General features: G+C 70.6%; 55 protein-coding genes, 1 tRNA gene and 1 pseudogene (1 of these 57 only partly in view). 45 read left to right on the top strand and 12 right to left on the bottom strand.

Going from position 1 to position 56,931, the window contains the following annotated elements:
• The 15 genes and pseudogenes from ABZ896_RS07435 to ABZ896_RS07365 all read left to right on the top strand — a co-directional run.
• Window positions 1–84 carry the 3' end of a carboxymuconolactone decarboxylase family protein gene (locus ABZ896_RS07435; RefSeq protein WP_360923358.1) on the top strand. It extends 474 nt beyond the left edge of the window, so only the last 84 of its 558 coding nucleotides appear in the window; its start codon lies off the left edge, out of view; it ends in the stop codon at window positions 82–84.
• Window positions 81–1,568, top strand: coding sequence for a sugar ABC transporter ATP-binding protein (locus ABZ896_RS07430; RefSeq protein WP_360923356.1), 1,488 nt, complete (start codon window positions 81–83; stop codon window positions 1,566–1,568). Before ABZ896_RS07435 ends, ABZ896_RS07430 begins: the two co-directional genes overlap by 4 nt.
• Entirely contained in the window at window positions 1,565–2,572 is a 1,008-nt protein-coding gene (locus ABZ896_RS07425) for an ABC transporter permease (protein WP_360923353.1), read from the top strand. Before ABZ896_RS07430 ends, ABZ896_RS07425 begins: the two co-directional genes overlap by 4 nt.
• Before the next feature lie 56 nt (window positions 2,573–2,628).
• Window positions 2,629–3,585, top strand: coding sequence for a sugar ABC transporter substrate-binding protein (locus ABZ896_RS07420; protein WP_360923350.1), 957 nt, complete (start codon window positions 2,629–2,631; stop codon window positions 3,583–3,585).
• A gap of 9 nt (window positions 3,586–3,594) precedes the next feature.
• Window positions 3,595–4,506, top strand: a complete 912-nt coding sequence (locus ABZ896_RS07415; protein WP_360923347.1) for a LysR family transcriptional regulator — start codon at window positions 3,595–3,597, stop codon at window positions 4,504–4,506.
• Between the two features lie 110 nt (window positions 4,507–4,616).
• Window positions 4,617–5,525, top strand: coding sequence for a VOC family protein (locus ABZ896_RS07410; RefSeq protein WP_360923344.1), 909 nt, complete (start codon window positions 4,617–4,619; stop codon window positions 5,523–5,525).
• A 13-nt stretch (window positions 5,526–5,538) separates the two neighbouring features.
• A complete protein-coding gene (locus ABZ896_RS07405; RefSeq protein ID WP_360923341.1) occupies window positions 5,539–6,987 on the top strand; it encodes an NAD-dependent succinate-semialdehyde dehydrogenase in 1,449 nt (482 codons plus the stop codon).
• The gene (locus tag ABZ896_RS07400; protein ID WP_360923338.1) at window positions 6,984–7,754 is read left to right on the top strand and encodes a fumarylacetoacetate hydrolase family protein; all 771 of its coding nucleotides are present in this window, start codon (window positions 6,984–6,986) and stop codon (window positions 7,752–7,754) included. The genes ABZ896_RS07405 and ABZ896_RS07400 overlap by 4 nt, the downstream gene beginning before the upstream one ends.
• Window positions 7,751–8,122 carry a VOC family protein gene (locus ABZ896_RS07395; protein WP_360923335.1) on the top strand — a complete coding sequence of 124 codons (372 nt, stop codon included), beginning with the start codon at window positions 7,751–7,753 and terminating at the stop codon, window positions 8,120–8,122. Before ABZ896_RS07400 ends, ABZ896_RS07395 begins: the two co-directional genes overlap by 4 nt.
• A gap of 35 nt (window positions 8,123–8,157) precedes the next feature.
• Window positions 8,158–8,937, top strand: a complete 780-nt coding sequence (locus ABZ896_RS07390) for an alpha/beta hydrolase (protein ID WP_360923332.1) — start codon at window positions 8,158–8,160, stop codon at window positions 8,935–8,937.
• A gap of 22 nt (window positions 8,938–8,959) precedes the next feature.
• A pseudogene (locus tag ABZ896_RS07385) lies at window positions 8,960–9,424 on the top strand (heme-binding protein); the annotation flags it as partial.
• Between the two features lie 180 nt (window positions 9,425–9,604).
• Window positions 9,605–10,570, top strand: a complete 966-nt coding sequence (locus ABZ896_RS07380) for a methionine synthase II (cobalamin-independent)-like protein (protein WP_360923329.1) — start codon at window positions 9,605–9,607, stop codon at window positions 10,568–10,570.
• Window positions 10,571–10,902: 332 nt separating this feature from the next.
• Window positions 10,903–12,075, top strand: coding sequence for a prenyltransferase/squalene oxidase repeat-containing protein (locus ABZ896_RS07375; protein WP_360923326.1), 1,173 nt, complete (start codon window positions 10,903–10,905; stop codon window positions 12,073–12,075).
• A gap of 42 nt (window positions 12,076–12,117) precedes the next feature.
• Window positions 12,118–12,888 carry a hypothetical protein gene (locus ABZ896_RS07370; RefSeq protein ID WP_360923323.1) on the top strand — a complete coding sequence of 257 codons (771 nt, stop codon included), beginning with the start codon at window positions 12,118–12,120 and terminating at the stop codon, window positions 12,886–12,888.
• 64 nt (window positions 12,889–12,952) lie between these two features.
• Window positions 12,953–13,603, top strand: coding sequence for a class I SAM-dependent methyltransferase (locus ABZ896_RS07365; RefSeq protein WP_360923320.1), 651 nt, complete (start codon window positions 12,953–12,955; stop codon window positions 13,601–13,603).
• A 319-nt stretch (window positions 13,604–13,922) separates the two neighbouring features.
• Here the strand turns inward: ABZ896_RS07365 and ABZ896_RS07360 are convergent, their stop codons facing one another.
• Window positions 13,923–14,210 (bottom strand): putative quinol monooxygenase, encoded by a 288-nt coding sequence (locus ABZ896_RS07360; RefSeq protein ID WP_360923317.1) that lies wholly within the window; start codon window positions 14,208–14,210, stop codon window positions 13,923–13,925.
• Between the two features lie 137 nt (window positions 14,211–14,347).
• On the opposite strand from ABZ896_RS07360, the gene ABZ896_RS07355 reads away from it, so the two are divergent.
• The 5 genes from ABZ896_RS07355 to ABZ896_RS07335 all read left to right on the top strand — a co-directional run bounded on the left by ABZ896_RS07355 (window position 14,348) and on the right by ABZ896_RS07335 (window position 20,770).
• Complete coding sequence (locus tag ABZ896_RS07355; RefSeq protein ID WP_360923314.1) at window positions 14,348–15,808, top strand: aldehyde dehydrogenase family protein; 1,461 nt, start codon at window positions 14,348–14,350, stop codon at window positions 15,806–15,808.
• Window positions 15,801–16,997, top strand: coding sequence for an L-2-hydroxyglutarate oxidase (gene lhgO, locus ABZ896_RS07350; protein WP_360923311.1), 1,197 nt, complete (start codon window positions 15,801–15,803; stop codon window positions 16,995–16,997). The genes ABZ896_RS07355 and lhgO overlap by 8 nt, the downstream gene beginning before the upstream one ends.
• Before the next feature lie 122 nt (window positions 16,998–17,119).
• Window positions 17,120–17,980, top strand: coding sequence for an amidohydrolase family protein (locus ABZ896_RS07345; RefSeq protein WP_360923308.1), 861 nt, complete (start codon window positions 17,120–17,122; stop codon window positions 17,978–17,980).
• 1 nt (window position 17,981) lies between these two features.
• Window positions 17,982–19,700 carry a thiamine pyrophosphate-dependent enzyme gene (locus ABZ896_RS07340; RefSeq protein WP_360923305.1) on the top strand — a complete coding sequence of 573 codons (1,719 nt, stop codon included), beginning with the start codon at window positions 17,982–17,984 and terminating at the stop codon, window positions 19,698–19,700.
• 14 nt (window positions 19,701–19,714) lie between these two features.
• The gene (locus tag ABZ896_RS07335) at window positions 19,715–20,770 is read left to right on the top strand and encodes an Ldh family oxidoreductase (protein WP_360923302.1); all 1,056 of its coding nucleotides are present in this window, start codon (window positions 19,715–19,717) and stop codon (window positions 20,768–20,770) included.
• Between the two features lie 68 nt (window positions 20,771–20,838).
• Here ABZ896_RS07335 and ABZ896_RS07330 read toward each other — a convergent pair whose 3' ends face one another.
• The 3 genes from ABZ896_RS07330 to ABZ896_RS07320 form a co-directional block, all read right to left on the bottom strand.
• Window positions 20,839–22,338: a carotenoid oxygenase family protein gene (locus tag ABZ896_RS07330; RefSeq protein ID WP_360923299.1), complete on the bottom strand. Its 1,500-nt coding sequence runs from the start codon at window positions 22,336–22,338 to the stop codon at window positions 20,839–20,841.
• Window positions 22,339–22,476: 138 nt separating this feature from the next.
• Complete coding sequence (locus ABZ896_RS07325) at window positions 22,477–23,406, bottom strand: alpha/beta hydrolase (RefSeq protein WP_360923296.1); 930 nt, start codon at window positions 23,404–23,406, stop codon at window positions 22,477–22,479.
• Between the two features lie 44 nt (window positions 23,407–23,450).
• Window positions 23,451–24,029, bottom strand: coding sequence for a helix-turn-helix domain-containing protein (locus tag ABZ896_RS07320; RefSeq protein ID WP_360923293.1), 579 nt, complete (start codon window positions 24,027–24,029; stop codon window positions 23,451–23,453).
• 174 nt (window positions 24,030–24,203) lie between these two features.
• On the opposite strand from ABZ896_RS07320, the gene ABZ896_RS07315 reads away from it, so the two are divergent.
• From ABZ896_RS07315 to ABZ896_RS07305, 3 genes are all read left to right on the top strand, one after another.
• On the top strand, window positions 24,204–25,637 hold the full coding sequence (locus tag ABZ896_RS07315; protein ID WP_360923289.1) for an MFS transporter: 1,434 nt from the start codon (window positions 24,204–24,206) through the stop codon (window positions 25,635–25,637).
• 81 nt (window positions 25,638–25,718) lie between these two features.
• Window positions 25,719–25,792, top strand: a tRNA-Pro gene (locus tag ABZ896_RS07310).
• A gap of 81 nt (window positions 25,793–25,873) precedes the next feature.
• Window positions 25,874–26,533: an MSMEG_1061 family FMN-dependent PPOX-type flavoprotein gene (locus ABZ896_RS07305; protein ID WP_360923286.1), complete on the top strand. Its 660-nt coding sequence runs from the start codon at window positions 25,874–25,876 to the stop codon at window positions 26,531–26,533.
• A 28-nt stretch (window positions 26,534–26,561) separates the two neighbouring features.
• Here the strand turns inward: ABZ896_RS07305 and ABZ896_RS07300 are convergent, their stop codons facing one another.
• From ABZ896_RS07300 to ABZ896_RS07280, 5 genes are all read right to left on the bottom strand, one after another.
• A complete protein-coding gene (locus ABZ896_RS07300; protein ID WP_360923283.1) occupies window positions 26,562–27,146 on the bottom strand; it encodes a hypothetical protein in 585 nt (194 codons plus the stop codon).
• Between the two features lie 65 nt (window positions 27,147–27,211).
• On the bottom strand, window positions 27,212–27,958 hold the full coding sequence (locus ABZ896_RS07295) for an SDR family oxidoreductase (protein WP_360923280.1): 747 nt from the start codon (window positions 27,956–27,958) through the stop codon (window positions 27,212–27,214).
• 110 nt (window positions 27,959–28,068) lie between these two features.
• On the bottom strand, window positions 28,069–28,965 hold the full coding sequence (locus tag ABZ896_RS07290; protein WP_360923277.1) for an RNA polymerase sigma-70 factor: 897 nt from the start codon (window positions 28,963–28,965) through the stop codon (window positions 28,069–28,071).
• Between the two features lie 181 nt (window positions 28,966–29,146).
• Window positions 29,147–30,277 carry a glycoside hydrolase family 19 protein gene (locus ABZ896_RS07285; RefSeq protein WP_360923274.1) on the bottom strand — a complete coding sequence of 377 codons (1,131 nt, stop codon included), beginning with the start codon at window positions 30,275–30,277 and terminating at the stop codon, window positions 29,147–29,149.
• A gap of 74 nt (window positions 30,278–30,351) precedes the next feature.
• Window positions 30,352–32,538, bottom strand: coding sequence for an RICIN domain-containing protein (locus ABZ896_RS07280; RefSeq protein WP_360923271.1), 2,187 nt, complete (start codon window positions 32,536–32,538; stop codon window positions 30,352–30,354).
• A gap of 206 nt (window positions 32,539–32,744) precedes the next feature.
• On the opposite strand from ABZ896_RS07280, the gene ABZ896_RS07275 reads away from it, so the two are divergent.
• Window positions 32,745–34,634, top strand: coding sequence for an ABC transporter ATP-binding protein (locus ABZ896_RS07275; protein ID WP_360923268.1), 1,890 nt, complete (start codon window positions 32,745–32,747; stop codon window positions 34,632–34,634).
• Between the two features lie 37 nt (window positions 34,635–34,671).
• Here the strand turns inward: ABZ896_RS07275 and ABZ896_RS07270 are convergent, their stop codons facing one another.
• Entirely contained in the window at window positions 34,672–35,379 is a 708-nt protein-coding gene (locus ABZ896_RS07270) for a GntR family transcriptional regulator (RefSeq protein WP_360923265.1), read from the bottom strand.
• Window positions 35,380–35,647: 268 nt separating this feature from the next.
• On the opposite strand from ABZ896_RS07270, the gene ABZ896_RS07265 reads away from it, so the two are divergent.
• The 20 genes from ABZ896_RS07265 (at window position 35,648) to ABZ896_RS07170 (ending at window position 54,182) form a co-directional block, all read left to right on the top strand.
• Window positions 35,648–37,072, top strand: coding sequence for a cytosine permease (locus ABZ896_RS07265; RefSeq protein ID WP_360923262.1), 1,425 nt, complete (start codon window positions 35,648–35,650; stop codon window positions 37,070–37,072).
• A 174-nt stretch (window positions 37,073–37,246) separates the two neighbouring features.
• Complete coding sequence (gene glnT, locus ABZ896_RS07260; RefSeq protein WP_360923259.1) at window positions 37,247–38,554, top strand: type III glutamate--ammonia ligase; 1,308 nt, start codon at window positions 37,247–37,249, stop codon at window positions 38,552–38,554.
• A gap of 11 nt (window positions 38,555–38,565) precedes the next feature.
• On the top strand, window positions 38,566–39,423 hold the full coding sequence (locus ABZ896_RS07255; RefSeq protein WP_360923256.1) for a glutamine amidotransferase family protein: 858 nt from the start codon (window positions 38,566–38,568) through the stop codon (window positions 39,421–39,423).
• Window positions 39,411–40,085, top strand: a complete 675-nt coding sequence (locus tag ABZ896_RS07250) for a glutamate synthase (protein ID WP_360923253.1) — start codon at window positions 39,411–39,413, stop codon at window positions 40,083–40,085. The genes ABZ896_RS07255 and ABZ896_RS07250 overlap by 13 nt, the downstream gene beginning before the upstream one ends.
• Before the next feature lie 96 nt (window positions 40,086–40,181).
• Window positions 40,182–41,501 (top strand): FMN-binding glutamate synthase family protein, encoded by a 1,320-nt coding sequence (locus ABZ896_RS07245; protein ID WP_360923250.1) that lies wholly within the window; start codon window positions 40,182–40,184, stop codon window positions 41,499–41,501.
• Window positions 41,498–42,586, top strand: coding sequence for an FAD-dependent oxidoreductase (locus tag ABZ896_RS07240; RefSeq protein ID WP_360923247.1), 1,089 nt, complete (start codon window positions 41,498–41,500; stop codon window positions 42,584–42,586). Before ABZ896_RS07245 ends, ABZ896_RS07240 begins: the two co-directional genes overlap by 4 nt.
• A gap of 9 nt (window positions 42,587–42,595) precedes the next feature.
• Window positions 42,596–43,231, top strand: a complete 636-nt coding sequence (locus ABZ896_RS07235; protein WP_360923244.1) for an XRE family transcriptional regulator — start codon at window positions 42,596–42,598, stop codon at window positions 43,229–43,231.
• 95 nt (window positions 43,232–43,326) lie between these two features.
• Entirely contained in the window at window positions 43,327–43,449 is a 123-nt protein-coding gene (locus tag ABZ896_RS07230) for a putative leader peptide (RefSeq protein WP_360923241.1), read from the top strand.
• Between the two features lie 72 nt (window positions 43,450–43,521).
• Complete coding sequence (locus ABZ896_RS07225; protein ID WP_360923238.1) at window positions 43,522–44,391, top strand: glutathione S-transferase C-terminal domain-containing protein; 870 nt, start codon at window positions 43,522–43,524, stop codon at window positions 44,389–44,391.
• A 101-nt stretch (window positions 44,392–44,492) separates the two neighbouring features.
• The gene (locus ABZ896_RS07220) at window positions 44,493–44,645 is read left to right on the top strand and encodes a hypothetical protein (protein ID WP_360923235.1); all 153 of its coding nucleotides are present in this window, start codon (window positions 44,493–44,495) and stop codon (window positions 44,643–44,645) included.
• A gap of 154 nt (window positions 44,646–44,799) precedes the next feature.
• The gene (locus ABZ896_RS07215; protein ID WP_360923232.1) at window positions 44,800–45,783 is read left to right on the top strand and encodes an amino acid ABC transporter permease; all 984 of its coding nucleotides are present in this window, start codon (window positions 44,800–44,802) and stop codon (window positions 45,781–45,783) included.
• On the top strand, window positions 45,780–46,544 hold the full coding sequence (locus ABZ896_RS07210) for an amino acid ABC transporter ATP-binding protein (RefSeq protein ID WP_360923229.1): 765 nt from the start codon (window positions 45,780–45,782) through the stop codon (window positions 46,542–46,544). The genes ABZ896_RS07215 and ABZ896_RS07210 overlap by 4 nt, the downstream gene beginning before the upstream one ends.
• Window positions 46,545–46,584: 40 nt before the next feature.
• Window positions 46,585–47,607 carry a transporter substrate-binding domain-containing protein gene (locus ABZ896_RS07205; RefSeq protein ID WP_360923226.1) on the top strand — a complete coding sequence of 341 codons (1,023 nt, stop codon included), beginning with the start codon at window positions 46,585–46,587 and terminating at the stop codon, window positions 47,605–47,607.
• A 58-nt stretch (window positions 47,608–47,665) separates the two neighbouring features.
• Entirely contained in the window at window positions 47,666–48,433 is a 768-nt protein-coding gene (locus tag ABZ896_RS07200) for a GNAT family N-acetyltransferase (protein WP_360923224.1), read from the top strand.
• Window positions 48,430–48,576 (top strand): putative leader peptide, encoded by a 147-nt coding sequence (locus ABZ896_RS07195; protein WP_360923221.1) that lies wholly within the window; start codon window positions 48,430–48,432, stop codon window positions 48,574–48,576. Before ABZ896_RS07200 ends, ABZ896_RS07195 begins: the two co-directional genes overlap by 4 nt.
• 77 nt (window positions 48,577–48,653) lie before the next feature.
• On the top strand, window positions 48,654–49,865 hold the full coding sequence (locus tag ABZ896_RS07190) for an LLM class flavin-dependent oxidoreductase (protein WP_360923218.1): 1,212 nt from the start codon (window positions 48,654–48,656) through the stop codon (window positions 49,863–49,865).
• Between the two features lie 21 nt (window positions 49,866–49,886).
• The gene (locus ABZ896_RS07185) at window positions 49,887–51,263 is read left to right on the top strand and encodes an NtaA/DmoA family FMN-dependent monooxygenase (RefSeq protein ID WP_360923215.1); all 1,377 of its coding nucleotides are present in this window, start codon (window positions 49,887–49,889) and stop codon (window positions 51,261–51,263) included.
• The gene (locus ABZ896_RS07180; RefSeq protein WP_360923213.1) at window positions 51,260–52,351 is read left to right on the top strand and encodes an LLM class flavin-dependent oxidoreductase; all 1,092 of its coding nucleotides are present in this window, start codon (window positions 51,260–51,262) and stop codon (window positions 52,349–52,351) included. Before ABZ896_RS07185 ends, ABZ896_RS07180 begins: the two co-directional genes overlap by 4 nt.
• Complete coding sequence (locus ABZ896_RS07175) at window positions 52,344–53,486, top strand: LLM class flavin-dependent oxidoreductase (protein WP_360923210.1); 1,143 nt, start codon at window positions 52,344–52,346, stop codon at window positions 53,484–53,486. The genes ABZ896_RS07180 and ABZ896_RS07175 overlap by 8 nt, the downstream gene beginning before the upstream one ends.
• A 252-nt stretch (window positions 53,487–53,738) precedes the next feature.
• Window positions 53,739–54,182, top strand: coding sequence for a GNAT family N-acetyltransferase (locus tag ABZ896_RS07170; protein ID WP_360923207.1), 444 nt, complete (start codon window positions 53,739–53,741; stop codon window positions 54,180–54,182).
• On the opposite strand, the gene ABZ896_RS07165 is transcribed toward ABZ896_RS07170, so the two are convergent.
• Window positions 54,163–54,615, bottom strand: coding sequence for an adenylyl-sulfate kinase (locus tag ABZ896_RS07165; RefSeq protein ID WP_360923204.1), 453 nt, complete (start codon window positions 54,613–54,615; stop codon window positions 54,163–54,165). The two genes, ABZ896_RS07170 and ABZ896_RS07165, sit on opposite strands and share 20 nt — an antisense overlap.
• Window positions 54,616–54,769: 154 nt before the next feature.
• On the bottom strand, window positions 54,770–55,855 hold the full coding sequence (locus tag ABZ896_RS07160) for a M12 family metallopeptidase (RefSeq protein WP_360923201.1): 1,086 nt from the start codon (window positions 55,853–55,855) through the stop codon (window positions 54,770–54,772).
• Between the two features lie 99 nt (window positions 55,856–55,954).
• Between ABZ896_RS07160 and ABZ896_RS07155 the strand changes: the two genes are divergently transcribed.
• Window positions 55,955–56,931: ATP-binding protein (locus ABZ896_RS07155; protein ID WP_360923198.1), on the top strand; the 977-nt coding region annotated here is incomplete at its 3' end.

Below are 56,931 nucleotides of genomic sequence, written 5' to 3'. Positions count from 1 at the left end.
GTGGACCTCCAGGCCGACAAGGAGCCCCCGTTCCCGGACATCCGCGGCTACGGCCGGGTGACACCCGAGGGCGACCGGCCATGACCCCGGTGCTGCGTGTCCGGGGCGTCACCAAGAGCTTCGGCGGAGCCGCCGCCCTCAAGGGCGTCGACCTCGACCTGTACCCGGGCGAGATCCACGCGCTGATGGGCATGAACGGCGCGGGCAAGTCGACGCTGGTGCAGGTGCTTTCGGGGGTGCACCAGGCCGACGGCGGCACCGTCGAGGTGAACGGCAGAGCCCACTCGGGGCTGACCGTCCGCAAGGCCCGCAGGCTCGGCATCGCCTGCGTCCCGCAACGCCGGGAACTGGCAACCGGGTTGACCGTCGCCGAGAACGTCCTGCTGGGCGACCTGCCCACCCGCGCCGGTACCGTCCACTGGAAGGCCGTACGCGAACAGGCCCGCGCGGCCCTCGACGGGCTCGGCATCGACATCGACGTGGCGCGGATCGCCGGCACCCTCACCGTCGCCGAGCAGACCATGGTCGAGGTGGCCCGTGAGGTGCGCCGCGGCGGCCGGATCCTGATCCTCGACGAACCCACCGCCTGCCTCAGCGCCCGGCACGCCGACCGCATCCGCTCGCTGGTGCGCACCCTGCGCGACGACGGGGTCGCCGTCGTCTACATCTCGCACTACATCGACGAGGTCATGGCCGTCGCCGACCGCCTCACCGTCCTGCGCGACGGAGCGGTCGTCACCAGCGCCCCGGCCACCGAGCTGGACCCGGCCGCGCTGGTGCGCGCCATGGTCGGCCGGGACGTCGTCTCGCGGCGCCCCGAGCGGCCCACGCCCAAGGACGAACACGGCCTTGTCATACGGGGGTTGACCCAGGGCCGGGCCGTCCGGGACTTCACCGTCGAGGTCCGCAGGGGTGAGATCGTCGCCGTCCTCGGCCCCGCCGGGGACGCCCAGTCCCGCCTGTTCGACCTGCTGTCCGGCCGACAGCGGCCAGAGAGCGGGGAGTTGTACGTCGACGGCGGTGCCGTCCCCTTCGGCAGTGTCCGCGCCTCGCTCGCCGGCGGACTGCGCTGCGTCACCGGCGACCGCCGCACCCTGGGCCTCATACCGGGGCTGTCCCTCGACGAGAACCTGATGCTGGCCGGCGACCGCTTCGCCCGCCGCCGACTGCACCGCCGGGGTGAACTCGCCCGCCGCGCCGCCCCGTTGCGGGAGAGCTACGGCGTGGTCGCCCTCACCGGCAACCCGCCCGTGGGCGCGCTGTCCGGCGGCAACCAGCAGAAGGTCCTGCTCGGCAAATGGCTGGAGACCGACCCGGTCGCCTGCTTCCTGGAGGACCCCACCAACGGGGTCGACGTCGCCGCCATGGCCGACATCCACACCCTCCTCGACGACCTCGCCTCCCGGGGCGTGGCCGTCCTGCTCGCCTCCTCCTCCGCCGAGGAGGTCATGCGCCTGGCGGACCGGGTCGTCGTCGTGAGCGCCGGCCGCACCGTCGCCGAGCACGACATCACCGCCATCACCCGCGACGCACTCGTCGCCACCGCCCTCGGAGGTCAGCCGCAGTGAGCCTCAAGACCCCTTCGGCCGCACCCGAGTTGGCCGACGAGCCGACCGCGTCCCGCAGCCCCGCCCGGGCCCTGCTGCACCTCCCGCACGGCGGACTCGTCGTCGTCCTCGTCCTGGTCGCCGTATTCACCGCCGTCCAGGCGGACTCCTTCACCACCTCGCAGAATCTCCTCAACGTCCTGAGGCAGATCAGCGTGACCGCCGTCATCGCGGCCGGGCTCACCCTGCTGATGACCGCGGGCGGCATGGACTTCTCCATGGGCAGCAACGCGGCGGTGACCGTGTCGGTGGGCGCGACCCTGCTGCACGACGGCAGGCCGACATCCGTCACTGTCGTGCTCACCCTGCTGCTGGCCACCCTGATCGGCCTGGTCAACGGCCTCGTCGTGACCTTCACCCGGGTCGCGCCCTTCGTCGCCACCCTCGCCTCCGCGATGCTCCTCGACGGCGTCGCCCTGCTCGTCCTGGACGGCGAGTCCGTCACCATCGGGCAGCGGATGTGGGCCCTCGGCAACGACAAGGTGCTCGGCATCCCCTACCTGTGCGTCGTCGCGGTACTCGTCCTCGCGGCCATCGGTCTCGCCCTGCGCTTCACCACCTTCGGCCGGGACGCCTTCGCGATGGGCGGCAACGAACACGTGGCCCGGCTCAGCGGCATCAACGTCTCCGGCCGCAAACTCGCCCTGTACGCCCTCGCCGGGGCCCTGGCCGGACTCGCGGGCCTGATGCTGCTCTCCCGCCTCGGGGCCGCCGCCCCCAACACCGGCGGCCTGCAACTGCAGTTGACCGCCGTCGCCGCGGTCGTCATCGGCGGCACCTCGCTCGCCGGCGGCCACGGGACCGTCGTAGGGACCGTGCTCGGCGTGGTGCTGCTCGGGGTCGTCGCCAACGCCCTCAACCTGCTCCAGGTCAACAGCTACTACCAGTTCGTCGTCACCGGCGGGGTGCTGCTCGTCGCCGCCGTGATCAACGAGGTGCAGCGCAGGCCTGTCCCGGGACATTAGCGCCGTACCGAAACCGCCCCCCACCTTCTCTTCAACGACGCAGGAAAGGTCATCCCATGCTGCCCAACTCCCGCCGCGCCACCGCGATATCACTCGCCGGCGTCGCCGCTCTCGTGCTCTCCGGCTGCGGCTCCGAGTCCGACGCCGGGGGCGACGTCGAGGGCTCGGTCACCCTCGGGTTCGTCAACGGCGCCAATACCACCTTCCACCAGTGCCTCCTCAAGGCCGTGGAGCAGACGGCGAAGACGGAGAAGGCCACCGTCTACACGGCCAACTCCAAGCAGGACGCGGCGACCGAGCTGTCCAACATCGAGGACATGATCGCCCGGAACGTGGACGCGCTGATCGTCCAGACCGTCAACGTGGACGCCCTGGAAGGGGACATCGCCAAGGCGAAGAGCGCGGGCATCCCGATCTACCTGACCTCCGTCGCCCCCTCCGACATGTCCGACGTCCTCGGCGCGGCCGTCGTCGACCTCAAGAAAGCCGGCGCCCTGGACGCGCAGTGGATCGAGAAGGACGCCGCGGGCAGGGACGTCAAGGTCGGCATCGTCGCCGGTGCCCCCGGCGCCGCCTCCGACCTGCTGGTGGGCGGCTTCAAGAGCGCCCTGCCCGCCACCGCGAAGGTCGTCGCGAACCAGCCCGGCATGTTCAACCCGGCCAAGGCCCAGGACGTCGCCGAGAACATGATCCAGGCCCAGCCCGACCTCGACTACGCCTTCGTCGCCAACGAGGAGATGGCCTTCGCCGTCCGCAAGGCCTTCGACGCGGCCGGGGCGAAGGACGTCAGGATCGTCACGATGAACGGCACCGAGGAAGGGCTGGCCGCGGTGAAGGACGGACAGTTCTCGGCGACCGTCGCCAACTCCGCGATGACCATCGGGCAGACCGCCGTGAAGAACACCCTCGGCCTGCTCGACAAGGACACAACCGTTGACAAGATTGCCAACATTCCTCTTGTCTTGGCCACCGAGGACACCGTCGACGAAGCGCCCCAGTACTGCCCCGAGTAAGGAGCCCCCATGGACCGCCTGCTCCTCATGCACAGCTTCGTCACCGTCGCCCAGGTGGGCAGCTTCAGCGGGGCCGCCAAGAAGCTGGGCTCCTCGGGCTCCCTGGTCTCCCGGCACGTCGCCGAGCTGGAACGGCAGGTGGGCGTCCGCCTGGTCAACCGCACGGCCCGCTCGGTGAGCCTCACCGAGCCGGGCCGGCGGTACGCCGACTTCGCCACGCGCATCCTGGACGAGATCGAGGCCGAGGACGCCGGAATCGCCCAGTCGCACGACCGCGCCGAAGGCACACTCAGCATCATCTGCCCGAAATGGATAGGCAGCCTGGATCTCGGGGACGCCATCGCCGCGTTTTCCGCCGCGCATCCCAAAATCCAGATCCGTTTCGAACTCGGCGGAATGTCCGACCGGACCTACGACTTCCTGGACGGCGGATTCGACATCGCCTTTCACACCAGGGACCTGAGGGATTCGAGCGTCCGCCTGAAGAAGGTCTCCTCGCTGCCGTTCGTGCTGTGCGCCTCGAAGGCGTACATCGACCGGCACGGCACCCTCGCCCACCCGAACGACCTGGCCCAGCACGACTGTCTGGTGCACGTGAACGACCCGGTCTGGCGGATCGGACACGGACACGCGAGCACCCTGCACAAGATCCGCAACATCGCGTTCTCGTCCAACTCCTACATCGCGCTCCAGAAGGCCGCGGTGCACGGCCGGGGCCTCGCCCTGCTCCCGCAGCGTCCGGCCTACGACGACCTCGTCTCCGGCGCGCTCCAGGTGCTGCTGCCCGACCTGGCCGTACCCGACCGGCCGCTGTACGCGATCTACGGCCCCGGACGGGACACCCCGCGCAAGGTGAGCGTCTTCCTGGACTTCCTCAGCGAGTGGTTCGCACGGAATCCCATCCCTGCGATCGGTTCCTGATACCTGCCGGGGCTCGCAAGAAACGATTGCACACCTCGTGGAGCTCGGGTCATTGAGACGCTCGCCCGCCGAAACCTACGCTCACGAAGCGACCCGGAAACGAGGAGTCCATGGGAATCCAGAGAATCGAATCGGTCACGTATGGTGTGGACGACATCGACGAATGCGTGCGGTTCTTCGACGATTTCGGGCTGTTCCTGGTGGAGCGGACCGACGAGCACGCGGTGTTCGAGACGCGCACCGGACAGACACTGCGTCTGGACACCGAGCCCTTGTCGCCGCCTCCTGTGGAACCCGGCCCCACCCTGCGCGAGGTCGTCTGGGGCGTCGACACCCGGGAGGAGCTGGAGCGGTTGCTGGCCGCGGCCGGCAAGGACCGCGAGGTGCGGGAGAGCGCCGACGGCGTCCACCACACCGTGGACGAGACCGGCTTCGGCGTCGGACTGACCCTCGCCCGGCCCAAAGCCTTGGAGCCGGCCCAACGCCCTACCAACACGCTGGGCAGCGTGAACCGTTGGAACACCGCCCTGGAGCCGCTGGGCCGCGCCCACCCCCTGCGCATGTGCCATGTCGCCCTCAACATCCCCAAGGAGGGCAAGGACGAGGCGGTCGCCTTCTACACCGAACGCCTCGGCTTCCGGCCCACCGACGTCGTCGAGCCGATGGGCGTCTTCATGCAGGCCCCCGGCGATCACGACCAGCACACCATGCTGCTCTGTCACCGCCCCGACCGCGCCGGCGTCAACCACATCGCCTACGAGGTCCCCGGCTTCGACGACGTGATCGAGGGCGGCAACTTCATGATCGAGCGCGGCTGGCGGGAGGCCCGCAGGCTCGGCCGGCACACCGTCGGCTCCAACGTCTTCCGCTTCCTGCACGCCCCCTGCGGCGGCCGCGTCGAGTACGCCGCCGACATGGACCGAGTCGACGACTCCTACGGGACCCGCGTCCACGAGACCACCCCGCCCCACCACATCTGGGCCCTGCGCACCAACCGCGATCAGGAGACCCCCGCCTGAGAGGCACACCTTCATGACCACCGACCACGGCCACCCCGCCGTCCGCATGTACATCGCGGGCGAGTGGTGCCACGGCGGATCCGGCACCACCGCCCCGATCGTGAACCCGGCCACCGAGGAAGCGATCGGAGAGGTGCCGCTGGCCACACCGGCCGACCTGGACCGGGCCCTCGGCGCCGCCGAGGAGGGCTTCCGGGTCTGGCGCGCGACGCCCGTCGCCGAGCGCACCGCGATCCTGCACACCGCCGCCGACCTGATCGCCGAACGGGCGGTCGCGATCGGCCGCGTCAGCACCCTGGAGCAGGGCAAGCCCCTCGCCGAGTCCACCGGCGAGGCCCGCCGCACCGCCGAGACCCTGCGCTGGCACGCCGACGACGCCCGCCGCGCCTACGGCCGGATCATCCCCTCGGAGCCCGGCACCGTCCTGACGGTCCGGCGCCAACCGATCGGCCCCGTCGCCGCGTTCGTCCCCTGGAACTTCCCCGTCGGCGGCCCCAACCGCAAGATCTCCTCCGCGCTGTCGGCCGGCTGCTCGCTCGTCATCAAGGCGTCCGAGGAGACCCCGGCCACGGCGATGGAACTCGTCCGCTGCTACGCCGACGCGGGCCTGCCCGCCGGAGTCCTCAACCTCGTCTTCGGTGAACCCGCCGAAGTTTCCGCCCACTTGATAGCCTCCCCGGTCACCCGCCTGGTCGCCTTCACCGGCTCGGTCCCCGTCGGCAAGCTCCTCGCCGCCGAGGCCGGCAAGGTCATGAAGTCCTCTCTGATGGAACTGGGCGGCCACGCCCCGGTGATCGTCTGCGCCGACGCCGATCCGGTGCAGGCCGCCCGCAAGGCCGCCCAGGCCAAGTTCGCCAACGCGGGCCAGGTCTGCACCTCGCCGAGCCGTTTTCTGGTCCACGAGAGCCTGGTCGAGGACTTCACCGCCGAGTTCGTACGGGCGGCGGAGGCCCTGACCGTCGGCGACGGCCTCGCCGAGGACACGAAGATGGGCCCGCTCGCCAACGAGCGCCGCCTGAAGGCGATGGAGCGGCTCACCGCCGACGCCGTGGCGCGCGGCGCCAAGGTCCTCACCGGCGGCGAACGGCCGGACCGCCCCGGGTACTTCTTCGCGCCGACCGTCCTCACCGACGTACCCGAGGACGCGGACCTCCTCCACGAGGAGCCGTTCGGCCCCCTCGCCCCGATCCTCTCCTACGGCGACCTCGACGAGGCCCTCGCGACGGCGAACGCGCTGCCGTACGGCCTGGCCGCGTACGGGTTCACCAGGTCGGCCGCGACGGCGGAGCGGCTCTCCGACGAGCTGGAGGCCGGCATCCTCTCCCTCAACCACTGCGGCGGCTCGGTCCACGAAGCGCCCTCCGGCGGGGTGAAGGACAGCGGGTACGGCAGGGAGGGCGGCCCGGAGGCGCTGGACGCCTACCTGGTCACCAAGCGCGTCTCCCACCTGCTGGTGCCATGAGGTACGCGCGTGTCTCGGTCGACGGACGGCCGATGTGGGGCCGGGTGGGGGAGCGGGACGTCTCGTTGCTGTCCGGCTCTCCCCTCGAAGGCGAACCGGAGGTCATCGGCGCGGTATCGCGGTCAACGGCCGTATGGCTGCCGCCCGTTGTGCCGCCCGTCTTCTACGCGGTCGGCTACAACTACCCCCGGCACATCGCCCACGCCGGTGCCGAGACCCCTGCGCGCCCGGAGGTCGGCTACCGGGCCAACAACGCGCTGACCGGGCACGGTTCGCCCATCGTCAAGCCCGTCGAGGTCGAGGGGCGTTTCGAGGCCGAGCCCGAACTCGTCGCCGTCATCGGCCGGACCGTCCGGCACGCCACCCCCGAGGAGGCGCGCGAGGCCGTCTTCGGCTGGACCATCGGCAACGACGTCAGTGCCCGCACCTGGCAGCACAGCGACCGCACGTTCTGGCGCAGCAAGAACAGCGACACCTTCAAGCCGATGGGCCCCTGGATCGAGACCGACGTCGACGCGCTCGCGCAGACGACCGTGCTCCGGGTCAACGGCGCGGAGCACGCGCGGTTCCCGACCGGCGACATGGTCCACGACCCCTTCGACTTCATCGTCGAGATGACCCGCCACCTCACCCTGCACCCCGGCGACGTGCTGTGGATGGGTGCCGAGTCGACCTGTCAGCTGGAGCCCGGGGACACCGTGGAGATCGAGATCAGCGGCATCGGCGTGCTGTCCAACCCCGTACACCTCGAAGGGAATCGAGCATGAGCAAGGAACCCCGCTACATCCACCACGTCAACTTCCCGACGACCGACCCCGACCGCACGGCCGAGTGGTACACGAAGGTCTTCGGGATGAAGCGGATCCAGCCCAAGTCCAACACCAAGGTGGTGCTGATGACTCGGGGCACCTTCGACCTGCACTTCACGCCGGTCGAGGAGATGGAGCGCATGGCGCCCTACCACTTCGCCGTCGAGGTCGACGACTGGGACGAGTTCCTGGAACACCTGGGGGAGTTGGGCATCCGGCACACCCGGCCGATCCAACGTCCTGAGAACCAGTCGAAGTTCTGCTACATCCACGACCCCGACCACACCATGATCGAGCTGGTCTGGCACGGCAAGCGCCCCAACTGACCTGATCTGTACGGGAGTTACAGGAGTTCATTACGATGCCCATCGCCGACTCCGACGGCACCGCCATCTATTACGAGCGCCACGGCAGCGGCCCGGCGATCCTCTTCGTGCACGGCAGCGGGGGCCATCACGCCGCCTGGTGGCAGCAAGTGGCCGCGCTGCGCGACGAGTTCACGGTCGTCACGATCGACCTGCGCGGCTTCGGCAAGTCCGACTCCTCGGAGTTCGACGGCCAGGACTTCCCCGGTGACGTGCTCGCCGTGCTCGACGCGGAGGATCTCACCGACGTCATGCTCGTCGGCCAGTCCATCGGTTCCGTCGCCGCCCTGCGCGCCGGTCTCACCCGCCCCGACCGGGTGGGCTCCGTCGTCCTCGGCCACTCCCTCGGGGGCATCAGCCACCCCGAGCTGCGGGAACTGGCCGCCGCCGACCGCGCCGAGGCCGTCAAGCTGCCCGTGATCGACCGGCTGCTCACGAAGCCGTTCCAGCGGGAGCGGCCCGATCTGACCTTCCTCTTCCAGCAGATGGGCACGTTCAACGTCGCCAGGATGCAGGACCTGCGCAACCTCGACACCGACGGGCCCTCCCTGGAGGAGATCCAGGCGTCCGGGGTCCAGGTCGTCTTCCTCGCGGGTGAGAAGGACGCGGTGCTGAGCGTGAAGACCGTGACCCGCGCCCACGAACTGCTGCCCGGCTCCCACCTGGAGATCGTCGAGGGCGCCCCGCACTCCATGTACTGGGAGACGCCCGAGCCGTACAACGCGGCGATCGCCCGTCTGCGCCGCACGCTGACCACATCGAAGGAAGCCGCATGAGCCTCGGACCGAAGGACGCCGCATGAGCCCCAGCCCTCTGACCCTGGACGCCGCCGAGGAGATCGTCGACGCCGCCCACAAGCGGGCGCAGGCCCTCGGCAAGGCGGTGAGCGTGGCCGTCGTGGACGCCGGCGGCTTCCCCGTCGCCATCCGCCGCGCCGACGGGGCCCGCCCGCTCACCCCGGACATCGCCCGCGCCAAGGCCTACACCGCGGCGATCATGCAGCGTCCCGGCACGATGCTGAAGAAGTGGCAGGAGAGCCAGCCCGTCTTCTTCGCCCAGCTCTCGGGGCTCCCGGGCGCCGCCCTGCCGATCATGGCCACCGAGGGCAGCGTCACGGTCAAGAAGGACGGCGAGATCATCGGTGGCCTCGGCATCGCGGGCGGCACGGCGGACGAGGACCAGCGGATCGCGGAAGAGGTCCTCGCGGGTCTCGGCTACGAACTGGAGTTCGCGGCTTGGGGGGTCGCGGGGGAGCCGGCCGGTGTCTCCGGCGAACCCGCCGGTGCGGCAGGCAAGCCCGCCGGCACCTCCGGCCGGCGAGCCGGTACCTCCGGGAACCCCTCTGTCCCCGGCACCCCCTCCGGCGTCCCCGGCACCCCCTCCGGCGTCCCCGGCACCCCCTCCGGTGTCTCCGGGAACCCCTCCGGAAAGGACGCGTGAGTCATGGCCGACACCTTCAACTACCGCATCGACCACCACGGCAGCCTGGTCCGCCCGAACGACCTCGCCACCGTCGGCGTGGAGCAGGCGGTCCAGGACGCGGTCGCATACCAGCGCAAGCTGCGCTCGACGGTCGTCACCGACGGCGACTACCCCCGGGAGGACTTCCGCAGCGCGGTACTTGACGGAGTGTCAGGCTTCCGTCGTACGGACGAGACGGAGCCCGACGGACTGGCCCGCTGGGTCGCCGAGTCCCTGCCCAAGGCGGACGGCCCGCTGGTCACGGACTGGGCGGAGAAGCTGGCCGCACTGACGGTCATCGCACCCAAGGTGGCGCTCCCGTCCCCGGCCTACCTCGCCGCCACGACGTATCGACCGGGCCTAGGCCCTTCCTCGGCCAGGGAGTTGGGCGAGGCACTGGCGGAGATCATCAGGACGGAAACAGAACGGCTGGTGACAAAGGGCGTACGCCTGATCCAGCTCAACAACCCACTGCTGCTGGACGGTTCACTGGACGACGACCTCCTGGCCGTCGACGCCGAAGCGGTACGCCTGGACGACCGCCCCGAGGGCGTCAGGATCGCCGTCTGCCCCGGCTGGCGGGCCCCGGACGAAGTCGACCCCTCCCAACTGGAAGCCCTGTACGAGAAAATCCCGGCCGACCGCTGGATCCTCCCCTTCGACCAGGGCACGGAGGCCGAGTCGACCCTTCTCAGAGCACTACCGGACGACCGCGACTTCTGCCTGGGCGTGGTGGACGCGACGAACCCCGCCCTGGAGTCCATCGACACGGTGATGCAACGCCTCGACACAGCAGCCGAGTTCAAGGACCTGGAGGACGGCGCGGTATCCCCGTCGAGGGGCTTCGCAGACGTGGCGACACGGCCGCTACTGACGGCGGAACAGCAGCGCACGAAGCTGGTCCTGGTCGAGACGATCGCCCGGTACGTCTGGGGCAACGAGTTCTGACCCACCCGTCCGCCAGGAACACCAGGCAACGCATCCCTCTCAGTTTCTTCAGCACACCGAATCCCCCATCGAACTGGAGTTTAGTTCTCGCCCTGGGCGGACATCCGCCGCCCGGGAAGAGTGAAGGACCACTACCTTCTGCGTGCATGGCGTAGTACCTTCAAATGAACTGGGGGAAAAGCAGGTGGACGGGGGCCCGCCTCATGGTGTCGGCAATCGGCGTCGGAATCGATCTAGCCCGCACGGAACAGGCATTGGGAAATGCCCTGTCTTTTATGCGGAACCGATTTCGGCCAGGGGCAACCCCCGGCGTCGGCGGGTGGTACCACCAATTGGACGCGCCTGCCCCCGGCCCCACGGCCACAGCCGTCGGCCTCGACATGTTCCAACGCGTCGGCGCGCCCTTCGACCACTTCGACGAGTGCCTGGGTTTTCTGCGCGAGCGTCAGGCCCGGTCGGCGGACTCCCGCGTGAACGGCGGATGGTCGACCAACACCAGCCTCGGGCATCCCGTCATGGAAGCCACCGGCTGGGTCTCCTACGTCATCGGAGCGGCCCGCACCGGACTGGTCACCGGCGGCCCGGACGCCCGAGCGGCGTACGGGTGGCTGGTGAACAACCAGAACGCCGACGGCGGTTGGGGCTCACTGGTCGGCTGCCCGTCCCGGGTGTGGCTGACCTGCCTGGGGCTGCGCGCGCTCCACCAACTCAACCCTTATGCGGACGCGATCAACACGGGCCTCGAATGGCTGATGGCCGCGCGCGGAGAGTCGGGCGGTTGGGGCGAGACACCGGGGCGGCCACCCACCGTGACGCACACCTCCTTCGCCCTGGTGACGATCCTCGAACTCCGTCCGCAGTGGAACGACACCCGCACGGTGCCCGCCTTCGAATGGCTCACCGCCCATCTCGACACCACCAGACTGGACGACCGGGATGCGCGGGTGGAGAGCTACAACACCTCATTCCTCGACCAGAACGGCGCATCGGTGGTCTGGCAGACGGTCATGCCGCACTACGGTCTCGCGTTCGCCGCCTCCGCCCTGCTCCGGCACCCCAAGGGCGCGCCCGCCGAGCTGCTCTCCGGCGCGTTCGAGACCATCGCCTCGGGACAGTTGCCGAGCGGTGCCTGGCCCAATGTGCACGGTGGGTCGGGGGAGTCGATCTGGTCCGTGGCGCCGTTCGTGAACGCCCTGTCCGATCTGCGGCGCGTTTCCCCGGCGCTGTCGTCCGACCAGATCTTCTGGTCGCCGTCCCTGGTCGTGATCCAGCGGGCCGACGCCGGCGACCAACCGCTGACCGCGATCATCAGGGCGCAGCGCCGGGCCCGGTTCGCCCGTGCCTTCGGCCGTCACTGGTCCGTGGCCCTGCTCTCCCTGTCCGCGCTGCTCGGCATCCTGCTCGTCGGGCTGGAAAGATTCTCCTGGCAGGATTTCACGCTCGGCCTCATCCTCCCCCTGGGGCTGTTCGCCACGGAGCAGTACAGAAATCGACGCACCACATGAGGGGGATTTTCGTTGGATGATTTAGGGTGCACGTTCTGCCAGGTGCTCGCCACCGGAATGCCCACGACGGAATACGTGGAGTTGGCGCGGTGCGCCACCGAGTCCGGGCCCGTCCGGCAGCACCGGCTCGTCGACCACCACCTCCTGCTGGCCGAGGTGGCTCCCTTGAGCGCCGGGCACGTACTGGTCATTCCGGATCTGCACATTCTCGCCGCCGCCCTGTTGCCGCCGGCCGAAACGATCAGGTTCGACCAGATCTGCCGCGAGGTGGGGTTGCGACTGACCGAACGCTTCGGTCGGGACTCGTATCTGACCTTCGAGCACGGAACGGGGCGCACCGGAGCGCTACTGCCTCGCCGGGTGAAATGCGCGCCTACCGAACACGCCCATGTGCACGTCCTGCCGAACACGATCGGGCCGGGAGTCCTGGACCTGCTGGATCAGCACACGAAAGCGGACGGTTACGCCGGGATCCGCTTCGATCCGGCGGACTGGGCGACCCGCAGGGCAGCGCTGGAGGTGCAGGGTTCCTCTTATCACTCCTTCACGGTCGGGACATGTGAGGGGGAGCGCGGAATGCTCTTCCGACCGCCCGGCGGCGCCTTGCCCTCACAGTATTTCCGGCGATTTGTCACGCGGCATGTCCAGGGTTCAGGGGAGGCATTCTCGGTGCGTTCCGACTGGCGGGACGAGGTCGTTTTCGCCGACGGCGCGGTGCTGCACGACATCGCAGCGACGGCGCTGTTCCTGGAGGCGTGCGAGTGGCAGGAGAATCGCACAAGCACTCTGACGCCCACTCACGGGCATGAATGAGAGCAATGGCAGGGCGATCATCGGGTGTTGTTGCTACGCTGCGACAACAGATCAATAGGGGAAGGTGATCAAAATAATTCCCGCCGGCTTATTGGAAGAAGATCAGGAGGCGGATCAGTTCTACCGCGGAACGATCGCCTCCTATGATCGCTGTGCCGCCCGTTATGCGGCACTGAACGACTCGATCGACGAAGTGAAGGATCTCCTCACCTTCTTCGACGAGCACATTCCCTGCGGTGCGTCCCTGCTCGATGTCGGATGTGGGCACGGTCGCGATGTCGAATATCTGAGCTCACTCGGACACCTGGTGTACGGCGTCGACCGGTCCGAAAAGCTACTGGGCATGGCGCGCGACCGGGTGCCCAAGTCGCACTTCCTGGAAGGCGATGTCCGAGCGCTTCCCTTCCGGGACCGCTCGTTCGACGGCCTCTGGATGAATGCGGTCCTGCATCACCTCGTCCCGCCGCACATGCCCCGGTCACTGGCCGAATGCCATCGCGTACTGAAGCCCTCGGGTCTGCTCTTCGTCAGTGTCCATCTCGACGACTCGTCGGGCTGGCAGGCCAAAGGACCGGACTTCGTGCGCTACTACGCCCGCATTTCGGGCACGATGCTCACGGAACTCCTCCAGAACGCGAACCTGACACCCGTCCGGACGACCTCCCGCAGCGCGGAGTCCCGCTGGCTCCACTGCTTCGCCCGCCCCTCCTCCTGAGACCGGCCCCGCCAGAATGCTCCTGTGGCCGAGAAGTCAGAAGAGACGGAGAGAGACCGCGCGTTTCTCGTGTGCGTGGCGGAGGTGGCGCGTCTCCTCGGAGTCGGTGTCGATCGACCGGAGGCGACGCCCAGAGCGCAGGCGCGCTCCCTGCTCGGCGCGGTGAGGCGGCCACTGCGTGAACTCGCGCGTCAGCCGGAGGAGTTGTTCGCCCCTCTCATGGCCGCGGCCGTTCATGGCTGAGTACAGGCACGGACCTTGAACGTGCGGGGGCCATGCGAGCCTGGTACTGGGCACTTATGCCACTTCGTACCGACCGCTAAAGCACCTCCGCGAACGTGACCGTCCGCTCCAAGAGCAACGGCCACACCACCCCCACCACGATCTCCTGGAAGTGCTCGGCGACCTTGTGCGCCTCGAATCCCTCCCGGTCGACATACCGCTCGTACAGCAGGAACTCACCCGGCCGGTCGACCACTGTGTGCACCTCGTACATCAGGTTGCCCGGCTCGGTCCGCGCCCCCTCCCGGGCCTTCAGCAACGCGGCACGCACCGTGTCCGCGTCGGCGGGCTCGCAGCGGTAGTGGGCGACGACGGTGAAAGCCATGGTTCTGCCTCCGGAGGGTGACGTGGGTGTGCCGATTCCACCATGAACCCCCTGATGAGCGGCTCGCGCGCAGCGCAACCTATGTCTGCCGCCCCGGGACTGGTCCCACCCCCGTGAGGTGAGGTGTCGTACACCGCATGCGTACTCTCGAAACCCTGGTCGGCGGCGAGTGGACGGCGACCGGCGACTGGATCGACGTCCACGACCCGGCCGACGTCCGCGCCCCGATCGCCCGGATCCCCGCCCTCGCCGCCAAGGACGTCACCCGCGCCTACGACCACGCCGAGCGCGCCTTCGTCGTCTGGAAGCGCACCAGCCCCTTCGAGCGTGCCCGGATCCTCGTCGACGCGGCCCGGCTGATCCGTGAGCGGGTCGACGAGATCGCCGCCGACGTCACCGCCGAGAACGGCAAGACCCTCGCCGAGGCGAGAGGCGAGACCCTGAAGGCCGCCGACTTCCTGGAGTACTACGCCGGCCTCGCCCGCCAGGGCTACGGCACCCTTCTGCACGACGTACGCCCGCACCACCGCACCCACACCCAGCGCGAACCCATCGGCGTCATCCTCGTGATCAGCCCCTGGAACGACCCGCTGATCACCCCGGCCCGCAAGCTCGCCCCCCTGCTCGCGACGGGCAACGCGGCCGTGTTCAAGCCGGCCACCGAGACGCCCCTGTCCGGCCTGCACTTCGCGCGCGCCCTGCACGACGCGGGCCTGCCCGCCGGTGTCCTCAACGTCGTCACCGGCCGTACGGCCGAGATCGAGGAGGCCCTCCTCGACGACCCCCGAATCATCGGCATCACCTTCACCGGCTCCAACGCCGTCGGCAACCGCATCCGCCGCCGTCTCGCCGACCGCAACGTCCGCTTCCAGGGCGAACTCGGCGGCAAGAACGCCTCGGTCGTCCTGCGCGACGCCGATCTGCCGGCCGCCGCGAAGGCCGTCGTCGCCGCCTCCTTCGGCCAGGCCGGACAGCGCTGCACCGCCACCAGCCGGGTCGTCGTGGAGCAGCCGGTGTACGAGGAGTTCACGCGGCTGCTGGTCGCCGAGGTCGAGAAGCTCACCGTGGGCCCCGGCACCGACCCGGCGACCACCCTGTGCCCCCTGTCGAGCCCGAAGCAGCGCGACTCCGTCCTCGCCGACCTCGCGCGTGCGAAGGAACAGGGCGCCACCGTCCTCACCGGCGGCGAGGCCGACACCGACGGCGACCGCGCCCACGGCTGCTACGTCAGGCCGACCGTCCTCGCCGAGGTCACCCCCGCGATGGCGATCTGGCGCGAGGAGGTCTTCGGACCGGTCCTCGCGGTCCGTGCCGTGGAGGGCTTCACCGAGGCGGTGGCGGCGGTCAACGACTCCGACTTCGGCCTCGCGGCGGCCGTCTTCACCCGCGACCTCGCCGCCGCCCACCGCTTCGTGGACGACGTCGAGTGCGGGCAGGTCGCGGTCAACTCGACCACCACCGGCTGGGACGTCCACCTGCCCTTCGGTGGCTTCCGCGACTCCGGGACCGCCTACAAGGAGCAGGGCGACGAGGTGCTCCGCTTCTCCACCCGCGTCAAGACGGTGGCGATCCACCTGGGGGAGCCCACTCGTGGCTGACGAGACCGTCGGCATCGTCGGCGCCGGCATCGTGGGCCTGGCCACGGCCCGCGAGATCGCCCTGAGCCGCCCCGGCACCCGGGTCGTCGTCCTGGAGAAGGAGCGGGAGGTCGCGCTCCACCAGACCGGCCACAACTCGGGGGTCGTGCACGCCGGCATCTACTACGCGCCGGGCAGCCTCAAGGCGCAGCTCACGGTCCGCGGGGTCTCCCTCCTGCGCGCGTACTGCCAGGACCGCGGACTGCCGTACAACGAGATCGGCAAGCTCGTCGTGGCCGTACGCGAGGACGAACTCGGCCGGATGCACGACCTCTACGACCGGGCCCGCAACAACCACGTGCCCGACCTCAGGAAGATCTCCCGCGAGGAGCTCCGCGAGATCGAACCGCACGCCGGCGGGATCGCCGCCCTGCACTCCCCGCGCACCGCGATCACCGACTACCCGGCGATCGCCCGGGCTTTCGCCAAGGACGTCGTCGACTCGGGCGGCGAGGTGAGGGTCGGCTTCCCGGTCACGTCGATCACGAGCGTGCCCGGTGGCATCGAGGTGGCCTCCGGGCAGGAACGGGTCCGTGTGGACCGGCTGATCCTGTGCGCGGGCCTCCAGTCCGACACGGTCGCGGGACTCGCCCAGGACAAACGGGAGCCTCGGATTGTCCCCTTCCGGGGTGAGTACATGCTGCTCCGGCCCGAACGGGCGGACCTGGTGCGGGGGTTGATCTACCCGGTGCCGGATCCCCGGTACCCGTTCCTCGGCGTGCACTTCACCCCGCGGGTGGACGGCTCCGTCGAGATCGGCCCCAACGCCGTCCTCGCCCTCGCGAGGGAGGGCTACACCCGGACCAGGGTCTCCCCGAGGGACCTCCTCGGCCTCGCGGCCTACCCCGGCACGTGGAAGATGGCGGCTCAGCACTGGCGTACGGGAATCAGGGAGTACCGCGGCTCCTTCTCCGCCACGGCCTTCATGAAGGACGCCCGGCGGTACCTGCCCGAGGTCTCCGTGAAGGACGTCGTCCGCGGCGGGGCGGGCGTACGCGCCCAGGCGCTGGACCGCGACGGCACCCTCCTCGACGACTTCCGCCTCCACCGGGTCGGCCGCGTCACCGCCGTGCGCAACGCGCCCTCGCCCGCCGCGACGGCCGCCCTGGCGATCGCCGAGCACATCGTCGAAGTCGTCTTCGGCGACTGAGAGTTCCCTGCGTACGGCGCACGTACTGGTTGCGCTCCAGGGGACTCCGCAACTCCCCACCGCCCGCCTAGCGTTCGGTCCGCACCACCCCACCATCCCTCCCTACGAAAAGAGTTGAAGACATGTTCGTCGTCGACACCCAGATCCACATCTGGAAGGAAGAGACTCCGGACCGCCCCTGGGTGCCGGGCGCGCGCGAGCGCATCCGCCTCAACGGCCACCGCGAGGACCCCTTCTCCTACGAGGAGGCCCTGGAGCTGATGGACGAGGCCGGCGTCAACCGCGCGCTGATCCTGCCGCCGTCCTGGGAGGGCGACCGCATCGACTACGCCCTGGAGGCCTGCGAGGCGCACCCCGACCGCTTCGGGATCATGGCGCGCATCCCGCAGAACAAGCCCGAAGAGGGCAAGGCCATGCTCAAGGACTTCGCCCAGAACCCGCACGTCAAAGGCACCCGCCTCACCTTCCACCGCCCCGTCGACCGCAACTGGATGATCGACGGCACCAACGACTGGTACTGGCCGCTCGCCGAGGAGCTGCGCATCCCCACGATGGTCCACGCGCCCATCTGGAAGCGGGAGTTGGGCGAGATCGCCGGGAAGCACCCCGAGCTGAGGATCATCATCGACCACATGGGCATCATGGCCCGCTGCGTGGACGACGCGATCGGCTACTGGGCCCAGGAGACCGCCGACCTGCACGTCCACCCGAACATCTACGTCAAGGTCTCCGCGCTCCCGGGCTACTCCACCCAGCCCTTCCCGAACAACAACATCCAGAAGTACGTGCGCGAGATGGTCGACAGGATGGGCCCGCAGCGCTGCTTCTACGGCACCGACATCACCCGGCTCCTCCGCCACGGCATCACCTACACCGACACGATCGAGCAGTTCACCAAGCACTGGGACTTCACGCCCGAGGAACTCGAATGGATCATGGGACGCGGGATCTCCGAGGTCCTGAACTGGCCGATCGAGGGCTGACATGAGCGACACCGAACACGCCGAGCACGGGCACAGGGACGGCGGTGACGCCGTCGTCCGCGCCTTCACCGCCGCCGGCGCCGACTACCTCTTCTGCTCCTCGGGGTCCGAATGGGCCCCGGTATGGGAGTCGCTGGCCCGCCACCACCGCGACGGGCAGCCCTGCCCGCGGTACCTGGACCTCACCCACGAGACGGTCGCGGTGGGCATGGCCACGGGCTACGGACTCGTGATGCGCCGTCCCCAGGGCGTACTCCTGCACGCCGCCCCCGGCCTGCTCCAGGGCTCCATGGCGATTCACGGCGCCCTGCTCGCCGGTGTGCCGGTGGTGGTCACCTCCTCGGAGTCCGCCACCTACGGCGACGGCCCCGGCAAGGACCCCGGCGGCCAGTGGTACCGCAACCTCTCGATCGTGGGCGGCCCGCACGGCGTCGCGGGCCCCTTCACCAAGTGGTCCACCGAGGCGTCGAGCGTCCACACCCTTCCTACGATGATCACCCGCGCCGCCGAGCTGTCCCGGCGGGCGCCCGCGGGACCGGCGTACCTCAACATCCCGCTGGAGATCCTGCTGGAGGAGTGGGACGGCCGCGAGGCCAAGCCGATCGCCGCGCCCGGCACCACGCACAGCTCCCCGGAGGAGGTCGACCCGGTCGCGCGGCTGATCCGGGAGGCCGCGAACCCGGTGATCGTGACCGAGACGGCCGGCCGTGAGGCGGGCGGCTTCGAGGCGCTGACCGCCTTCGCCGAGGCCTGGAACATCCCGGTCGTCGAGCCGGACTCGGCGGTCTGCGGGAACTTCCCCCGCACCCATCCGCTGCACGCGGGCAGCGACATCGGCCCCTGGATGGACACGGCGGACCTGATCCTCCTGGTCAACTGCCGCGCCCCCTTCTACCCGCCGTCCCGTCGCCCCTCCAAGGCGCGGATCGTGGTCATCGACGAGGTGCCCCAGCGCCCGCACGTCGTCTACCAAGTCCTCTTCGCCGACCGGTACTTGGAGGGCAACGTCGCCCACACCCTCCGGCAGCTCACCAAGCGGGCCAAGGACCTCGACGAGGCGGCGGTCACCGTACGCCGTCGGGCTCAGGAGGAGCGGCACGCGGCGGAGTCGGCCGCGATCGCCGGCGCCGAGACGAAGGCCTCGGCCCAAGTCGAGGGAATCGACCCGGTGTTGGTCGCGGCGACGCTCCGAGGGCTGCTCGACGGCCGGGACGGCATCGTCGTCGACGAGACCATCACGCACAGCCGGATCGTCAAGCGGCACCTTCAAGTCTCCGCCCCCGACTCGTACTTCTACGTGCAGGGCGGGCTCGGTCAGGGCATCGCCGTGGCGCTCGGCGTCAAACTCGCCGCGCGGGAGCGGCCGGTGGTGCTCACCATCGGCGACGGCGCCTTCGTCTACAACCCGGTCGTCCCGTCGTACGACGCCTCCCACGCATTCGAACTCCCGCTGCTGATCGTGGTGTTCAACAACCGCGTCTACAAGTCCATGAACCTCAACCACCGCCGCTTCTACCCCGAGGGCGCCGCCGCCGAGACCGGCGAGTGGCTCGGCACCGATCTGCACCGGCTGCCCCGACTGGCCGCGTTCGCCGAGCCGTTCGGGATGCACACCGAGACGGTCGACGCGCCGGAAGCGCTCGGGCCCGCGCTGGAGCGCGCCCTCAAGGCCGTGACCGAGGGGACGACCGCCGTCGTGGACGTGCTCGTCACCCGCTGACCCAGGAGTCCCACATGTCCACCACCTCATCGAAGGTCCTGCTCCCCGCCGACGACCTGCGCGCCTTCTCCGCAGCCCTGTTGGCGAAGGGCGGCCTGAGCGCCGAGCACGCGGCGACCACCGCCGACGTGTTCGTCTGGGCCGCGCTGCGCGGCGTCGACTCGCACGGAATCGCCCGCGTGCCCGCCTATCTGGACCTGCTCGCCAAGGGCGTGGCCAACGCCCGGCCGGAGCTCCGGACCGAGTCCACCGCCCCGGCCGCCGCCGTCCTGCACGCGGACCGCGCCCCCGGCCCGGTCGCCCTGTCCGCCGCCGCCGACGAGGCGGTGCGGCGGGCCCGGACCACCGGCATCGCCTCCGTCGGCGTCCGCGACACCGTGCACACCGGCGCCATCGGCTACTACGTCTCGAAGATCGCCGCCGAGGGGCTGGTCGGCCTCGGCTTCGTCGCCGGTATGCCGAACATGGGCTACACCGGCGTCAAGGGCGCGGCCGTGGCCACCAGCCCGCTCGCGATCGCCGTACCGTCCGCCTCGCGCGCCCCGCTGCTCCTCGACATGGCCACCGCGACCATCGCGCTCGGCAGGATCCGTCAGGCCAAGGCGAGCGGCACACCCCTGCCGGAGGGCGCGGCCGCCACGGCGGACGGCACCCCGACGACCGACCCCGAGCAGGCGGTGATGCCCCTGCCGCTCGGCGGCGCCAAGGGCTCGGGCATGTCCCTGGCCTTCGAACTGCTGACCAGCGTCCTGGTGGGCGCCCCGATCTTCGCCCCCTTCCACTCGAACGACCCGACGGCCCGCAAACACCGCCAGAACGCCCTGCTCATAGCCCTGGACCCGGCGGCCTTCGGAGGCGTGGAGGCCTTCACCGAGGGCGTCGACTCGACTCTGAGCACTCTGAAGAACCTGCCGAAGGCTGACGACGCGGCGGACGTCTACTACCCAGGCGAACACAGCGCGACCGTAGCGGCAGAGCGCGGAGCGGAGGGCATCCCAGTGACTCCGAAGATATGGAGCGAACTGATACAGCACGCGGAGACACTGGGAGTAGCAGTACCGGTTGCTTGACAGGGGCGCGGGGAACTGCGCGACCAGCCACAACGGACCCGCAGTCGCTCGACGAGCCATCGCAGCCCTCAGACGTCCGCAATCCAACTGCCGTGAAAGCCAAGGGGCACCCGTCCGGGCAGATGCACCCGCGCGAGCGGACGGCCCTCGAAGTCCTGGGCCGAAAGGATCACCAGATCGGTCGCCCCACGCTCCGGATCATGCACGTACGACAACACGTAACCGTCATCTTCGTCCCGTGCCCCACACCGCGGGACGAAGACCGCCTCACCCACCGCCGCCCCCGCAGGGAACCGGTGGAGCCGGTTCGTGCCGCGCAGCATGTCCTGCTTCACCAGGTGGTTGGTGAACTTCTCGTCCGGCGGCACCCCGTCGACGGTCTCGTAGGCTCGCCACATCTCGGCCGCGCTCGCGGTGTAGGCGTAGCGGTGCCGACGCGAGACCAGGGACTCGTTGATCCGGGGGAACTCCTGCGGACGGTCGTCCAGCCGGCTGCTCCGCACCTGCCCGGTGCGCAGGTCGACCGTCCAGCGGTCGAGCGCCGGGGAGCCGGTCGCGGTGGGCCCGTCCGTGCCCCGCCCGGCGGCGTAGAACGGCGCGGGGAAGCCGATGTACTCCACCACGACCGTGTCGCCCTGGTCGTAGGCGTTCAGCGTGTGCGAGTAGTACACCGGCTCGATCTCGAACCACCGCGTGGTGCCGCCGGCGCGCGGCAACAGCCCTATGCGCATGGGGTGTTGCTCGTTCCAGATGTACGGCACGAGCGCGCCGGCCTCCGCCGCGGCACCGTCGAAGGTTATCGGCACGTCCACGATCACCACGTACTTCTCGGTGAGCGCGAAGTCGTGCATCATCGGCGCGTCCGCGACGGGGACCCGGGTGGTCCGCGCCACCCGGCCGGTCCGGTCGATCATGATGTGCCGTACGTGGTCCCAGGTCGGGTAGTACGCGATCGCGTGCAACTCGTCGGCCACCGCGTCGTACTTGGTGTGCGCCGTGAACGCGCCGCTGAGGGTGGAGCGGAAGTCGTACGGGCGCAGGGTGTTGAGCTCACCGTCCAACTCGTAGGGCAGCGGCCCGCTTTCCTGCATCGCCAGGATGCGTCCCTTGTACGGGATCACGTGCGTGTTGCACGGGAAGTCGTCCGGCGGCACCTGGCCCGGGTAGGTCTCGCCGAGCTTCGCCGCGACCTGCGAGGACCGCACCCAGCGGTTGCGGTACCACTCGGCGCGCCCGCCGCGCAGCCGGACCCCGTGCACCATGCCGTCCCCGAGCATCCAGTGGTGGGCGCGGACGTCCTCCAGGCCCAGCACGTTCGGGCCGTTGCGCAGGTAACGGCCGTCCAGGTCACGCGGGATGCGTCCGGTGACCTCCAGGTCGAAGGCGGTCAACTCCTCGGTGACCGGGGCGAAGGCGCCCTCCAGGAACGGGGTCGAGCTGTTCGCGGAGGCCGCGGGAGCCGCCTGCGCCGCCGTCGTGAACGCGCCGGGCCCCAGGCCGCCGACCACGCTGCCCGCCGCCGCGACCGCGGCCCCCTTGAGAACCCTGCGCCGTGTGTGCTCGGCCATCATGCTTCCCCGTCCCGTCGTCGACTCCGGCCCCGTCGGCCGGTCTGTGAACGGGATCAACACTCCTCCGCGGACGGCCGGGAAGCAGTCGGCCCAAACCCCGGAAACGGGGGTGGTGTTGGCACCACCCCCGAGGCGTCATCCAGTGGCCGCCTTCACCTGCCGGGCGATCGACCCGTACACTTCCCGCGCCTTCACGTCGTCCGACCCGTCGTACCCGTGGTCCGCCCCGGCCACCACGTGGTGTTCCGCGAGCGCGCCCACCTCCCGCAGCCGCGAGGCGTACCGCTCGCCCTCCGCCCGGAGCAGGTCGAACTCGGCGGTGATCAGCAGGGCCGGGGCGATGCCCGTCAGGTCGGCCGTGTCGGAGGGGTGCGCGGGGGAGACCAGCCGGTCGCCGCGCAGCCGTACGTCGGGGACGTACGACGTGTCGAAGACGTCGGCCATCCAGGGCCGCAGCATCGGCCGGGCGATCGCCGCCTTCTTGGCGCGGGCCGGGGTCGCGAGGTCCAGCGGGGGATAGTGCAGGACCTGGAGCGCGATGGGGGGTCCGCCCTCCTCCAGGGCCTGGCGGGCCACCGCGGCCGCGAGTCCGCCACCGGCGCTCTGCCCGCCCACGGTGAGCCGGCTCCCGTCCCAGCCCTGCTCCGTGCCGTGCTCGGCGACCCAGCGGACCACCTCGTACGCCTGCCGGGGTGGGGCGGGGAAGGGGTGCTGGGGCGCGACGGCGTAGTTCACGTTGATCACCACGACCCCCGCCTCCGCCGCCAGCAGACGGCACAGCGGGTCGTCGAGTTCGGTGAGCGTCATGACGTAGCCGCCGCCGTGGAAGTTGACGTGCACCGGCGGGGACGGCTCGTCGCCGGGCGGCAGATAGACCGTCGCGCGAGCCGGGGCGACCGATGTCGGGATCGTCAACTCCCGGACCGTACGCGGGAATTCGGGGAAGCGGGCGTGTTGGGCCGCCGCGGAGCCGCGGCCGCCGGAGCGGCCGTCCGCGAGGGCGGTCATGCGCTGCATCGACTTGGCGACGAAGGTGGCCACCGACGGCCGGGCCAGGAGGGGCATACGGCCGAACTTACTTGAGTCAGGCAAGAGAAAGCCAGACTGGATCAGCGGGCGGTGCGCACCCCGTCCAGGGCGATGCCCAGCACTCGCTCTCGCTGGCCGTCGTCGTCGAACGCCGTCGCCATGATCCCCGCGACCATCCGCAGCAGATCGGTGAAGTCCATGTCGGTGCGCGCCTCACCGGCCGCCTGGGCGCGGGCGAGCAGCGGTCCGCCCGCCGCGTACATCGAGTCCCGGCAGGCCGCGAAGATCTCCGACTCGTCGTTGAGGGCCTCGCGGACCGCGCGCTTGGTGACCATGTACCCGGCGAACCGGTCCAGCCAGGCCGTCAGCGCCTCCCACGGCTCCCGGTCCGCGACCTCCTCGGCCACCTGGCACAGCGTGTTCACCTCGTCCGCGTAGACGGCCTCGAAGAGATGGCGGCGGGTCGGGAAGTTGCGGTACAGCGTGCCGATGCCCACGCCCGCGCGGCGCGCGATGTCCTCCAGGGAGGCCTCCGCGCCGTGCTCCGCGAACGCCTCGCGGGCGGCCGCGAGCAGCGCGTCGTAGTTGCGGGCGGCGTCCTTCCGGTGCGGCCGGCGCGCCGCGACGATCTCGCTGACGGGGAACGACTGGGCGGTCACGGACGCCTCCCGGGCCTGAAACGGAGGTCCACCTCCGGTACGGGTTGAAGCGGAGGGGTGCCTCCGCTAGAGTGGAGGCGTACCTCCACTTTAGCAGTCGAGGTGCTCCCACCGTCCTTTCCGCGACCGCCCCACGAGGCTCCGGCCGCACCCCTGTGCTCGGAGAGGCTCTCCATGCCCCGCAAGTCCACCCGCCTCACCTTCGCGGTCCTCGCGACCGGTGCGGGCGTGTTCTCCATGCTCCAGTCGCTGATCGCGCCGGCCCTGCCGACCGTCCAGCACGCGCTGCACACCTCGCAGTCCACCGCGACCTGGGTGATGACGGCGTACCTCCTGTCCGCCTCGATCTTCACCCCGATCCTCGGCCGGGTCGGCGACCTGGTCGGCAAGAAGCGCACCCTGGTCGCCGTCCTCGCGACCGTGGCCGTCGGCTGTCTGCTCGCCGCCCTCGCGCCCTCGATCGGCGTCCTGGTCGTCGCCCGGGTGATCCAGGGCGTCGGCGGCGCCCTGTTCCCGCTCTCCTTCGGCATCATCCGGGACGAGTTCGCCCCGTCCGAGGTGAGCGGCTCCATCAGCAACCTGTCCGCCGTGATCGCCGCGGGCGGTGGCGTCGGCATGGTCGCCGCCGGTCCCATCGTGAGCGCGCTCGACTACCGCTGGCTGTTCTGGATCCCGGTCGCCATCGTCGTCGCGGCCACGCTGATCGCCGTACGGTATGTGCCCGAGTCGCCCCGCCGGGCGGCCGGGAACGTCAACTGGCTCGGTGCCGCCCTGCTGTCGGCGTGGCTGGTGGCGCTGCTGCTGCCGCTCAGCCAGGCGGGCAAGTGGGGCTGGGGTTCGGTCCGGGTGCTCGGTCTGTTCGCCGCGGCCGTCGTCCTCTTCGCGGCCTGGCTGTACTCCGAGGCCCGCTCGCGCACTCCGCTCATCGACCTGAAGGTCATGCGGCTGCCGGCGGTGTGGACCACCAACGCCGTGGCGCTGCTCTTCGGTGCCGGCATGTACGCGCTCTGGTCCTTCCTGCCGGGCTTCGTCCAGACGCCGACGGCGGCCGGATACGGCTTCGGCGCGAGCGTCACCGCGGCCGGGCTGCTCATGCTGCCGATGCTGGTGGCGATGTTCTTCTCCGGTGTCCTCAGCGGACGGCTGGAGCCGGTGGTCGGTGCGAAGCCGCTCCTGATGACGGGCGCCGCGCTGGGCGCGCTGGCCTGCGGGATCCTCGCCGCCTGGCACGACGAGCAGTGGCAGATCGCCGTCGTCGCGGGCCTGTTCGGCCTCGGCATCGGACTCGCCTTCGCCTCCATGGCCAACCTGATCGTCGGCAGCGTCCCGGCCGACCAGACCGGAGCGGCGACCGGCATGAACGCCAACATCCGCACCATCGGCGGCTCCGTCGGCGCGGCGGTCACCAGCGTCCTGGTCACCGGCACCCTCCAGCCCTCGGGCCTGCCGTACGAGTCCGGCTACACCCACGGCTTCACGCTGCTGGCGGTACTGTGCCTGGCGGCGGCGCTGGCGGCCCTGCTGGTTCCGGTACGACGTTCAGGGCGCCCCTCGCTCAGGTCGTCCGCGTCGGCCGCGGCGCCCGTAGCCTCCGGCACCCGGAGCTGACACCGGCACTGTCCGGCCGGCCGTGCGCGTGAGGTAGGGTTTACCTGCGTGATCACACGGAAAACCCGTGGGATGCACGGCCGGGACGTGGCGCAGCTTGGTAGCGCACTTGACTGGGGGTCAAGGGGTCGCAGGTTCAAATCCTGTCGTCCCGACTTTACGAAGTCGCAGGTCGAGGGGCCGTTTCAGACAAGATCTGAAGCGGCCCCTCGGTCATGTTCACTAGTGTCTGGGGCATGACGACATCCCTCGCCGGCAGCGCCTTCGACCTGCTCCACCTCGACGCCGTGTCCGATCAGGAGACGCTGCGCCAGGTCTACGAACTCCCGGGCGACGCGGCCGTGCGCAAGCAGATGACCGAACTCACCGAGCAGACCCGGAAGTTGATCGGATGCTCCGCGTTGGTGATGGTCGCCAGCACGGACGCCGAGGGCAACTGCGACGTCTCGCCGCGCGGCGGGCCCGCCGGGTTCGTCGCGGTCCTGGACTCGCGGACGGTGGCGATACCGGACGCGACCGGCAACAAGCGGCTGGACACCCTGCAGAACGTGATCGCCACCGGACGGGCCGGACTGCTGTTCGTCATTCCTGGGCGTACCACCACGCTCAGGGTGAACGGACGCGCCTGCGTCTCCACCCGCCCGGAGCTGCTCTCGCAGCTGACGGCCGTGGGCAAGCCGCCGGCCAGCGCACTGGTGGTGGGGATCGAGGAGGTCTACCCGCACTGCCCCAAGTCCCTGCTGCGCAGTGGGGCGTGGAAGCCGGAGCAGTGGCTGCCGGCGGACGCCCAGCCGACCTCGGCCGAGGTCACGCTGGCCCAGCTGCGGATGCCGGGGCTGACGATCGCCGACATCGAGCAGGTGGAGGCGGACTCGCTGAAGTACCGGTACGAGTGACGGACAGGGGACGCCACGGGCGTACCGCTCAGGGTTCGGGAGTCCACTCCACGGGCGGCGGCGTACGGCTGTAGCGGGCGCCCCTGGGGCCGTAGTGGGCGAGGTGCAGGGTCTCTCCGTCGACCTGGATCTCCGCGGGCGGCGGGTTGGGGACGGAGACCCGCGGAAGGGCGTAGGGGCGGTCGTCGACGAAGACGGGCTCCCGGAGGTCGTTGCGGGCGTCCGCCCAGCTCTGGGCCCGCTCACGGGTCCAGGGGTTCTGCAGGGTCCGCGGGGCGGCCGGGTCGTGGCGGTAGCCGTTGAGGCCGCGGACCAGGCCTTCGCTGTAGACCCCCTTGACCCGGAAGTTCTCCAGGTGGTCCGCGCGTACGACCATGTTGACGTACCGGCGGCCGTCGCCCCGGTGCCGCCCCACCGCGCGCCAGCGACCGTGGCCGGGGTCCCAGCGCACCGGCGGGATCCACAGCAGGGTTCCCGCGGAGAAGTGCTTGGTGCCGCGCCGGATGTCGAGGCCGCCCTCGCCGCTCGCGGTCTCCTGGGCCACGTTGGCCACCAGGCACCAGCCCAGCAGCCCGTCCGGCGCCTCTTCTTCGGTGGGATCCGTGTCGGTCACGCCGAGAATCGTGAGGCACGGGACGGGACGTGGGCCAGCCATTATCGGCTGAGCCGACCAGAGGACTACTTCTGCCGTGCCAGCCAGTCGGCGAACCTCGTCCCGGCGCGGTCGGCGTCAGGGCCGGGCAGGAGGGTGTCGTCCGCCAACTCCGCGCCCCAGTAGGTCGCCTGAGGATCCGTCACGATTGTGCGCGGGTCGTTCAGGGCGGTGAGTCCCATGCGGATGAACTCCTCCAGCCGGAAGACCTCGGGGCCGCCGACCTCCACGACGCCGTTCACCGGGTCGCCGACCGCCGTGCGGGCGACGGCCGCGGCCACGTCGTCGGAGACCATGGGCTGGATCCGGGCGTCGGGCAGCCGTACGGTGTCGCCGTCGGTCATCCCGTCGGCGAGCCCCTTCGCGAACTCGAAGAACTGCGTGGCGTGGACGATGGAGTACGGCGTCCCGGCCGCCCTGATCTGCTCCTCCTGGACCTGCTTGGCGCGGAAGTACCCGCTCTCCTGGAGGCGGTCGGTGCCGACCACGGACAGTGCCACGTGATGCGCCACACCGGCCTCGGCCTCCGCCTTCAGCAGGTTCGCCGTGGAGGTGCTGAAGAAGTGCAGGACGTCGTCGTCCGCGAACGAGGGCGAGTTGGACACGTCGACCACGACCGAGGCGCCCTCCAGGACCTCGGCGAGCCCCTCGCCCGTCAGCGTGTCGACGCCGGTGCCGGGCGCGGCGGCGACCGCCTCGTGACCGTGCTCACCGAGTCCGGCGACCACCTTCGAACCGATGAGCCCGGTTCCACCGATCACTACGACCTTCATGACGCGTTCCTCTCGGAGATTTTCGGGGTGCATCAGAAGAGACCGGGCAGTGACTCCGGTTGTGACAGGTCTGTCCGAGAAATTCCCCCTGGATCGTGGCAGCGGGTGTTTCAGCTGGTCAGGGATGCCACGTAAGGGTTGAGCTTCTCCGGGTTCATCACCCACAGGAGGCGTTCGACACCCCGCTCCGAGGCATCGACGGACAGCAGTGCCACCGCGGTCCCACCGGCCAGGACGAGGGCGGCGGGCCTGCCGTTGGCCTCCACCCAGCGGATGTCCTTGTCCGGCCAGAAACGCGGCGCGAACGCGGCGAGGTACCGGGAGACGTGCGGCCGCCCCACGACCGGGATCCTCGACGCCCCGCGGATCCCGCCGCCGTCGGTGTAGCTGACCACGTCCTCGGTCAGCAGGCCCTCCAGCGCGGACAGGTCACCGCTCCGCGCCGCGGTCAGGAAGACCTCCGTCAGCCGGCGCTGCGCACCGGCGTCCACGGGCCGCCGCCGGTCGGACGCGAGGTGCCTGCGGGCGCGGCTGACCAGCTGGCGTGTGTTGGCCTCGCCGATCTCCAGCATCTCCGCGATCTGCGGGTACGGGTAGTCGAAGGCCTCCCGCAGCACATAGGCGGCCCGCTCCACCGGGTTCAGCTTCTCCAGCAGGAAGAGCACCGCCAGATCGAGCGCCTCGGCCCGCTCCGCGCCCAGCTGCGGATCGGCGCTCGTGTCGACGGGTTCGGGGAGCCAGGGGCCGGTGTACGTCTCGCGCCGCACCCGGGCGGACCCGGCGAGGTTGATCGCCAGCCGAGTGGTGACCGTGGCCAGGAACGCCACCGGTTCGCGGACGGCGCCGCGGTCGGCGTGCTGCCACCGCAGCCACGCCTCCTGGACGATGTCCTCGGCCTCCAGCGCACTGCCGAGCACGCGGTAGGCGATGCCGAAGAGCCGGGGGCGGGCCGCCATGAACATCCTCGTCGCCTCGTCGAGGGAGCCCTTGCCGTCCCCGTCGTCCATGGGTTTCTCCCGGTGGTCAGCCGTCGGCACGTGGTCGTACGGCGCGCGCCCCCGGGTTCACTCCGAACCCGGGGGCGTCCACGGTACGTCGGCCCGCGACGGCCGGCCGCCACGCGCGAGCAGGCCTCAGGTGTACGGGCCGAAGGGGATCCCGGGCGGCTTGCGCACGGTGTCTCCCCGTTCAGCAGTAGAGGTTGCCGCCGGGGCCGACCCCGAGGATCGACGTGAACCGGTTGTAGGCGTCGACGCGGCTCTGCACCTGCGCTGGGTTGCGGCCGTCGCACTCCAGGGAGCCGTTGATGGAGCGGATCGTCTGCCCGAACCCGGCCTGGTCGACCATCGCGTTGTGCGGGGTCATCGTGCCGGGACCGGACTGGGTGTTCCAGTACCAGAGGCCGGTCTTCCAGGCCACGGCCGAGTCGTTCTGCACCAGCCAGGGGTTGCCCAGCAGATCGAGCCCCAACGCGTCGCCCGCCGCCTTGTAGTTGAAGTTCCACGACAGCTGGATCGGGCCACGGCCGTAGTACGCCGACTGACCGGCCGGGCAGCCGTACGGCTGGTTCCAGTCGCAGTAGGTCGGGTAGTTGGCGGTGTTCTGCTCGACGATGTACACCAGCCCGCCGGTCTCGTGGTGGACGTTGGCGAGGAAGGCGGCCGCCTCCTGCTTCTTCACCGTGTCGCTGCCGGTGGTGGCGAAGCCGGGGTAGGCGCTCAGCGCGGCCACCAGACCGCTATACGTGTAGAAGGAGTTCCGGCTCGGGAACATCTGGTTGAACTGCGCCTCGCTGACGACGAATCCGGACGGCGTGCTCCCACCGCCGCTCGCGGGCGCGTTCCACTTCTGGTTGGCCGTACCGGCGCAGGTCCAGATCTGGAGGCGGGTGCCGTTGGCGCTGTTGTTGTCCCGGACGTCCAGGCACTTGTTCGCCGCCGGGTTCACGATGTCCCGCGCGCCGGACACCACCCACTGCTGATTGGCGCCGCCCGAGCAGTCCCACAGCTGGACGGCCGCGCCGTCGGCGGTACTGCGGTCGACGACGTCCAGACACTTGCCGAGCGCCCGCAGGGTGCCGTCACCGGGGTTGGACCAGATCTGCGCGCCGGTGCCATTGCAGTCGTAGAGCTGTACGGCGGTGCCGTTGGCGCTGCTCGCGCCCGCCACGTCGACGCACTTGCCGGCGAGACCGGTGATCGTGCCGTCGGCCGCCCGGGCGGCGGGGGCCGCGGTGACCAGCGCGGCGAGGACGGCGAAGAGCAGGGCGAGGACCGCGAACCGGCCTCTGTGAAGGGACGGGGACAGGGATGTGGACATGGGTGAGCACGCTCCTTCGGGGAGAAGGGGGAGGCGGCCGCCCCCTCCCGCGAGGGCGGCCGGGACGCGGAGCCTTACGGGTAGCTGGTCAGATTCGCCACGTTGGTCGAGGAGTTGGACGGACCGCCCGTGCCGTTGACGACGTGCCGGATGGTGCCGGTACCGCCGAGCGACACGGTCACCATGCTCTGGAAGCGCACGCCCGACGTGTTCGGCGCCTCGATGGCCCGCTCGGCGGCGACACCCGGGTTCACGTTGAAGTAGCAGTAGCTGCCGAGCCCGTAGGCCTGGTGGCTGGTGACCGAGTCGGCGACCTTGTAGGCGGCGTACCCCTGCGTCGAACCGTTCGTCCAGGCCGCCTGGTTGGGCGGGTCGTACGGCATCTCGTTCTGGTAGAAGTACGTGCGCCCGCCGTTGCCGTTCCAGACGGTCTGGTACTTCTGGTAGTGCTCGACGAACAGGCCGTACGCGGTGACATTGTCCCCGTTGACGACCAGCCCGGTGTCCGCGGTGTTGGTGGCCCAGCCGACGCCGCTGCCGTGGTCGGCCCGCCAGATCCACATGTGGTCGCCGATCACGTTGTCGCTGTTGATGACAAGGCTCGTGGTCGCCTTGCCGACACCCGCTCCGCCGACGCGGAAGTACACGTCGTGCAGGGAGGTCGGGTTCGCGGAGTGGGACACGGAGGACCCTGGGGGCCCGACTTCCATCAGGGTGGGCGAGTTGGTGGTGCCCGCGTCGAAGAGGACGCCCGCGACCTTCACCCCGTCGACGTCGGCCACCTTCATCGCGGTGACGCCGTTGTCCGGCACGAACGTGGCGAGGCCCAGCCCGAGCACGACGGTGTCGGCCCGGTTCACCTGGAGCGTCTGGCTGAGGTGGTATACGCCCGGAGTGACCAGCAGGTTCTTGCCGGCGGCCAGCGCCGCGTTGATGTCCGCGGCGGACGCGCCCGGCTTCACGACGTAGAAGGTGTCCAGGGACAACGAAGAGCCGGCTGGCGAACCGCCGACCCAACTGGTGCCGGTCGAGTTGGACCGCACCGACGGCACGAACACCTTGTAGGAGCCGTCCCCGTCGACGTACAGGAACGGCTTCTCCCGGCTCACCGGGGACTGCGCGACCGTGGTGTACGGCGGGTTCGGGAAGCTGGTGCCCGGCACGCCCTGGCTGCCGACGAAGACCATGTTCCAGTTCGAGCCGGTCCAGCCGCCGAGCTGGGAGTTGCGGGTCAACCACTGTTGCTGCGAACCGGAGTTGACCTGTCCGTCGATCTTCGTGTCGGCGAGCAGGCCGCCGCTGGACCAGCCGTTGTCGTCCAGCGCGAGGTTGCCGCGCAGATGCATCCGGCGGTAGGCGGCCGCCTGCGAGACCGCCCAACGGTCGCCGCCGCCCGTAGGGTTGACGGACAGGTTCTCGGCACCGCGCCAGAAGTTCTGCGTCGCGTTGCCCTGGAACCAGTCGGCCTCCGCGTGCACCGCGCCGTTGACCGTGACCGCGTCCGGCGTCAGCCCGAGCCCCGCGACCTGGGTGTAGAACCCGACGTTGGCGTCCGCGGTGTAGGAGCCCGGCTTGAACAGGACGGCGTAGCGCTGGGCGCCGAACTGATTGGTCTCCTGCTGCTGGAAGATCGAGTTCAGCCGCGACTGGATCGTCGAGGACGACATCGACGGATCGAAGACGACGACGTTCGGGCCGAGGTCCGGGTTCGTGGCCGACTGCGACACCGGGACCACCTGGAAGCGCTGGGCCGCGGTGCCATTGCACGTGTACTGCACGAACTGCACGCTGTCGGCGGTCGAGGCGCCCGGGTCGTCCAGGCACTTGCCGCTGCCCCGGTTGACGAAGTGGTACGCGCCGCCGCCCTCGTCGACGGGCAGCCACTGCTGGTTGGCGCCGCCGCCGTAGGCCCACAGATGGACGGGCGCGCTGTCGGCGGTGGAGAGGTCGGCCACGTCCACGACCTGGCCGCTGTCGTTGCGGTTGCCGATGCGGACGTAGCCGTCACTCGTGGGGGTGAAACTCCACTGCTGGGCGGTGGTGCCATTGCACGTGTACTGCTGCACCACGGTGCCGTTGGCGGTGGCGGCCGACCGGGCGTCCAGACACCGCCCGCTTGCCGCGTTCATGACACTCGAAAAGCCGGTGGGCAGATCGACGGCCGCTTCGGCGGACGGGGGTGTGAAGGTCAGGAGGGATGCGGCGGCCGCGGTGACGAACGCGGCGGCGCCGGATCTGCGGAGGCGCCTGAAACCGTGCATGCGCAGAACCCTTCGTGGGGGGTGAGGTGTCTGGCTGACCCGTGAACCTAAAGGTATGGACCACTTACGTCAAGGGGTGAAGTAAGGTCTGAGGGAAGTGCGTCGACGCGAAAAACACGTGGACCCCGTCCCCGCCGCCGCGGGACACTCCCTTTCCCTGGCCTGCCCGTATGTGCCGGGCGGCCTTCTGACCACACGGGATCGGGATGGAATTACCTGAATCGCGCGAGGTTCCCCCGCGCAGGGGCCCCGTGCTCCTCGCCCTTCGTCACTACGGCCGGGAGTTGGCGCGGCTCAAGCTGCTGGCGCTGCCCGGCATGCTGCTGCCCGCCCTCGGCAACATCGGTATCAGCTACATCGCGCCGCTCGTCGTCGCGAAACTCGTCGGCCGTATCGCCGGCGACACCGGCACCGGTGTCGGCGCCGCCCTGCCCTACGTCCTCGGCTTCGCCGGCGTCCTGCTGCTGGCGGAGGCGTTCTGGCGCCTCGGCCTGCACTGTCTGAACCGCCTCGACGCCCTCGGTGTCGAGCACCTCTACGTCATCGGCATGGACGAACTCTTCGCCAAGGACGCCTCGTTCTTCCACGACAACTTCGCCGGCTCCCTCACCAAGCGGGTGCTCAGCTTCGCCTCCCGCTTCGAGGAGTTCGTCGACACCCTCACCTTCAACGTGGTGGGCAGCCTCGTCCCGCTGCTCTTCGGCTCGGTGGTGCTGTGGCAGTACCAACCGCTGCTCGTCGTCGGCCTGTTGGCGATGATCGCCGTCACGGCCGTGTGCGTCGCACCGCTCATCCGGCGCCGCCAGGCACTCGTCACCCAACGCGAGGAGGCGATCGCCCGGGTGTCGGGGCACGTCGCCGACAGCCTGATGAACATGGACACCGTCCGGGCGTTCGCCGCCGAACGCCTGGAGGCCGCCGAGCACCGCAGCCGCGTCGCCCAGTCGCGCCGGCTCATGCTGCGGTCGTGGGACTACGGCAACCTGCGCATCGACACCCTCGTCGCGCCGATGTCCGTCCTCACCAACGTCCTCGGCCTGCTGCTCGCGGTCGCGATCGGCGGCGGCGAGCACGGAGTGGAGGCGGTCGTGGTCGCCTTCACCTACTACACCAACGCGACGAAGATCATGTTCGAGTTCAACCAGATCTACCGTCGCCTGGAGAGCTCGATGACGGAGGCCGCGCAGTTCACGGAGCTGCTGCTCGACTCCCCGACCGTGCTCGACCCGGTCGCCCCCGAGCCGGTGCGCCCGGGGCGCGCGGACGTCCGCTTCGAGGGGGTGACCTTCGCCCACGGGGGAGCGGAGCCGCTCTTCCAGGGGCTCGACCTGGACGTGCCCGGCGGGACGAAGATCGGTCTCGTGGGCCGCTCCGGCGGCGGCAAGACCACGCTGACCCGGCTGCTGCTGCGGATGACGGACATCGACGGGGGCCGCATCCTCGTCGGCGGCCAGGACATCAGCCGGATCCGCCAGGCCGACCTGCGCGGTCTGATCGCCTACGTCCCCCAGGACCCGGCGATGTTCCACCGCACCCTGCGGGACAACATCGCCTTCGCCCGCCCGGACGCCACCGACGCCGAGATCCGCCGAGCCGCCGAGGCGGCCCATGTCACGGAGTTCGCCGACGCGCTGCCGGACGGCTTCGAGACCATGGTCGGCGAGCGCGGCATCAAGCTCTCCGGCGGCCAGCGGCAACGGGTCGCCCTCGCCCGGGCGATCCTGCGGGACGCGCCGATCCTGCTGCTCGACGAGGCGACCAGCGCGCTCGACTCCGAGAGCGAACTCCTCGTCCAGGAGGCGCTGTGGCGGCTCATGGAGGGGCGGACCGCGCTGGTGGTGGCCCACCGGCTGAGCACGGTCGCGGGCATGGACCGGCTCGTGGTCCTCGACCGCGGACGGATCGTCGAACAGGGCACCCACCAGGAGCTGCTCGCGTCGGAGGGCGCCTACGCGAAGCTGTGGCAGCACCAGTCGGGCGGGTTCCTGGACGACAGCGCGATGACCGACAGTGCGATGATCGACAGTGCGATGACCGACAGGGCGGTGACTGACCGTTCGGTGACCGGCACCCCGGCCGCCGCCGACCTGCACTGAGAGCACCGGGCCCCCGCCGACGACCGTCCGCGGGGGCTCACCCCTCCGACAGGTCCCGCTCCTGCCGCCGCCGCTCGTCCATCCCCGCCATCAGTGCCTGGTGGCTGCGCCGGACGTGCTCGCGCATCACCCGCTCGGCGCCGTCGCCGTCCTTGGCGGCGATCAGGTCGAGGACCCGGTGGTGCTCGTGGTCGGACTCGCTCAGCCGGCCCGGCTGGGCGAGCGAGGTGCGCACCAGACGGGCGTAGGCCAGCTGGTTCATGAGGGTGCGGTAGTGCGCCTCCAGCTTGGTGTTGTCGGCTCCTACGACGATCAGGTCGTGGAAGTCGTGCACCAGCCGCGCGTACTCCTCGGCGTCCCCCGCCCGCACGGCCTCGTCGGCCGCGCGCATGTTCTCCTCCAGCCGGCCCAGCTCGGGCACGTTGCCGCGGAACGCCAGCAGCCGGGCCGCCGCGCCCTCCAGCAGCTCCTTCATCTGGAACAGCTCGGTGATCTCCCGCCGCGAGGGCACCGCGACGAACGTGCCGACCCGCGGCCGCACCTCCACCAGCCCCTCGATCTGCAACTGCTTGAGCGCCTCGCGGATCGGCGTACGGCTGACGCCGAAGGTCTCCGACAAGGCCATCTCGGAGAGGCTCGACCGGGGCGGCAGTTCACCGGTGATGATCATCTGCCGCAGCTCTTCGGCGACCCGCGCCTGCATGCTCGTCTGCTGGAGCGGCTTCCGCGCCCTGGGCTGTTGCATGGCACGTGAACGTAGTGCGGGCCGATGGACCCGGTCAACCGGGCCGAGAGGAGCGAGCGGCTCTGCCATGCAAGTGAGGCTAGGAGGGTCGATCCGACCCGTCAAGACTTTACTTAGCGGCAACAATCATGACCTGTGTATTTACCGCGCCCATCGGCGATGCCTGGCGATTTGCGGCAGGGGTGTTGACAGGGTGGTACGGCCTCCCTACCGTCCTCTGCCATACAACAGGTCGGCGATGCGACCGCCATCACCTCAGGAGCACGGCATGGCAGAAGGAACACCGGCGCCGGTGTACGGCAGCGCGGTCACGAAGGTCGAGCCGTTCGGCGTCGACCACATCCCCGACAACGAGCGGCACGGCAAGCCGAGTTCGCAGTTCTTCGTGTGGTTCGCGGCTGGCCTGAACTTCCCGATCATCCTGCTGGGCTTCTCCGCGGCCTGGTTCGGGCTGAGCTTCGGCGCGGCGACGGTGGCGATCGTGGTGGGCGCCGCGCTGGGGTCGCTGCTGATGGCGGTCATGTCGCGGATGGGCGTGCGGCTGGGGGTGCCGCAGCAGATCCAGGCCCGCGGCCCGCTCGGCTTCTTCGGCAACTTCCTTCCCGTCGCCTACATCAACGTCTTCGCCGGGATCGGCTGGGCGGCGGTCACGGTGATCCTGGGCGGCAAGGCGTTCGCGGAGCTGACGCATCTGCCGTACTGGCTGTGCGCCGGCGTGCTCACCGCCATCCAGCTGGTCGTGGCGATCTACGGCTACAACATGATCAACTACCTGCAGAAGGTGCTGACCTACGTCCTCACCCCCCTGTTCCTGATGATCACCGTGGTGGCCGTGGTCCGCGGCGGCAGCTTCTTCCATGCCAACGCGCACGCGGACGGCTACATCGGCTCGACGGGCGGCTGGGTGACCTTCGGCGGCTGGTTCCTGTCCTTCCTGGTCGCCTGGGCCCCCTTCGCCTCCGACTACTCCCGCTATCTGCCCGACACCCCCGAGGTCGTCTCGCGCACCGCCTGGTACACCGGGCTGGGCAACTTCGTCACCATCTGCTGGCTGGGCATCCTGGGCGTGGTCGTCGGCGGCTCCGCGAGCAGCTCCGACTCCATCACCGCGCTGCATGAACTGGCGGGCCCGTTCGCGATCCCGGCGCTGCTGGCCGTCGGGCTCTCCGCGCTGGCGCAGAACTTCCTCAACGTCTACGGCGGCGCGATCTCGGTGCAGACGCTGAAGGTGCCGGTCAGTCGCTCGCAGGCGGTCACGGTGATCTGTCTGCTCGCCTACGTGATCAGCCTGTGGGGCGCGAACGGCACGGAGGACAAGTTCAAGGTCTTCCTGAACCTGACCGCCTACTTCATCGCCCCCTTCGCCGCGGTGCTGCTGCTGGACTTCTATCTGGGCGGGCGCTCCGACCCCTCCCGCGTCGCCGAGCTGTACGACCGCCGCCGCGTCCTGGACTGGGGCTTCGTCGCCTGGGCCGGCGGAGTCGCCGCCTCGGTGCCGTTCTGGCAGTCCAGCTTCTACACCGGGCCCTTCTCCAAGGCCTTCCCCGGCGCCGGCGACCTGAGCATGTTCGTCGCGGCTGGCGCGGGAGCGGTCCTGTACCTGCTGACCTACCGTCTCAAGCCGCTGTGGATCTCCGGCGGCGGCGAGGACTCGACGCCGTCGGCCGACAAGGCTTCTGCCGAAGTCTCCTGACGGAGCATCACGACCTCCATGCCAGGGCCTGGTCGCTGTCCCCTCTCCCCGGGACGGCGACCGGCCCTCCCGCTTACCGAGAGCTTCCCACGCGGAAATCCCGCCGTAATGAACCGCCTGTCTACTGGTGTGCAACAGTGATTCATGTCAGTGGACATCGCTCGGGAGGCCCCCATGACGACCGACCTGGCCCAGCTGGTCAGGGACGACGGCGTCGAGTTCGTGCTCGCCGTCTTCGTCGACCTGACCGGCAAGCCGTGCGCCAAGCTCGTCCCGGCCCAGGCGATCGAGGAACTGCGGGACGAGGGCGTCGGCTTCGCCGGGTACGCCGCCGGTGCGCTCGGCCAGCTGCCCAGCGACCCGGACGTCATCGCCCGGCCCGACGTCTCCTCGTACACCCCGGTCCCGTTCGTGAAGCCCGGCCTCGCGCTCGTCCACTGCGACCCGTACGTCGAGGGGAAGCCCTGGCCCTACGCCCCGCGCGTCATCCTGCGTTCGCTGCTGGAGCGGGCCGAGGCGCGGGGGCTCTCCCTGGCCGTCGGCGCGGAGGTCGAGTACTTCCTGGTCAACCGGGACGAGCACGGCGTGCTCAGTGTCGCCGACACCAGGGACACCGCGTCCCAACCCTGTTACGACGCCCGCGGGTTGACCCGGATGTACGACCACCTCACCGCCGTCTCCAGCGCGATGAACGCCCTCGGCTGGGGCAACTACGCCAACGACCACGAGGACGGCAACGGCCAGTTCGAGCAGAACTTCAAGCACGCCGACGCCCTCACCACTGCCGACCGGGTCATCACCATGCGCTACTTGGTGTCGGTCCTGGCCGAACAGCGCGGGATGACCGCGACGTTCATGCCGAAGCCGTTCACCGACCGCACCGGCACCGGCATGCATCTGCACATGTCGCTGTGGCGGGGGAGCGAGCCCGCCTTCCCCGCGGCCTCGGACGCGCGCGGCCTCGGGCTCTCCCCGCTCGCCTACTCCTTCGTCGCCGGGATCGTCGAGCACGCGCGGGCGCTCCAGGCCGTCATCGCGCCCACCGTCAACTCGTACAAGCGCACCGGAGCCGTCTCCACCCGCTCGGGTGCCACCTGGTCGCCACGCGTGGCGAGTTACGGCGGCAACGACCGCACCCACTTCGTGCGCGTCCCCGACGGCAACCGCATCGAACTGCGCGGCGGTGACGGCGCGGCCAACCCCTACCTCGCCGCAGCGGCCGCGCTCGCCGCCGGGCTCGACGGCATCGAACGCGGCCTCGACCCGGGCGAGCCCGGCGCGGCCGGGAAGGGACCCGAACTCCCGCCCACCCTGCTGCACGCCGTGGAGGCCCTCCAGGCCGACGAGGTGATCAGCGGAACGCTGGACGCGGTCGGGCCCGGGGTGAGCCGGTACTTCGCCGACCTCAAGCGCGAGGAGTTCTTCGACTGGCACTCCACGGTCGGCGCATGGGAGCTGGACCGCTATCTGACCGCCTTCTGAAGGGACTTGGAATGTGCGGAATCGTCGGGCTCCATCTGCGGGAGCCCTCGCTGGAACCGCGGCTGGGCGAACTGCTCGCCGCGATGCTGGGACAGGTCGTCGAACGCGGCCCCGACTCCGCGGGGGTCGCGGTCTACGGCGACCCCCGGCTCTCCCCGCCCGGCCGGACCGTCGTGTCGCTGCTGGGCACATCTGTCGCGGAGGTCGCCGAGGCGCTGCCCGGCGTGACGGCCTACGAGGCAGACGCCACGACCGTGGTGCACGCGTCCATCGATGCGCTGAAGGCCACGCTCCCGGGAGCCACTGTCATCGGCTCCGGTGAGGGCTTCGCCGTCCTCAAGGGGACGGGAAATCCCGCGGAGTTGGCCTCCTCGTTCGGGCTCGCCGACGTGACCGGCTGGCAGGGAGTCGGCCACACCCGGATGGCCACCGAGTCGGCCGTCACCCCCGAGGGCGCCCACCCCTTCTCCGTCGGCCCGGGCCAATGCCTGGTGCACAACGGCTCGTTCGCCAACCACGCCACGATCCGCCGTGAACTGCGGGCGCAGGGCGTGGAGTTCGACAGCGAGAACGACTCCGAGGTCGGGGCCCGCTTCGTCGCGCACCAACTGGCGCAGGGCGCCGAGCTGGAGAAGGCGCTGAAGCTGCTGTGCGAGCGGTTCGACGGCTTCTACACGCTGCTGGTGTCCACCGGGGACTCCTTCGCGGTCGTCCGGGACGCCATCGCGTGCAAGCCGGCGCTCGTCGCCGAGACCGACGCGTGGGTGGCCATGGCCTCCGAGTACCGGGCGCTGGACGTCCTGCCGGGCATCGAGCACGCCCGCATCTTCGAACCCGAGCCGGAAGAGGTGTACGTGTGGCGACGCTGATCGACCTTGCCGAGAGCCCGGTGCGGGAGCTCAACAGGGCCCTGCACGCACCGGAGGCCACCGCCTACCGCGTGCTCAACCCCCGGGGCGCGCACGCCGTCGCCTGCGGCATCCGGGAGAACCTCACCGTCGACGTCGAGGGGCACGTCGGCTACTACTGCGCCGGCATGAACCAGCACGCCACGGTCACCGTGCACGGCAACGCGGGCACCGGGGTCGCCGAGAACATGATGTCGGGGACGGTACGGGTGCGGGGGAACGCCTCCCAGTCGGCCGGGGCCACCGCGCACGGGGGCCTGCTGGTGATCGACGGGGACGCGTCCGCGCGGTGCGGGATCTCCCTGAAGGGCGCGGACATCGTCGTCGGCGGCGATGTCGGCCACATGAGCGCGTTCATGGGGCAGGCCGGGCGGCTCGTGGTGTGCGGGGACGCGGGCGACGCGCTCGGCGACTCGCTGTACGAGGCCCGCATCTACGTCCGCGGCACGGTGAAGTCACTCGGCGCGGACTGTGTGGAGAAGGAGATGCGCGACGAACACCTCGCGGAACTCGCCGAGTTGCTGAAGGCGGGGGAGCGGGACGAGGACCCGGGGGACTTCCGCCGGTACGGATCGGCCCGCGAGCTGTACCACTTCGACATCGACAACTCGGCTGCCTATTGAGGTCGTTCTCGGCTGCGGGCCCGCTGCGGCTGGTCGCGCAGTTCCCCGCGCCCCTGAAAGGCCGACATCTCGTCCCCTGTTCATAGGAGTTGCACCTTGGAACCCGCATCCCACGGCCTGCGCGAGTCCGCCACCTTCGACCGCGCCACCATCCACGCCATCCAGCGCGCCGCCGAGACCGGTGTCTACGACATCCGCGGCTGGGGCGCCAAGCGGAAACTCCCGCACTTCGACGACCTGTTGCTGCTCGGCGCCTCCATGTCCCGGTATCCGCTGGAGGGTTACCGGGAGCGGTGCGACTCCGACGTGGTCCTCGGCACCCGGCACGCCAAGAACCCCCTGCGGCTCGCGACCCCCGTCACCATCGCCGGCATGAGCTTCGGCGCCCTCTCCGCGCAGGCGAAGGAGGCCCTCGGCCGGGGCGCCAGCGAGGTCGGTACCTCCACCACCACCGGCGACGGCGGCATGACCCCCGAGGAGCGCGGTCACTCCAAGCACCTCGTCTACCAGTACCTGCCCTCCCGCTACGGCATGAACCCCGACGACCTGCGCGCCGCCGACGCCATCGAGGTCGTCCTCGGCCAGGGCGCCAAGCCCGGCGGCGGAGGCATGCTGCTCGGCCAGAAGATCACCGAGCGGGTCGCCGGCATGCGCACCCTCCCCGTCGGCATCGACCAGCGCAGCGCCTGCCGCCACCCCGACTGGACCGGCCCCGACGACCTCGCCATCAAGATCCTCGAACTGCGCGAGATCACCGACTGGGAGAAGCCGGTCTATGTGAAGGTCGGCGCGACACGGACGTACTACGACGTGAAGCTCGCCGTGCACGCGGGTGCGGACGTCGTGGTGGTGGACGGTATGCAGGGCGGCACCGCCGCCACCCAGGACGTCTTCATCGAGCACGTCGGCATCCCCACCCTCGCCGCGCTGCCCCAAGCGGTGCGCGCGCTCCAGGAGTTGGGCGTGCACCGCGAGGTCCAGCTGGTCGTCTCCGGCGGCATCCGCTCCGGCGCCGACATGGCGAAGGCCCTCGCCCTCGGGGCGGACGCGGTGGCGATCGGCACGGCCGCGCTGATCGCGCTCGGCGACAACCACCCGAAGTACGACGCCGAGTACCGTCAACTCGGCTCGGCCGCAGGCTACTTCGACGACTACCAGGACGGCCGCGACCCGGCCGGCATCTCCACCCAGGACGCCGAACTCTCCGCGCGCCTCGACCCCGTCGAGGGCGGCCGGCGCGTCGCCAACTTCCTGCGGGTGATGACGATGGAGGCCCAGACCCTGGCCCGCGCCTGCGGCAAGGCCCACCTCCTCCACCTCGAACCCGAGGATCTCGTCGCCCTGACGATCGAGTCCGCGGCCATGGCCCGCGTCCCCCTCGCGGGTACCCAGTGGATCCCCGGGGAGGGACTGTGATCGCCGTCGTCGGTGCCGGACTGATGGGTGCGGCCACCGCCTGGCAGCTCGCCAGGAGGGGCCACGGGGTCACCCTGATCGAGGCGTACGACATCGGCCACCGGCACGGCAGTTCACACGGCAGCTCACGCATCTTCCGCCGGGCGTACGCCGACCCCTTCTACGTACGTCTGACCGGTCTGGCGCACGAGCAGTGGCGGGAACTGGAGGACGACTCCTCAACCCCCTTGCTGCGCACGACCGGTGGCCTCGACATGGGCGAGGAACGCGACCCGCACGCACTGGCCGCGCTCCTCGGCGCGGCCGGGGTCCCGCACGAACTGCTCGGCGCGGCGGAGGCCGCCGAGCGCTGGCCGTACATCCGCATCACCGGCCCGGTGCTGTACCACCCGGACGCCGGGGTCATCGACGCCGACGAGACCGTCGCGGCCTGCGTACGGCGGGCCCTCGAGCACGGCGCGGACGCCGTCATCGGCACCCGGGTCACCGGCGTCGAGGTGCGGGGCGACGCCAAGGTGCTGCTGCGCACCGACGACGGCCGCGAGATCCTCGCCGACACCGCGGTGATCGCCGCCGGAGCCTGGCTCCCGGAGCTCGAACTGCCCGTACCCCTGACGCCGTTGACCGTCACCCAGCAGCAGGTCTTCCACTACCGTCAGCGCGACCCGTCCGTCGCCTGGCCCACCCTCATCTGGGACGGGTACCTGCATCTGTACGGCCTCCCGTCCGGCGGCGACGGCGGGCCGTATCCTTCGCTCAAGGTCGCCGAGCACGACCGGGGCACCCCCGCCACCCCGGACACCCGCAGCGGACGGGCCGACCCCGGCTCGCGCGCCCGGGTGAGCGGCTTCGTCCGCGACCGGCTGCCGGGCCTCGACCCGGCCCCGCACGCCGAGGCGACCTGCCTCTACACCACCACCCCCGACGAGGACTTCGTCCTGGACCGGCACGGCCCGCTGGTGATCGTCTCCCCCTGCTCGGGGCACGGCGCGAAGTTCGCCCCGCGGATCGGCGCGATGGCGGCGGACCTCGCCACCGGCCGCGCCGAGCCCCACCCGCGCTTCCGCCTGGACCGCGCGGGCTAGGATGCGCCGGTGAGCGAGCACCCCGCAGCCGGCGACGAGACCGTCGAAGCCACCGACGAGACCGACGACAAGGCACTCGAGCGGATCATCGCGGTCAGGACCCGTGAGTACCGCCAGGCGGCCGGGCTCTCGGTCGGTGACATGGCACAGCGCGTCGGCATCTCCAAAGCCATGCTGTCGAAGATCGAGAACGCCCAGACGGCGTGCAGCCTCACCACCCTCTCCCGCCTCGCGCGCGGTCTCGACGTCCCGGTCACCGCCCTCTTCCGGGGCCTGGACGACGAACGCGAGGCGGTCTTCGTCCCCGCCGGGCACGGCGCCCGCATCGTCCGGCGGGGGACCAGGGTCGGCCACGAGTACGCGCAGCTCGGCTCGCTCCGGGGCGCCCACAAGCGGATGGACGCCCTGCTGGTCGAACTGACCGAGCAGAGCGAGGTCTTCCCGCTCTTCCAGCACGCCGGCACCGAACTCCTCTACATGCTGGAGGGCGTGATGGTCTACGGCCACGGCAAGTCCAGCTACACCCTGCGCCCCGGCGACGCCCTCCAGTTCGACGGCGAGGCCCCGCACGGCCCCGAGAACCTCGTCGAACTACCGATCCGCTTCCTGACGGTCACGGCGTTCGGCGACAGCCCACAGCACTGAAACCGCCCTGTGCTCGCCTGATGGACACCCTCTTGACGTGCGCTCTACACGGATCGACACTCCACTAGGGAATCCTAGTGAACAGGTAGGGAAACATGAGGCGCCTTGAGTCCGCCGTCGGCCGCGTGAGCCGTACGCCCCGGCGTTCGCCTCTTCTGACCTCCCGCCGCCACATCGACCTGCTGCGTGTGTGCAGCGCCATCAGCCCCCTCGGCTGACACCGGCCTGCTCCGGCCCCGACGACGCTTCCGCCGCGCGTACGTCTGCGCACCGACACCCCGGGGAGACCCATGTCCGTCACACCGCTCGCATATGTCCCCGTCACCCACCCCACCCCGGTCTTCCGGGGCCGCATCGGACAGGACGCGCGCAGCGGGCACTACGCCGTGCCGCGCCGCTACCACCTCCATCTCGCCCTCGCCTGCGCCGACGGACTGCGCATCGCCGTCGTGCACAGTCTGCTCGCCCTCGACGACGTCTGTCCCGTGACCCTCCTGGACCCGGTCCCCGACTGTCCCGACGGCGGCCACTGCGCACTGCGTCCGCTCTACGAGGCGAGCGCGCACCGCTACACCGGCGCCGCCCTCGGCCCGGTGCTCAGCGACGACTGGTCGGGGCGGATCGTCAGCACCCACGCCCCCGACATCACCCGCGACCTCGCCCGGCACTTCGGCGCCGGCCGTCCCGCCCTGTACCCGTGCGGCGCGGAGTCGGAGACCGAGGCGGTCGAGCGGATGTGCGCCGACGGCATCGAACAGGCCGCCCAGCGCGCCGGATCGGCGGGCGGGGATGCCGACGAGCGCGCCGCCGCGCTGGAGCAACTGCTCGACTCCCTCGGCTCGTTGGAGCGGTGGCTGGTCGGGCGCGAGTATCTTATCCGGGATCACATCACCGCCGCCGACGTCGAGTTGTGGGTCACGCTCGTCCAACTCGACACCGTGCACCGCCACCACCTCGACGCGGCCGCGGTGCAGCGCATCGCCGACCACCCCACCCTGTGGGCCTACGCCCGCCGCCTGGCCGCCCACCCGGCCTTCGGCACCCACCTCGACCTCGACGGCATCGCCCGCCGCCACCACGCCCACTGCCGGGGCCTGGAGGCCGCCGGCTCCGCCGTACAGATCCTGGACTGGGCGGCACACGCGGCCCGGGCCTCGTAGGTGTCCAACTGCCGGACCGGCGTTGACACTCGTCAGGACATATGGCTTTACTTTGCGATCAATAGGGTCCTGGACCCCCGAGAACAGTGACGGTGACCACGATGCGCGCAGCAACCCGGACGGCCTCCCGCCGCGCTCCGGGCTGCGCGCTGCCGCCGTTCGGTGACCTGCTCGTCGCCAACCGCTCCGTCGACCTGCTCCGTGTGAGCAGCGCACTGTGTACCGCACCGGGCCGTGCCCGCTGTCGGGGCTGACGTCTCTCCTCAGCCCCCGCGTTCCTGACGAACACCGCATCTGCGGTGTGTCGTCGACCGCCCAGCCCCCGGTGTCCGTGCGTCGCGTCCCAGCGCCGTAGTGCGCAGTGCCCGCCGTGTCCCAGGGGAAACCGAACTCCGCCGGAGCCCCGTCATGAGTGAACCCCCAGGCGCCACCGTGTCCGTCACCGAGGCGCCGCCGCCCGTCGACGCACCGTCACAAACCCTCGCCGCACAGCGGGTTCTGCCGCTGCGCCGGCCCGGCCGCTGGATCGCCACCGCCGTCGTCCTGGTCCTCGCGGCCCAGTTCGTGCACGGCCTGGCGACCAACCCCTTCTACCAGTGGGACCGCTTCGGCTACTGGTTCCTGCGGCCGACCGTCCTCGACGGACTCCTGATCACTCTCGAAGTCACCGCCTACAGCGCGGTGTTGGGCCTCCTCGGCGGCATCCTGCTCGCCCTCGCCCGGCTCTCGAAGAGCCCGGTGCTGCGCGCGGTCAGCTGGACCTACGTCTGGGCCCTGCGCTCCATCCCGCTGATCGTCGTCCTGCTCTTCCTCTACAACTTCAGCGCCCTGTACAAGACGTTGAGCGTCGGCGTCCCCTTCGGACCCGCCTTCTTCTCCTTCGACGAGTCCCGGCTCGCCACCGACATGGTCATCGCCGTCATCGGCCTCAGCCTCAACGAGGCGGCCTACGCCGCCGAGGTGGTCCGCGGCGGCATCCTCTCCGTCGACCAGGGCCAGCACGAGGCGGCCGCCGCGCTCGGCCTGCCGAAGGGCTACCAGTTCCGCAGGATCGTCTTCCCGCAGGCCCTGCGCTCCATCACCCCGAACTACGTCAACCAGCTCATCGGCCTGGTCAAGAGCACCTCGCTGGTCTTCTACGTCTCCCTCCTCGACCTGTTCGGCACCGTGCAGTCCATGGGCGCCACCTACCCCGGCGACATAGTGCCGCTGCTGCTGGTCGCCACCGTCTGGTACCTGATCCTCACCAGCGCCGTGTCCGTCGTCCAGTTCTACGTCGAGCGCCACTACGCCCGGGGCGCCACGCGTTCCCTGCCGCCGACCCCGCTCCAGAAACTGCGCTCCGGCGTCACCGATCTCAGGGCCCGCATCCGCCGGGAGGCCGCCGTATGACCGCCGCAGCTCTCGAAGTGCACGGTGTGCACAAGTGGTACGGCGCCCACCGGGTCCTGGACGGTGTCGATCTGACCGTGCGCCCCGGCGAGGTCACCGTGATCCTCGGCCCGTCAGGCTCCGGGAAGTCCACCCTCCTGCGTGTCATCAACCACCTGGAGAAGCCGGAGATCGGATACGTCAGCGTCAACGGCGAACCGATCGGCGTACGACGGCAGGGCGAGCGCCTGAAGGAACTCAGCGAACGAGTCATCCTGAACCAGCGCGGCCGCATCGGGTTCGTCTTCCAGAACTTCAACCTCTTCCCGCACCTCACCGTCCTGGACAACGTGGCGGCGGCCCCGGTGGCGACGGGCAGACTTGCCAAGGCGGAGGCCCAGGACCTGGCCCGCGAACTCCTCGCCCGGGTCGGCCTGGCCGACAAGACCGGCGCCTATCCACGCCAGTTGTCGGGCGGCCAGCAGCAGCGCGTGGCCATCGCCCGCGCCCTCGCGCTACGGCCGGGCGTCATCCTCTTCGACGAGCCGACCTCCGCCCTGGACCCCGAACTCGTCGGTGAAGTCCTCGCGGTCATCAAGGACCTGGCGACCAGCGGCACCACCCTCGTGATCGTCACCCACGAGATCGGCTTCGCCCGCGAGATCGCCGACCGGGTCGTCTTCATCGACGGCGGCCGGATCGTCGAGCAGGGCCCGCCCTCCGAGGTCCTCGACCGGCCGCGGCACGAACGGACACGGGACTTCCTGAGCAAGGTCCTCTGAACCCCTTTCATCCCTTTTCGCGCAACGAGTAAGGACAGCCATGCCCCTTCACCCCTCCCGACGCAGCCTGATACGCGGCATCACCGCGGCGACCGCGGTCGCCACCCTCGCCACCGGGCTCGCCGCCTGCGGTGGGGACAGCGACGCGGCCACGCAGACGAACGACAGCGCCGGCACGGTCACCGTCGGCCGGCTGTCCAACGGCGCCGCCAAGGAGACCACCCTCAAGGTCGCCGAGGTCAAGTCCATCAGCGCCGAACTGCCCGACGCCGTCAAGAAGAGCGGCAAGCTCGTCATCGGCTCCGGCACCCTGCCCTCCGGCTCCCCGCCGCTCGGCTTCGTCGGCAGCGACCAGAAGACCCTCACCGGCTCGGAGACCGACCTCGCCCGCCTGGTCGCCGCCGTCCTCGGCCTCGAACCCGAGGTCAAGCGGTTCACCTGGGAGAACCTCTTCGTCGGCATCGACAGCGGCAAGGTGAACGTCGGGTTCTCCAACATCACCGACACCGAGGAGCGCAAGCAGAAGTACGAGTTCGCCTCCTACCGCAAGGACGACCTCGCCTTCGAGACGGCGAAGTCCTCGAAGTGGACCTTCGACGGCGACTACGAGGCGCTCGCGGGCCAGACCGTCTCGGTCGGCGCCGGCACCAACCAGGAGCGGATCCTGCTGGAGTGGCAGAGCAGGCTGAAGAAGGAGGGCAAGAAGCTGACCATCAAGTACTTCCAGGACAGCCCGAGCATCTACCTCGCCCTCAACAGCGGAAAGATCGACTCCTACCTCGGCCCCAGCCCGAACCTCTCGTACCACGTCACCCAGACCGCGAGCACCCCCAACCCGACGAAGATCGCGGGTCAGTACTCCGGTGCCGGTGCGTCGCTCCAAGGCCTGATCGCCGCGACCGCCAAGAAGGACAGCGGCCTCGCCAAGCCGCTCGCCGACGCGATCAACTACTTGATCGAGAACGGTCAGTACGCCAAGTGGCTCGCCGCGTGGAACCTCAGCAACGACGCGGTCTCCAAGTCGGAGGTCAACCCGCCTGGGCTGCCGCTGTCGAACTCCTGACACACCGTCAATCAGGTTACTGAAGAAGCACGTTGACTCCGGAAGGGACTCCGTCTCCGTGGCACGACAGACAGACGTCCGAGGAGGCGGAACCGTCCTCGACAACGCCGTATGGGCCGCCCTCGACGGCCCGCACGCCCACCTCGCCGAACGCCTCGGCCGAGCGGCCCGCTACCCCACCGACGTCTACGCCTTCGCCGCCCTCGCCGATCCCGGTGACCCGGCCGCCTGGGCCGACCTGCACGCACTCGTGGGGCCCGGAACCGTCGTACGGATCAAGCCTGTTGAGACGGTGCCGGAGGGGTGGGAGGTCGTCGGCGGGGGAGTCGGCGTCCAGCTCGTCGACACCGGGCTGCGGGCCGAACCCGCGCCCGAGGCGGTACGGCTCGGCCCCGCCGACGTGCCCGAGATCCTCGACCTGGTCGCCCGGACCAAGCCGGGCCCGTTCCTGAAGCGGACCGTCGTCCTCGGCACCTACCTCGGCATCCGGGAGGAGGGCCGGCTGATCGCCCTGGCCGGGGAGCGGATCCGGCCGCCCGGCTGGACCGAGATCAGCGCGGTCTGCACCGACCCCGAGCACCGGGGGAGGGGCCTGGCCACCCGGCTGGTCCGCGCGGTCGCCGCGGGCATCCGGGAGCGGGGCGACACGCCGTTCCTGCACGCGGCGGAGACCAACACGAGCGCGATCCGGCTCTACGAGTCACTCGGCTTCACGGTGCGTCGCCGGTCCACGATCCTCCAGGTGCGGACGCCCGGAACAGCCCCGGAAGCGGCCGGGACAACCCTCGCCGCCCCGGGAACATCCCCCGAGCCGACCGTGTTGTGACTCACGACGAGATCCGCGAGGTGTCCTCGCGTGCCCACCGGCAGGAGGTGACGGGCGTGCTCCACAGGCTCCGCTACGTCCATCTGCACTCCCGCCCGCACATCGATCTCCAGCGCGTGTCCGCCGCGCTCTGTTGCTCCTGACCCCGTTGCCCCAGCGCCGAGCCCCGCCCTGACGCGGCCCGGCGATCTCGTACGGACCTCCAGGAAGGCACCCCGCCGTGTCCCCTTCGCACCCTTCTTCCCCGCTGCACCTCGCCGTCGCCCTGGACGGCACCGGCTGGCACCCCGCCTCCTGGCGCGAGCCGGTGGCCCGCCCCCGGGACCTGTTCACCGCCGGATACTGGGCCGACCTGGTCACCGAGGCCGAGCGCGGCCTGCTCGACTTCGTCACCTTCGAGGACGGTCTCGGCCTCCAGTCCTCCGACTACGGCGAGCTGGACGGCCGCACGGACCAGGTCCGCGGCCGCCTGGACGCCGTTCTGATCGCGTCCCGGGTCGCGCCTCTGACCAGCCGCATCGGGCTGATACCGACCGTCGTCACCACCCACACCGAGCCGTTCCACATCTCCAAGGCGATCGCCACCCTCGACTACGTCAGCACCGGCCGCGCCGGCCTGCGCGTGCAGATCTCCGCGCGCCCGCACGAGGCCGAGCACTTCGGCCGCCGCGCCTTTCCGCCGCTCAACCTCGACTCACTCAGGACCCCGGCCGGACAGCAGCTGCTCACCGAGCACTTCGACGAGGCCGCCGACTACGTCGAGGTGGTGCGCCGCCTCTGGGACAGCTGGGAGGACGACGCCGAGATCCGGGACGTGGCCACCGGCCGCTTCGTCGACCGCGACAAGCTGCACTACATCGACTTCCGGGGCGAGAGGTTCAGCGTCAAGGGCCCCTCCATCACCCCGCGCCCGCCGCAGGGCCAGCCGATCGTCAGCTCCCTCGCCCACCAGACCGTGCCCTACCGGCTGGTCGCCCGCCAGGCCGACATCGGCTACGTCACCCCGCACGACACCGACGACGCCCGCGCGATCGTCGCCGAGATCCGCGCCGAGCAGGATGCGGCCGGACGATCCGGTGAACCCCTGCACGTCTTCGGTGACTTCGTGGTCTTCCTGGACGACGACCCGGCCGAGGCGCAGGCCCGCAAGGAGCGCCTCGACACCCTCGACGGCGCCGAACTCGTCAGCGACGCCCGCGTCTTCGCCGGTACGCCCGCACAACTCGCCGACCTGCTCCAGGAGTTCCAGTCGGCCGGGCTCACGGGCTTCCGGCTGCGCCCCGCCGTCCTCGGCCACGACCTCCCCGCGATCACCCGCGCACTGGTACCCGAACTCCAGGGCCGGGGCGCCTTCCGCACCGCCTACGAGGCCGACACCCTGCGCGGACTGCTGGGCCTCGCCCGCCCCGCCAACCGCTACGCCGCCGTCTGAGCCGGAAGGATCCACGGACCCATGAGCAAGCCCAAGAAGCAGATCCATCTGGCCGCCCACTTCCCCGGCGTCAACAACACCACCGTGTGGAGCGACCCCGCGGCCGGCAGCCACATCGAGTTCAGCTCCTTCGCCCACTTCGCGCGCACCGCCGAACGCGCCAAGTTCGACTTCCTCTTCCTCGCCGAGGGCCTCCGGCTGCGCGAACAGGGCGGAAAAATATACGACTTGGACGTCGTCGGCCGCCCCGACACGTTCACCATCCTGACCGCGCTCGCCGCCGTCACCGAGCACCTCGGCCTCACCGGCACCATCAACTCCACCTTCAACGAGCCCTACGAGGTGGCCCGCCAGTTCGCCAGCCTCGACCACCTCTCCGACGGCCGCGCCGCCTGGAACGTCGTCACCTCCTGGGACGCCTTCACCGGCGAGAACTTCCGCCGCGGCGGCTTCCTCCCGCAGGAGGAGCGCTACTCCCGCGCCAAGGAGTTCCTCGCCACCACCCAGGAACTCGCCGACTCCTGGCACGGCGACGAGATCGTCGCCGACCAGGAGAGCGGAGTCTTCCTGCGGGACGCCAAGGCGGGGACCTTCGTCCACCAGGGTCAACACTTCGACATCCAGGGGCAGTTCAACGTCCCGCGCTCCCCGCAGGGCCGCCCGGTGATCTTCCAGGCCGGTGACTCCGAGGAGGGCCGCGAGTTCGCAGCTTCGAGCGCCGACGCGATCTTCAGCCGGTACGCCACCCTCAAGGAGGGCCAGGCCTTCTACACCGACGTCAAGAACCGCCTCGCCAAGTACGGCCGCCGGCACGACCAGTTGCGCATCCTGCCCGCCGCCACCTTCGCCCTCGCCGACACCGACGCCGAGGCCGAGGAACTCGCCCGCGAGGTGCGACGCCAGCAGGTCAGCGGAGCCACCGCGCTCAAGCACCTGGAGTTCGTCTGGAACCGGGACCTCTCGTCGTACGACCCCGACGGCCCCCTCCCCGATGTCGACCCGGACGTCGGCGACCACCACATCTCCAAGGGCCGCGCCCAAGTGCGCATGTACCGCGACCCGTTGGCCACCGCCCGCGAGTGGCGCGAGCTGGCCGCCGCCAACAAGTGGTCCATCCGCGACCTGGTCATCAACACCGGCAACCGGCAGAACTTCATCGGCTCGGCCGAGACCATCGCCCGCACCATCGACGAGTACGTCCAGGCCGACGCCAGCGACGGCTTCATCCTCGTCCCGCACATCACCCCGACCGGCCTCGACGCCTTCGCCGACCAGGTCGTCCCCTTGCTCCAGGAGCGGGGCGTCTTCCGCACCGAGTACGAGGGCCCGACCCTGCGCCACCAGCTCGGCCTCGCCCACCCGGACGACGCCCACAGCCAGCAGCGGGTGGCGTCGTGAAGTTCCTCGCGATCACCCTGATCGTGCACCGCCCGGACCCGGTCACCGGCATCCTGAAGCCGACCCACGACCGATTCCGCGAGGTGCTCGACAACGCCGTGCTCGCCGAGGAGTTGGGCTTCGACGGCTTCGGGGTGGGGGAGCGGCACGAGCGGCCGTTCATCTCCTCCTCGCCCACCGTCGTCCTCAGCCACATCGCCGCGCTCACGCAACGCATCCGCCTCTTCACCGCGGTGACGACCCTGAGCCTGCTCGACCCGGTGCGCGCCTACGAGGACTACGCCACCCTCGACCACCTCTCCGAGGGCCGCCTCGACCTCATCATCGGCAAGGGCAACGGCTCCGCCCAGCGCGAGCTGTTCCATGTCACGCCCGAGGACCAGTGGGACCGCAACGCCGAGAGCTACGAGGTGTTCCGGCAGCTGTGGCGCCAGGACAAGGTCACCGCCCGGACCCGCTTCCGGCCGGAACTGAAGGACGCCGAGGTGTGGCCGCGGCCGTACCAGAAGCCCGTCCGGGTCTGGCACGGCAGCGCCACCAGCAAGGAGTCCGTGGACCTCGCCGCCCGCTACGGCGACCCGCTGTTCTCGGCGAACGTCACCAACCCCATAGAGCCGTACGCCGAGTTGATCCGTTACTACCGCGAGCGCTGGGAGTTCTACGGCCACGACCCGGCCGACATCGCGGTCGGCGCCGGCTCGGCCGGGCTGCTCGTCACCCGCACCTCGCAGGAGGCACTGGACGTCTACCGGCCGCTCTTCGAGGCGAACCTCGCCTTCTCGCGCACGGCGGGCCTCCCGGTGGTCTTCGAGAGCCTGGAGGACTTCGTCGAGCGCAGCTCCGCCCTGATCGGCAGCCCGCAGCAGATCATCGACAAGGTCCACCGCTACCACGGGCAGTTCGGCCACACCGTGCTCCATCTGCACGCCGACGCAAGCGGTCTGACGGAGACTCAGCACCGCGATTCGCTGGAGCTGTTCCAGTCCGAGGTCGCCCCGATCCTGCGCGGTGAGATCCCGGACCCGCCCTTCGCCTGGGCGCCGGTGCTGCCCGTGCCGCCGCGAACGGAGGAGCCGGTCCATGCCTGACATCCCCCTCGGCGTCCTCGACCTGGTCCCGGTGTCGTCCGGTTCCACCGCCGCCGATGCCCTCCGTAACTCCATCGACCTCGCCCAGCAGGCCGAGCGCTTCGGCTACGCCCGCTACTGGTTCGCCGAGCACCACCTCAACCCGGGCGTCGCGGGCACGTCCCCGGCGGTGGTGCTGGCTCTGACCGCCTCCGCCACCTCCACGATCCGGCTCGGCTCCGGAGCCGTACAACTCGGGCACCGTACGGCGCTCAGCACGGTCGAGGAGTTCGGCCTCCTCGACGCCCTGTACCCCGGGCGCCTCGACCTGGGCCTCGGCCGGTCGGGCGGCCGCCCGCCGGGGGAACCCAAGTCCCCTTCGCCGACGGGTGTGGTGGACGGCCGCGCCCCGAACGGCCTGCGCATCCCGCCCCGCTTCTCCTTCGCCCACCTCCTCGGCTCGCCCCGGATCGCGCTTCTGCAGAAGCTGCTTCTGCTGCCCGGCGCCGAGTCGCAGGACTACGCCGAGCAGATCGACGACGTCCTGGCTCTGCTCGCGGGCACCTACCGCTCCCCGGAGGGCATCGAGGCACACGTCGTGCCGGGCGAGGGGGCCGACGTAGAGCTGTGGATCCTCGGCAGCAGTGGCGGCGAGAGCGCGGAGGTAGCGGGTGCCCGGGGTCTGCGCTTCGCGGCCAACTACCACGTCAGCCCGGGGACGGTCCTGGAGGCGGCCGAGGGCTACCGCGCCGCCTTCCAGCCCTCCGAGATCCTCGACAAGCCGTACGTCAGCGTGTCCGCCGACGTCGTCGTGGCCGAGGACGACGAGACCGCCCGCGAACTCGCCACCGGTTACGGGCTGTGGGTCCGCAGCATCCGCACCGCCGAGGGCGCGATCCCGTTCCCGACCCCGGAGGAGGCCCGCGCCCACGTCTGGACGGACGCGGACCGCGAGCTGGTCCAGGACCGCCTCGACACCCAGTTCGTCGGCTCCCCGGCCACGGTCGCCGACCACCTGGAGCGGCTCCAGGAGGCCACGGGCGCCGACGAGTTGCTCATCACCACGATCACCCACGACCACGTCGACCGCGTCCGCTCCTACGAACTCCTCGCCGGGGAATGGCGCAAGCGGGGTCACTCCTCCCAGTCGAGCTGATGCTCCGGAGTCCCCACCGACCTGCCGTACGCCACCGCTTCGGCGCGGCCCGCCGCATCACCGCGCCGATAGCTGCCTCCCGACATGCGGCCACCGCCTGACCCTCCACTGCGACGACACCCGGGCCGCCTGCCGCCTCCTCCTCGGCTCCGGCCCCGCGGTGGACGTCCTCGACCCCTCATAGTCCGCGTGAAGTTGGCGGATACACCCGCCGTACGGCCGCCCGCACCCCACCGTGCCATGATCGGCACCATGACCGTCCGTATCGACCGAGCCGACGTCACCGACCTCCACCAGGTCCTCCGGGACCACGCCCGCTACTGGGGGGACCGTGACCTGCGCGCCCTGCATCTCACCGCGCTGGTCCGGGAGTTCGGCGCCACCTGTCTGGTCGCCCGTGCGGACGACGGCATCCGCGGTTACCTCTTCGGCTTCGTCACCCCGACCCGCACCGGCTACGTCCACCTGATCGCCACCCGCGACGACACCCGCGGCACCGGGCTCGGCCGTACCCTCTACGACTCCTTCACCGAGGCCGCCCGCCGCCAGGGCGCGGTCCGTCTCAAGGCCATCACCTCGGTCACCAACGAGGGTTCGATCGCCTTCCACCGCAGCCTCGGCTTCGACGCCCGGGTGGTGGAGGACTACGACGGCCCCGGCAACCCCCGAGTGGTCTTCACCCGCGACCTGCCGTGAGAACGGCGTCGAGCAGCAGCCCCAGCGACTCCTCCGCCTCCTGCCCCGCGGTGTCCAGGACGAACTGAGGGCGGTGCCACGGCTCGTACTCCCGGCCCACGACCTCCTCCCAGCCGGGAAACGGCAGTTCGGGAATGTCCACGGACCGCTCGGCGACCCGGCGCCGGTGCTCGCCGGGGTCGGAACACACGACCTCCACCTCCAGCACGGGCACCCCCGCCCGAACGGCCGTGTCCCGCCAGGCGTCCCGCGTGACGGCCAGCGGGTTCACCGACTCCGCGACCACGGTGAGCCCGCCCCGCAGATGCTCCTCGGCGAGGGCGTATCCGACGACGTAGCCCACCGGGCCCACCGGGTGCCGGGTCAGCCCGGAGAGGAGGCGGGCCAGTGTCGTCTTGCCGGTCGCGGGAAGCCCGCCGAGCGCGATCAGCACGCCCCCGCCCTCTCACCGCTCCGGCCCCGCCCAGGAGCTGTGAACGCGGCGGGGCCGGGTACGTTTCCCTCCCCCGAAGGCAACGTACCCGGCCCTTCCCCCGGCGCCGGACTTGCTGGTCCAGCCTCGCCCGTGTGCGGCCCGACTCGTGCTGTCACCAGCACATGACAGCTGTTTCCCCCGACCCCCAGCTGGAGTACAGGCGCACACGGACGAAGTAGCGGCGGCCCTTGACGAGACGGGCCCTGATCCTCGCGTTGTGCTCGGTGCCCCCGTCGTCCCGGCCGGTGAGATAGCGGGGCTCCCCGTCCCGCTCCTCGAAGACCACCACGACGGTGTCGCTGTCGCCGAAGGTGCCCACCGTGTACTCGCGGGTCTCCGACGGCTCGACGGTGAAGTCGGCCTGCTCACCCGGCCCCAGACCGAGCGGTACCGAACGGAACGGCACCAGCGCCGGCGGCCGCACGGGCTCGGTCGGCGGGTACCACCGCAGGACGAACTCCTTGTCCGCGGACGACAGGGCGCCCGGCGGATCGAGCCCCGCCCGGAACTGCTCCGGCTCCAGGATCAGACCCGGCTCGAACGGGTACTCCATGATCGACTGCGGGTCCCAGGCGGAGCCGTTGACCTCGTCCGGGTCGAGCTTGCGCAGGATGTTGAAGTAAGTCCGGTCCCGGCTCCAGTAGTTCGGGGGGCCCGCCAGATCGGCGTACACGGCCTCGTCGTCCCAGTGGATCCCGGCGAACGGGCTCTGGTGCTCGTGCAGCATCCCGAGCGCGTGCCCGATCTCGTGCAGGGCCGTCCCGCGCTCCCCGGGCGCGGTCAGGTCCCAGCCGAAGTTCATGGTGCGCTCGTTCAGGCCGACCTGGAGGGCGTCCTTGCCCACCGTCGACCAGGAGCCGTCGCCGAGCTGGAACCCGATGCGCAGCTCCGCCTCCGAGCGGTCGCCGACCTCGGCGAACGACACCCCGATACCGAGGTCCCGCCACTCCTGGAAGCACTCGCGCACCACGTCCCGCTGCTCCTTGGCGCCGACCCACGACACCCGCCGGGACTGGCCGGTCCCCGGTGCGGGGATGACCGACCCGTCGGTGTCGCCGTCGAAGAAGTAGTAGTGCAGGACCGTGCTGTTGACCCACATCCGGTTGCCCCGGACGAGCGCACCGACCCGCTCGGCGGCGAGCCCCGGCCCGAACACGGGGGCCGGCTGCTGCGCGAGGGAGCAGTAGCGTGCGGTCATGGCAACGAGAGTGCCGTCGGGCGGCCCCCGGGCGCCTGAGTCGGGGGCTACTCAAGTCGGTGTGTATCAGGACTGAGTAGCGGGGCTCATGCTTCCGTGATGACATTCGAGCGGGAAGCGAAGACCCTGGAGCTGCCCTGGCCGTTCACCGGGCGGGAGGACGAACTCGCCCTGGTGCGGCGGTCGGTGACCGGCGGCCGCGGCGGCATCGTGGTGACCGGCCCGGCCGGGCGCGGCAAGACCCGCCTGGTCACGGAGGCGGTGCGCGGCACCGAGCACGAACGGGTGGCCGGCACCCCCGAGACCCGGCGCCTGCACCTCGCCGCCTTCGCCCACCTGCTGCCCGAGACGGTCTCCCTGCACCGCGCGGTCCAACTGCTCTCCGGGGTACGGCTTCTGCTGGTCGACGACGCCCAGCTGCTCGACGACGCCTCGGCCGCCCTGGTCCACCAGCTCGCCGTGCACGGCCGCACCCGGCTCCTGGTCGTCACCACCGACGGCACGACGGCGCCGGGCGCGGTGTCCCGCCTGTGGACCGGCGAACTCCTGCCCCGGCTGGCCCTGGAGCAGCTGCCCCGCGAGGAGACGGCCCAGCTGCTCGCGACCGGCGCGGGCGCCCCGGAGGCCCTCACCGTCAACCGGCTCCACCGGATGTGCCAGGGCGATCTGCGGCTGCTGCGCGAACTGGTCGACGCCGTGCGCGAACCGGGTGCCGACGAGTGGGCGTGGCGGGGGCCGGTGCCGGTCACCCCGACCGTGCGCGAGCGGACCGCCCAGCTCCTGGACCGCACGGACGCCGGGGAGCGCGAGACCCTCGACCGTCTCGCCTTCGCCGAACCGCTCCCGCCGGCCGCCGACACCCTCGACCTGCGCGCCCTCGAGACCCTGGAGGCCGACGGCCTCGTCCACATCGACGACCGGGGCACCGCCCGCCTCGCCCACCCGCTGCACGGCCCGGTCCTGCGCGCCTGCGCCGGCCGGCTGCGCGCCCGGCGCCTCGCCCGCACCCCGGACGCCTGCACGGCGTCGAGCATGGCGGCGGCGCCGTCCCGGTCGACGGTGTCGCCGAAGGTCAT

Origin of the sequence: Streptomyces sp. NPDC047072 (assembly GCF_040643855.1) — a bacterium.
GTDB lineage: Bacteria > Actinomycetota > Actinomycetes > Streptomycetales > Streptomycetaceae > Streptomyces.
The sequence above is the reverse complement of the archived record's forward strand: the minus strand, read 5'-3'. Positions and strand labels throughout refer to the sequence as shown.

Excerpts from the sequence above, each read along its gene's own strand:
- ABZ896_RS07205 (WP_360923226.1), top strand. The coding sequence starts at position 46,585 with ATGCCCCTTCACCCCTCCCGACGCAGCCTGATACGCGGCATCACCGCG.
- ABZ896_RS07345 (WP_360923308.1), top strand. The coding sequence starts at position 17,120 with ATGTTCGTCGTCGACACCCAGATCCACATCTGGAAGGAAGAGACTCCG.
- ABZ896_RS07225 (WP_360923238.1), top strand. The coding sequence starts at position 43,522 with ATGTCCGTCACACCGCTCGCATATGTCCCCGTCACCCACCCCACCCCG.
- ABZ896_RS07230 (WP_360923241.1), top strand. The coding sequence starts at position 43,327 with ATGAGGCGCCTTGAGTCCGCCGTCGGCCGCGTGAGCCGTACGCCCCGG.
- ABZ896_RS07220 (WP_360923235.1), top strand. The coding sequence starts at position 44,493 with ATGCGCGCAGCAACCCGGACGGCCTCCCGCCGCGCTCCGGGCTGCGCG.
- ABZ896_RS07265 (WP_360923262.1), top strand. The coding sequence starts at position 35,648 with ATGGCAGAAGGAACACCGGCGCCGGTGTACGGCAGCGCGGTCACGAAG.
- ABZ896_RS07360 (WP_360923317.1), bottom strand. The coding sequence starts at position 14,210 with ATGGCTTTCACCGTCGTCGCCCACTACCGCTGCGAGCCCGCCGACGCG.
- ABZ896_RS07305 (WP_360923286.1), top strand. The coding sequence starts at position 25,874 with ATGACGACATCCCTCGCCGGCAGCGCCTTCGACCTGCTCCACCTCGAC.
- ABZ896_RS07275 (WP_360923268.1), top strand. The coding sequence starts at position 32,745 with ATGGAATTACCTGAATCGCGCGAGGTTCCCCCGCGCAGGGGCCCCGTG.
- ABZ896_RS07380 (WP_360923329.1), top strand. The coding sequence starts at position 9,605 with ATGGCCGACACCTTCAACTACCGCATCGACCACCACGGCAGCCTGGTC.
- ABZ896_RS07160 (WP_360923201.1), bottom strand. The coding sequence starts at position 55,855 with ATGACCGCACGCTACTGCTCCCTCGCGCAGCAGCCGGCCCCCGTGTTC.
- ABZ896_RS07270 (WP_360923265.1), bottom strand. The coding sequence starts at position 35,379 with ATGCAACAGCCCAGGGCGCGGAAGCCGCTCCAGCAGACGAGCATGCAG.
- ABZ896_RS07405 (WP_360923341.1), top strand. The coding sequence starts at position 5,539 with ATGACCACCGACCACGGCCACCCCGCCGTCCGCATGTACATCGCGGGC.
- ABZ896_RS07295 (WP_360923280.1), bottom strand. The coding sequence starts at position 27,958 with ATGAAGGTCGTAGTGATCGGTGGAACCGGGCTCATCGGTTCGAAGGTG.
- ABZ896_RS07325 (WP_360923296.1), bottom strand. The coding sequence starts at position 23,406 with ATGCCCCTCCTGGCCCGGCCGTCGGTGGCCACCTTCGTCGCCAAGTCG.
- ABZ896_RS07395 (WP_360923335.1), top strand. The coding sequence starts at position 7,751 with ATGAGCAAGGAACCCCGCTACATCCACCACGTCAACTTCCCGACGACC.
- ABZ896_RS07415 (WP_360923347.1), top strand. The coding sequence starts at position 3,595 with ATGGACCGCCTGCTCCTCATGCACAGCTTCGTCACCGTCGCCCAGGTG.
- glnT (WP_360923259.1), top strand. The coding sequence starts at position 37,247 with ATGACGACCGACCTGGCCCAGCTGGTCAGGGACGACGGCGTCGAGTTC.
- ABZ896_RS07420 (WP_360923350.1), top strand. The coding sequence starts at position 2,629 with ATGCTGCCCAACTCCCGCCGCGCCACCGCGATATCACTCGCCGGCGTC.
- ABZ896_RS07430 (WP_360923356.1), top strand. The coding sequence starts at position 81 with ATGACCCCGGTGCTGCGTGTCCGGGGCGTCACCAAGAGCTTCGGCGGA.
- ABZ896_RS07210 (WP_360923229.1), top strand. The coding sequence starts at position 45,780 with ATGACCGCCGCAGCTCTCGAAGTGCACGGTGTGCACAAGTGGTACGGC.
- ABZ896_RS07290 (WP_360923277.1), bottom strand. The coding sequence starts at position 28,965 with ATGGACGACGGGGACGGCAAGGGCTCCCTCGACGAGGCGACGAGGATG.
- ABZ896_RS07280 (WP_360923271.1), bottom strand. The coding sequence starts at position 32,538 with ATGCACGGTTTCAGGCGCCTCCGCAGATCCGGCGCCGCCGCGTTCGTC.
- ABZ896_RS07215 (WP_360923232.1), top strand. The coding sequence starts at position 44,800 with ATGAGTGAACCCCCAGGCGCCACCGTGTCCGTCACCGAGGCGCCGCCG.
- ABZ896_RS07175 (WP_360923210.1), top strand. The coding sequence starts at position 52,344 with ATGCCTGACATCCCCCTCGGCGTCCTCGACCTGGTCCCGGTGTCGTCC.
- ABZ896_RS07335 (WP_360923302.1), top strand. The coding sequence starts at position 19,715 with ATGTCCACCACCTCATCGAAGGTCCTGCTCCCCGCCGACGACCTGCGC.
- ABZ896_RS07170 (WP_360923207.1), top strand. The coding sequence starts at position 53,739 with ATGACCGTCCGTATCGACCGAGCCGACGTCACCGACCTCCACCAGGTC.
- ABZ896_RS07355 (WP_360923314.1), top strand. The coding sequence starts at position 14,348 with ATGCGTACTCTCGAAACCCTGGTCGGCGGCGAGTGGACGGCGACCGGC.
- ABZ896_RS07185 (WP_360923215.1), top strand. The coding sequence starts at position 49,887 with ATGAGCAAGCCCAAGAAGCAGATCCATCTGGCCGCCCACTTCCCCGGC.
- ABZ896_RS07340 (WP_360923305.1), top strand. The coding sequence starts at position 17,982 with ATGAGCGACACCGAACACGCCGAGCACGGGCACAGGGACGGCGGTGAC.
- ABZ896_RS07390 (WP_360923332.1), top strand. The coding sequence starts at position 8,158 with ATGCCCATCGCCGACTCCGACGGCACCGCCATCTATTACGAGCGCCAC.
- ABZ896_RS07410 (WP_360923344.1), top strand. The coding sequence starts at position 4,617 with ATGGGAATCCAGAGAATCGAATCGGTCACGTATGGTGTGGACGACATC.
- ABZ896_RS07400 (WP_360923338.1), top strand. The coding sequence starts at position 6,984 with ATGAGGTACGCGCGTGTCTCGGTCGACGGACGGCCGATGTGGGGCCGG.
- ABZ896_RS07285 (WP_360923274.1), bottom strand. The coding sequence starts at position 30,277 with ATGTCCACATCCCTGTCCCCGTCCCTTCACAGAGGCCGGTTCGCGGTC.
- ABZ896_RS07255 (WP_360923256.1), top strand. The coding sequence starts at position 38,566 with ATGTGCGGAATCGTCGGGCTCCATCTGCGGGAGCCCTCGCTGGAACCG.
- ABZ896_RS07315 (WP_360923289.1), top strand. The coding sequence starts at position 24,204 with ATGCCCCGCAAGTCCACCCGCCTCACCTTCGCGGTCCTCGCGACCGGT.
- ABZ896_RS07330 (WP_360923299.1), bottom strand. The coding sequence starts at position 22,338 with ATGGCCGAGCACACACGGCGCAGGGTTCTCAAGGGGGCCGCGGTCGCG.